Raw genomic sequence first — 56409 nt, 5'->3', positions numbered from 1 at the left:
GGATCTTTCGGCTCAGCAAATTGATCCATCCCACTCGTTCCAGCTGTTAAAGTATTCACATGATCATCTAGTTCGTCTTGATATACGTGCGAAAGAATATACGGCGTTTCAAGGCGGACTACTACACCAGGTACATCTAGTTCTCCATCAATGGCTGTAAATGGCACTCGTAAAAATTGATAGCCATCTTCTTCATCGATTTTATAATCAAAGCATCCTTTATCATAATCCCAGTTGCCACCAATGCTATATCCGAGTGGCTTCATTATTTCTTCTAACTTATATAACGCATATGTACGTCCTTCTAAATTTGATTGAATTGGAATCAAGTCCATCCCTCCTAGACTTTTTCTTTAGCATACCCACTCTAGTTTGAATATATTGATGGACTTTTCGATGAAATAATAAAAAGCGGCCGGATTCCGGCCGCTTTTTATTATTTTAAACGCTCTTCTAATTCTGCTTTTAATTCTTCAAATCCTGGTTTACCAAGTAAAGCAAACATGTTTTTCTTGTATGCTTCTACCCCTGGTTGGTCAAATGGATTTACGCCTAATAAGTAGCCGCTCATCGCACATGCTTTTTCGAAGAAGTATACAAGGTAACCGAATGTGTACTCATTTAATTCAGGAATATTTACGATTAAGTTTGGTACTCCGCCATCGCTATGTGCAAGTAATGTACCTTCGTATGCTTTTGTGTTTACGAAGTCTACAGTTTCACCAGCAAGGTAGTTTAATCCATCTAAATCGTTTTCTTCTGCTTCAATTGTCAGTTCATGTGTAGATTTACCTACTTTAAGAACTGTTTCAAATAAGTCACGACGACCTTCTTGAACGTATTGACCTAATGAGTGTAAGTCAGTTGAGAAGTTTGCTGAAGATGGGAAAATACCTTTTTGATCTTTTCCTTCACTTTCACCAAATAACTGTTTCCACCACTCAGCGAAGTATTGAAGTGCTGGCTCATAGTTAACAAGCATTTCAATTGTTTTTCCTTTATTGTATAGAGCGTTACGAACTACCGCGTATTGGTAAGCTGGGTTTTCTTCTAGCTCTGATGTTCCGAAGTCATCATGACCAGCAGCTGCACCTTTCATCATCTCTTCAATATTTAAGCCACTTACTGCGATTGGTAATAAACCAACTGGCGTTAATACAGAGAAACGTCCTCCAACATCATCCGGAATAACGAATGTTTCGTAACCTTCGTTATCAGCTAATGTTTTTAATGCACCACGCGCTTTATCTGTAGTTGCATAAATACGTTTGCGAGCTTCTTCTTTTCCATACTTTTCTTCTAATAACTTACGGAAAATACGGAATGCTAGTGCTGGCTCTGTTGTTGTACCTGATTTGGAAATAACGTTAATAGAGAAGTCTTTACCTTCTAATACGTCCATTAAATCTTTCATGTAAGTGGAGCTAATGTTTTGTCCAACAAATAGCACTTGTGGAGTTTTACGTTGTTCTTTAGAAAGCGTGTTGTAGAAAGAATGGTTTAACATTTCGATTGCTGCACGTGCTCCTAGGTAAGAACCACCGATACCGACAACAAGTAAAATGTCAGAGTCATTTTTAATTTTTTCTGCGCATTTTTGAATGCGAGTAAATTCTTCTTTGTCATATTGAAGCGGAAGGTCTACCCACCCAAGGAAATCGTTCCCAGCTCTAGTTTTTTCGTGGATTGCGTGATGTGTTACTTTCACTGCATCACGTAAATAAGTGATTTCATGTTCACCGATGAAGGATAACGCTTTAGAATAGTCGAACGTTACATGTGTACTCATCTTTTTCCCTCCAATTATGGATATGTATTTCTGTATTCACTTTAGCGAAACTGAAGTTGTAAATCAAGCGATTCACCCATTGTAAACGTAACCAATATATATTTTTTAGAAAAAGTTCATTTTTTGCATAAAAATTCGCATTTTTCGGTATAGATGTATATACATCCTATTTCAAACATTTTTTATGTATAAAAACAACATAACTACCCCATTCTATAAAAGAGTTAATTAACTCATCGCTTGCTCATGCTTCACAACTAAGGGGGGGCTTTTTCATGAGTACTCTGCAACGTATCGCATTAGTTTTCACTGTAATTGGCGCTGTGAACTGGGGACTAATCGGGTTCTTCCAGTTTGACTTAGTGGCAGCCATTTTCGGTGGACAAAACTCAGCTCTTTCACGTATTATTTACGGCATCGTTGGTCTTTCTGGGCTTATCAATCTTGGTTTACTCTTTAAACCATCAGAAAATCTTGGCACTCACCCAGAAACGAACGAAATTCGCTAGTCAGTATGTCTTTACTTCACCTCCGACATACGAATATGATTGCATGCAATCATATTTGCAAATATATATCATAAGATAAAGTAAAAGAGGAACGCTCATATGCGTTCCTCTTTTACTTTGTTAACTCGGACTCTTCAATCCATTCTGTTAGCTTTTCTCGCAGCGTATTAAATCCGTTCTCAGATGGATTCGGTATAAGAATCCGTCCTTGTTTTCTTTTCGCCGCTTTTAACGATAAACTCATTTTTCTGTGTTCTTCATCAATTGAAAGTACTTTTACTTCTACTGTATCGCCGACTTTTAAAAAGTCATGAATATCCTTTACATATCCATTTGTAATTTCAGATATATGCACAAGTCCTTGCGTTTCTGCATCTAACGCTACAAATGCACCGTAATCTTGAATCCCAGTCACTTTCCCTGTTACAACCACTCCTGTTGTATATTGTTCTGACATATGAAACACTCCCATACGTTTACCATTTTCTCTACAATTGTAGATAGCAAAGCAGATGATTTATTGTTAAATATCCGATTAGTTAGTACGTACCCTAAGTAAAGCTACTCAGGATACGTATACCTTATATTAGTAAATTATACCACTATGACAGAACGCATTCAAAATTCATGAAAAAATTTCCTTAAGGAAGTATAATTCTCCAATATTAGGATAGAATACTAACACATGGCTTTCTAGTATTCCCCCCCTTTTATGGACAAAACGTATTGTGTTTTGTCCTTTTTTTATTCTCTACGAACCGTTCCATTCTCTTCATTGCTTCCATTAGTTGTTCAAGCGATGTTGCATACGAGCAACGAATAAATCCTTCACCACTTTCGCCAAATACACTTCCAGGTACAACAGCCACTTTTTCTTCTAATAATAACTGTTCTGCAAATTCCGCCGAAGATAGTCCAGTTGAAGAAATAGAAGGAAAGACATAAAATGCTCCGCCAGGCACATGACATGTTAATCCCATTTCATTGAAAGATGTCGTCATAAAATTACGGCGTTTCTTATAACTATCTCTCATCCGAATTACTTCATCATTCCCCGCGCGTAACGCTTCAAGTGCTGCGAACTGAGACATCGTCGGTGCACACATCATGGAATATTGGTGAATTTTGAGCATTAATTCTGAAAACTGAACAGGAGCTGCAATCATACCAAGGCGCCATCCTGTCATCGCAAATCCTTTTGAAAACCCTGAAATTAAAATCGTATGGTCACGCATATTTTTAATACTCGCGAAACTTGTATATACTTCGTCGTATACGAGCTCTGCGTAAATTTCATCAGATAATACGATTAAATTGTACTTCTCAACAATCACTGCTATTTCTTCAAGCTCGGACTTATTTAACATTGCACCTGTTGGGTTATTTGGTGAACAAAGTAAAATTGCTTTTGTTTTCGCTGTAATAGCTGCTTCGATCTGCTGTGGTTGTACTTTAAACTCATTTTCTAAAGTAGTCGCCACAGGAACCGGAACTCCTCCAGCTAATGTCACAAGCGGGGCATAAGAAACGAAACTTGGTTCAATAATGAGTACTTCATCATCAGGATTTATAATGGTGCGCATCGCTACATCTAACGCCTGACTCGCTCCAACTGTAACAATGATTTCATCGTTTGGATCATAAGATACTTCAAATTGTTTTTTTAGATACTTTGCTATTTCTTGACGGAGCTCCAATAATCCTGCATTTGCTGTATATGACGTATATCCTTGTTCTAAAGAACGAATACATGCTTGCCTCACGTTCCAAGGTGTAACAAAGTCAGGCTCTCCTACTCCAAGAGAAATAACACCTTTCATATTTGCTGCTAAATCGAAAAACTTTCGAATACCAGATGGTTGTAAAGATTCTGCCGATCTAGATAGTTCAAATTGCTTCATGGCGTCACCACAATTCGCTTATCATCATCGTTTTTGTCATAAATAATTCCCTCATGTTTATACTTCTTCAAAATGAAATGCGTTGTTGTAGAAACGACAGATTCAATTGTTGCTAATTTCTCAGAAACAAACATCGCTACTTCTCCCATCGTCTTTCCTTCTAATGTAATAGAAAGATCGTATGTCCCTGACATTAAATACACAGATTTCACTTCTGAATAACGATAAATTTGTTCAGCAACCGCATCGAATCCAACGCCGTGCTTTGGCGTAACTTTCACATCGATCATTGCCGTTAAACCTGTATGTTCTTTCACCTTCGTCCAATCGATATGTGTTACATAATCCACGATAATCTTTTCCGCTTCTAATTTCTCAACCATTTTCTTTATTTCTTCTACTTCTATATTTAACAGCTTCGCTAATGTATCTACAGATAATCGACTACTTTTTTCAAGACAAGCTAATAATTCTAATTCTTTTTCTGTCACCATATAAATCATCCTTCCTTTTCGTTTGTGTCTAAATTATACAAATACACTTTCCAGTTTGAAAAGAAGATTTTTTTAGTGAATTATGTCAAAATAAAGTGAAACTTTAATCCATGGAAAGGTTCACCCCATGGATTATTAGCCCACACCAATCGGGCTTTTACGAGCAGTTGATCTCCCACCTCACTTCTTTGCCTCCACCGTCTTTTTAGGTGGAGTCTTACTGCTCGTTAAAGCGGGGTAAAGTGAAACTTTAATCAGTGGAAAAATACGTGATAAAGCGAAAGGGGATGGAACCGTGAAACCAAAAGTTTATATTGCTGAACCAGTTCCAACATTTGTAGAAAACTATTTATCAGAACACTGTGATTATGAAAAATGGGAGCAAAATGAGAAGGTACCTCGTGATGTTCTATTGGAGAAAATACAAGATAAAGATGGTTTATTAAATTTTGGATCTGCTATTAATGAAGAATTATTGGAGGCGGCTCCTAACTTAAAAGTAGTGAGCAACATTTCTGTCGGTTACGATAATTTTGATTTACAAGCGATGGCAAATCGAAATGTAATCGGAACAAATACACCATACGTACTAGATGATACAGTAGCTGACCTCGTTTTCGCTCTTATGCTATCTGCTAGTCGCCGTGTTTGTGAACTCGACTCTTACGTAAAAAATGGTGAATGGAATGCCGAAATTGGAAAAGAGCACTTCGGACTGGATGTACACCATAGTACAATCGGTATTATCGGTATGGGCCGAATTGGAGAAGCCGTTGCAAAACGAGCGAGATTCGGATTTGATATGAATGTTCTTTATTACAACCGTCGCCGTAAAGAAGAGGCTGAACAAAAATTCGATGCTACATATTGTGATTTACAGACGATACTAAAACAGTCTGACTTTATCGTTCTTCTTACTCCATTAACAGATGAAACGTATCATCTTATCGGAGAAAAGGAATTTTCATTAATGAAAGAAACAGCTATTTTCATTAATGCTTCTCGCGGGAAAACAGTAGATGAAGAAGCATTAATCCATGCATTAGCAGAAAAGAAAATCTTTGCAGCAGGCATCGATACTTTTACACAAGAGCCAATTCAAAAAGATAATCCGCTCTTATCATTACAAAATGTTGTGACTTTACCGCACATCGGATCTGCAACGTTAAAAACTAGGCAGCAAATGGCTATGACAGCCGCTGAAAATTTAGTTGCAGGCTTACAAGGAAAAACACCGCCTAATGTTGTTCGCGGGTAATGATAAATAAACGAAAGGCAAGATGACATCGTCATCTTGCCTTTTTTTGTTAACATATTTTCTTTTCTCTTGGAGATGATATGAACAAAAATCAATGGAGTGACAAAAAATGAATCACGAATATACTTGTCCTTATTTCACTTTTTCCACTCGCGGCACTACTATTCATTACGAATTGTATGAACATGATAATAAAATGGAACGTCCTACTTTTGTGCTCGTTCACGGCTTTTTATCTTCCTCATTCAGTTACCGCCGTCTCATTCCTTTACTATCGAAAGAAGGAACAGTCATTGCTCTTGATTTACCACCGTTCGGAAAAAGTGATAAGTCTCATCTGTTTAAGTATTCTTATCACAATTTAGCAACGATTATTATCGATTTAATCGAACACTTATCTCTCTCAAACATTGTATTAGTTGGGCATTCTATGGGTGGGCAAATTTCTCTTTATGTAAACCGTATACGTCCTGAATTAATTTCAAAGACGATTTTACTATGCAGCTCGAGTTATTTAGCACGCGCAAACTTACCTTTAATGTATTCTTCTTATTTGCCGTTCTTTCATTTATACGTAAAGAACTGGATTATACGCCGCGGCATTGTTCATAACTTAATGAATGTCGTTCATGATCATTCATTAATTGACGATGAAATGAAGGAAGGTTACTCCGCTCCTTTTTATGACAACCGTATATTCCCCGCTTTAACTCGTATGATACGAGATCGTGAAGGTGACTTATCTTCAATTGAATTAAAAAAAATTGAAACACCTATACTGCTCATTTGGGGTGAAAAAGATCGCGTCGTCCCTGTACATGTAGGTCATCGTCTACACAAAGATTTACCGAATTCGAAATTTATTTCTTACGAAAATACAGGGCATTTACTACCTGAGGAAAAACCTGAACATGTTTATGAAGAAATTATCGCGTTTTCCGCGCAATAATATAAAAAAGGCTGTCGGAATTTCCGACAGCCTACAATGAACAACTTCCGCCTTCTTTTATTACAAGTAATTCCACAGCTAACTTCTCACATTTTTCAAGCGCAGGTACTTCCTCAAAAGACATAAAGTATATATGTTGAATCTTCTTTGCGATGTATTTTGGATCATCAAACACACTTGCGACGTTCACAGCATCGCTCGCTTCTGTTTCATAAAACTCCGGTCCCATTTGAAACGGATCCCAATTCTTCACAACCTCTATCATCTTTTCATATGTACCCATTCGCTTCCCGCCTTTTCACTTTTTAATACTTTTCTTTATCCTATCACATCAGCTATTCTATAAGAAGAGAGAGAACTTTCATAACTTAACGGTTTTACAGAAGAAGGGGGCAAACTTATGCAACTATTTCATAAAACAGTCAATCGACGTGGAACTCATAGTATAAAATGGGATACATATAAAAACGAAGAACTTATCCACGCTTGGATTGCTGATATGGATTTTGAAGTACCACAACCAATTCAAACTGCTTTAAAGAAACGTATCGAGCATCCTATTTTCGGCTATACACTTCCTCCCGAAAATATTGGCGATATTATTTGTAACTGGACAAAAAAACAGTACAACTGGGATATTCAAAAAGAATGGATTGTCTTTAGCGCTGGGATTGTTCCAGCTCTTAGTACGAGCATACAGGCCTTCACAAAGGAAAACGAATCCGTTCTCGTACAACCACCTATTTATCCCCCATTTTTCGAAATGGTCACAACAAACAACAGACAATTATGCATAAGTCCATTACAGAAACAAAATGATACATATACGATAGACTTCGAGCATTTAGAAAAACAATTTCAACAAGGCGTCAAACTCATGCTTCTTTGTAGTCCTCACAATCCGATCGGACGTGTTTGGTCAAAAGAGGAACTCACACAACTTGGCGCGTTATGTACAAAATATAATGTAATCGTTGTAGCAGACGAAATTCATTCTGATATTATTTATGCAGATCATACACATACACCGTTCGCTTCCTTATCCGAAGAATTAGCAGCGCGCACGATTACTTGTATGGCTCCGAGTAAAACATTTAATATCGCTGGATTACAAGCATCGATTATTATCATTCCAAACGAAAAACTCCGTCAAGCCTTTACATCTATCCAATATAGACAAGGATTCCACGGATTAAATATATTTGCCTATACAGCGATGCAAAGTGCCTATACAGAATGTAACGATTGGCTAAATGAAATTCGATTATATATAGAAGATAACGCTCAATTCGCTTGTAAATATATTAAAGATCACATACCTACTCTTTCCGTAACGAAGCCAGAAGGTAGCTTTTTATTATGGATTGATTGCTCTCGCCTACAACTTTCTCAAAGTGAGCGCACCACATTGCTTGAGGAAAAAGGGAAAATTATCGTTGAACCTGGTGAGAAATACGGATTAGGCGGCGAAGAACATATTCGAATTAACATCGGCTGTCCAAGATCTGTTTTAGAAGAAATTTTAAATAGAATGCGCCATACGTTTTCATCATAAGAAAGGAGGCTGTCCTACATCATTTGGGACAACCTCCTTTATCGATATCTTTTCAATTACGTCTCACAAAAAAAGCTACCATGCACGGTAGCTTTTACTTTTTCTTCATATCCGATGCTTTTTTTACAATGACGCCACAAGCAATTCGATCACCGGATTTACCTGTCGGTTGTGTCATGCCATCATCAGCGTTTTCTGTAATAATAATAGACGCTCCATCTTTTCTATGAATCGTCGTTTTTCCTTCTTCAAGTGTTATATGCGGCGCATCGATTTCTGCTTTAATTTTTCCAGAACCGTCTGCGATTACGTTCGGTAAATCACCGTTTTCTGCACCCTTCGGATTAAGAAGTCCATGTTTTTTATTATCAGGATTAAAATGATTCCCAGATGACTCAAAACGTGGTGCTTTACACTCGCCAATTTCGTGTACATGTATACCGTGCGGGCCAGGTGCAAAACCTTCTCCTTTAATCGTAATTTTCACTCCGCTTGTTTGTTGTACTACTTTCGCAGTCCCTACTTCATCACCTGAAGCATTACGTAATTTTACGTCAATTTCTTTCGGCTTTCCTTGGTCACAACCCGCCATCAGAAATAATAAACAACAACTGAAAAAAAGCCGTTTTTTCATTCAATTCCCTCCAAAATATATTCTGCCCTTAGATTGTCCGAGCATAGAGGGAAACATACAAAAATGAATTACTGTTTCTTTTCTGCTAACAATTTTTCTTCAACCTTCTGCAATCGGTCTGCTTCTCGTTTTGATACACGAATGAACATACGCCACGTGGCAACAGCACCAATGATAAATAGAACGCAAACAATCCCTGGAATAATATATTCTGTTTTATCTTCCGGAAAATATAAAGGCATCATATGAAACACTCCTTATTATAGGATTAACAAACCATCAGAATTTTCTGTTATATTATTTTAAATTATAGTTGAACCGATTCATATTCTCAAGGGGTGTTCCGAAAGCGAATGATTTCTTTGACTCCTTCTGCTACTTTCCTTACTATAAACTTGAGGTGAAAAATATGAGAGAAACATTTGAAATTGGTGAAATCGTTACTGGTATTTATAAAACGGGAAAATACATCGGCGAAGTTACAAATAGCCGCCCTGGTAGTTACGTCGTAAAAGTATTAGCTGTTTTAAAACATCCGGTGCAAGGTGACTTACATAACGTAAAACAAGCTGACGTACCATTTTTCCATGAAAGACGCGCTTTAGCTTTCCGAGAACAGACGAACATTCCAGAACAAATGGTGAAGAAATATGAAGGAGAAATTCCAGAGTATACAGATTCACTCAAATTAGCATTAGAAACTCAAATGAATTCATTTTCTGAAGATGATTCACCTTTTGCGGTTCGTAGTCTAGAAACATTAGAGCAATTAAAAAAAGACTATAAACTTTAAAAAAACAAAACGACCAAATTACATACTGTGCAATTTGGTCGTTACTGTGTACTCACTTTCTTTAACACTTTTGAAAAATCAACAAGTTCTCCCAACGTTGGAGGTGCTGGTTTCACTAAATACTCTTTATCTTTTTCTACTAACTTAAAAATATTATACGTCGTCATCGCATCATCTAGCGCACAATGATGCTTACCCGTCCCTACTTTTCCATACGCCTCAATTGCTTTCCACAACCCTGTTTGATTTCTCTCCCCAAAAAACTTCTTATACTCAAGCGATAAATCACGGCACTGTCCTAAGAATGGAAAGTCGACTCCCGCCATTTCACAATTATGCTTCAACACTTTCATATCCATATTTCCCCACGTAACAATGGTCGGTTTACATCTCTTTTCATATTCTGCAAGTTTTTCAACGAGTTCTGGAAACGAAATTCCTTTATCTACGGCTTCTTGTTTAATCCCTAAAAATTTCTTGCATCGATCTGTTAAAGAAGGAAAAGTTTTCGGCCTAACATGAGCTGAATACGTGTCTTCTACCTTACAGCCAACAACCGAAACGAGTCCTACCTCAATAATCTCCGGGAAAAATCCTTTTGGTTTTTTTCTGTGCTGGGGCATCGTAAACTCAAAATCCAAAAATAAAAATCGTTGTTCATCCATACGATCCCTTCCTTATCATCTTTGTCATTCCTTTCTATTTGACACTCCTACACGAACAAGCTCGAATGCTAATTCCATTTTAAATATTCAGATTGGATGTATCTTATATATATGTCAAATGCCCACAAATATTTTTAAAAATAAGAAAAAGTAACCGTTGCAGAAAATATAACAAAATACGCCCTTTCATTTACATCCTCCATTTTTCTACTTTATAATGACTTTATGTGTGTTTCTTTGAGAACATTTTTGACACACTAAGAAAAGTGAATGAAAGGAGATGAGAGTTTTGCACGAAACAACGCAAGAGCTCGCAAACTGGCAGTATTATTTTGCTATCGCAGTCTTTTTAATTACATATGCCATTATTATTTCTGAAAAAATTAATCGTGCTGTCATCGCACTTCTTGGTGCAGCACTCATGGTAATTATGGGGGTCGTTGATTTACACAACGCCTTTACGAAACATATTGAATGGGGGACGATTACGCTACTCATCGGTATGATGATTCTGGTGAACATTACGAGTAAATCGGGTGTCTTCCAATACGTTGCCATTAAAGCAGCAAAAGGGGCACAAGGAAATCCAATTAAAATTTTAATTTCACTTTCCTTACTTACTGCGCTTGGTTCCGCATTTTTAGATAACGTTACAACTGTACTTCTTGTTGTTCCAGTTACTTTATCTATTACGCGCATACTGAAAGTAAATCCTGTTCCTTATTTACTTTCTGAAATTATTTTTTCAAACATTGGAGGAACAGCAACATTAATTGGTGATCCACCAAATATTATGATTGGTTCTGCAAACAAGCATTTAGACTTCAATGCATTCTTGCTAAACTTAGCACCAATCGTAATTATTATTATTGCAGTTACAGCAGTAATACTTTACTTCATGTACCGTAAACAATTAATTGCTGATCCTGTACAAATTAAGAAATTAATGAGCCTTGATGAAAAACAATACATTAAAGATCCAGTATTAATGAAAAAATCTTTAACAGTACTTGGACTTACAATCGTAGGTTTCATGACTCATTCAATCTTCCACGTTGATGCAGCTATCATTGCTTTAACTGGTGCTACTGTTCTTATGCTAATTGGTGTGAAAGAGCATGAAATTGAAGAGGTATTCGCAAGTGTAGAGTGGGTAACAATCTTCTTCTTCGCAGGACTATTCGTACTCGTTGGAGGACTTATCGATATCGGTCTTATCAAAATGTTAGCTCAAAAAGTAATTGGAATAACGGGCGGAGATATTTCTCAAGCATCTATCCTTATTTTATGGGTATCTGGTATCGCCTCGGCAACAATTGATAACATTCCATTCGTTGCAACAATGATCCCACTTATTAACGATATGGCAGTTGGGCTAGGTTTATCACCTTCTGACGCACAAATCGACGTATTATGGTGGGCATTAGCATTAGGTGCTTGTCTAGGTGGAAACGGAACATTAATCGGAGCTTCTGCTAACGTAATCGTTGCAGGTATCGCAAGCCGCGAAGGACATAAATTTAGCTACATGGACTTCCTAAAAGTCGGTTTCCCAATTATGATCGTTTCATTAATCATTTCTCATATTTATATTTATTTACGCTACCTAATGTAGTAGAAAAAGCGCCCAAATAAACAGGGCGCTTTTTTCATTACACATATTTAAAATATATCAATTTATCAACAAAAAATAACAAATCTACTCGTTATACCTCACCGGCTCATTTCGAATAATGAACAAGTGAATCGGCAAGAAAACTGAAAATGTAATGGTATGAATAATCGTAAATAATATAGAGTTCGTTCCGTATCTATCTAAAATTGCGTAGATAAGATAAATAGACAGCACAATCGATACAGCTGTTGCTATTAAATATAGAATTGGTACGAAATTAAAAATGAAACATGCGACATATATACCGAATACTTTCCATCCCGCTTCTTCTTTCAAGAAATCTGGTAATTTGTCTTTCGCTAAATCACCCCATATCTTACTATTTAAAAAAGGAATAAATGCAAGAGCACCATCGGTTGCACCATCATTTTTCGCCATCGTATACAGTGCAAAAGCCGTTAACAAATATGCAATAACTGCCCAAATCAATATAACAAGAATAAACGCAAAACTAAGAGCAAAGAAACCTGCTAGTAAACCCTGATCTTCCATCTTATCCTCTCCTCTCTACTCTCAACATATTTCATTCCATTGCAAGTTATGTTTTAAAATTTATCCAAACTCTCTGTATAATAATAAGAGCAAGATAATAAGAGAGGAGAACAACTGATGCATCCATTTGTAAAAGCATTACAAGAGCATTTCATAGCTCACAAAAATCCGGAAAAAGCAGAACCGATGGCACGTTATATGAAAAATCACTTCCCGTTTCTCGGCATTCAAACTCCCGAGAGAAGACAGTTATTAAAAGACGTCATCCAAATACATACTCTCCCAGATCAAAAAGACTTCCAAATCATCGTGCGTGAACTTTGGGACTTACCAGAACGTGAATTTCAAGCAGCCGCACTTGATATTATGCAAAAATATAAAAAGCATATAAACGAAACACATATCCCCTTCTTCGAAGAACTCATTGTCACGAAATCTTGGTGGGATTCTGTTGATAGCATCGTTCCTACTTTTTTAGGTAATATCTTTTTAAAACATCCGGAATTGATTTCTGCCTATATTCCAAAATGGATTGCATCAGATAACATATGGTTACAACGCGCAGCTATTTTATTCCAGCTGAAATATAAACAAAAGATGGATGAAGAACTTCTTTTCTGGATTATTGGACAGCTACATTCTTCAAAAGAATTTTTCATTCAAAAAGCGATTGGATGGGTCCTTCGCGAGTATGCAAAAACAAAGCCCGATGTCGTTTGGGATTACGTGCAAAATAACAAGCTTGCCCCGCTCAGTAAACGTGAAGCAATTAAGCATATTAAACAAAATTACGGAATAAATAACGAAAAAATAGGCGAGACTCTATCATAGATAGACGCGTTCCTCTATTGAGATTTAAAAAAGAACGTGTTAGAATATGTTCATTATTATTAATATAAGTAGCGATGACGGACTTATAAGTACTTGCACAAAAAGCGATTCAGGGATAGTGAAAGCCTGAAGCCGCAAGGAAACGGCAGTCTCGAGCAATACGTGATAAAGTGGATGCACCTTTTGTGTATCAACTAGGGTGGAACCGCGGGCAAACGCTCGTCCCTAGGCAATTAAGCCTTGGGATGAGCGTTTTTTTATGTTTTTCAAAGCATACACTGCTCGTTTCACAAGTTACCTGAGCACGTCATCGCCAATACGTTAACTTTCAAAAGGAGGATTTTATTATGTATTCAATGGAACAAGTAGTAAACTTAGCGAAACATCGCGGTTTCGTTTTCCCTGGTTCTGAAATTTACGGTGGTCTTGCAAACACTTGGGATTACGGTCCACTTGGAATCGAATTAAAAAATAACGTTAAAAAAGCTTGGTGGAAAAAATTCATTCAAGAATCTCCATACAACGTTGGTTTAGACGCAGCTATTTTAATGAATCCCAAAACTTGGATCGCTTCTGGTCACGTTGGTAACTTCAACGATCCAATGATCGACTGTAAAAAATGTAAAGCGCGTCACCGTGCTGACAAATTAATTGAAGATGCATTAGATGCAAAAGGCATCGAAATGGTTGTTGACGGTCTTACTTTCGACCAAATGGCTGACCTAATGAAAGAACATGAAGTAAAATGTCCTGATTGCGGTAGTGAAGAATTCACTGAAATCCGTCAGTTCAACTTAATGTTCAAAACATTCCAAGGTGTTACAGAGTCTAGCACAAACGAAATCTTCCTTCGTCCTGAAACAGCACAAGGTATTTTCGTAAACTTCAAAAACGTACAACGCTCTATGCGTAAAAAGCTTCCATTTGGTATTGGCCAAATCGGTAAGAGCTTCCGTAACGAAATCACGCCTGGTAACTTCACATTCCGTACACGTGAATTCGAACAAATGGAACTTGAATTCTTCTGTAAGCCTGGTGAAGATTTAGAGTGGTTCGCATTCTGGCGTGAAACTTGTAAGAACTGGTTACTTTCACTTGGTATGACTGAAGAAAGCATGCGTCTTCGTGACCACGGTGAAGAAGAGTTATCTCACTACAGTAACGCAACAACTGATATTGAATTCAGATTCCCATTCGGTTGGGGCGAACTATGGGGCGTAGCATCTCGTACAGACTTCGACTTAAAACGTCACATGGAACACTCTAACGAAGACTTTAACTATATCGATCCACAAACGAATGAGCGTTACGTACCGTACTGCATCGAGCCATCTTTAGGTGCTGACCGCGTAACATTAGCATTCTTATGTGATGCATATGAAGAAGAACAATTAGAAAACGATTCTCGTACAGTTCTTCGTTTCCACCCTGCTTTAGCACCATACAAAGCAGCTATCTTACCATTATCTAAAAAGCTATCTGAAGGTGCTACTGAAGTATTCGCAGAACTAGCTAAAGACTTTATGGTAGACTTTGACGAAACTGGTTCTATCGGTAAACGTTACCGTCGTCAAGACGAAATCGGTACACCATTCTGTATCACTTACGACTTCGACTCAGTTGAAGACAAAGCTGTTACAGTACGTGACCGTGACACAATGGAACAAGTTCGTATGCCAATTAGCGAACTAAAAGGTTTCTTAGAGAAGAAAATCCAGTTCTAATTATAAGAAAAAGAGGTTGCTCTAATGAGCAGCCTCTTTTTACTTTTCACGTTTTTCTTTAATTGCTACTGTACATCTTGATATACATAGTAAGTCATCATTCTCATCAATGATACGCACATCCCAAACCATCGTTGAATGTCCTCTATGTATCGGTGTTCCGATCGCTGTTACAATCCCATCTTTCTTTGAGCGAATGTGATTTGCATTAATTTCTAGACCGAAACAAATACATTTCTCTTGATCAATTAAATTGTATGAACCGACGCTTGCTACTGTTTCCGCTAATGCAAGAGATGCACCACCGTGTAAAAAACCAAACGGCTGATGTGTACGCTCATCAACAGGCATCGTAGCAACCACCTTATCTTCTGTCATCTCTAACAACTCAATTCCAAGTGAATCCATTAAAGTTTTTGCCATATCGTTTCCCCCTTCTCTTACTTTAATTAAATGTATAATTTTACCTATTTATTTTCAAACTACTTATAACACTTAAATAAGGAGGTTTCACCTAAATGAAACAGAAATTTTGTATATTACTGCTTATGTTCTCCTTGCTGACTATTGTACCAAATTGTGCACTAGCAGCCAAAGCATCCAACCTGACAATCGATGTTCAGACTGTAACACAAAAAGGTAAGAAACCTTATATAGAATATCAAATTAACAGACCTTCGTTTCACAATTTTTCTGATTCGAAATTTCAAAATAAGCTCAATTTCTATTACAAAAAGTCTACTGACAAATTTAAAACCAAATTAGAAAAAGACGCAAAAAAATATTATAAAGAAACAGAAGGATCCAGTACACCATTTCATCCGTACGTGGCGAATGTTGATTATAAAGTTTCCTTAAATAAACCACCTTTCCTCAGCCTATATTTGAATTACTATCAATATACAGGCGGAGCACACGGTCTTTATACGTGGAAGGCAAACACATTTGATTTAAAAGAAAAAAAGTTACTACACTTAGACGATTTATTTCAACAAGAAGATAAATATAAAGAAGTAATACGTGCTGAAATTGTAAGACAAATTAAACAAAATGAAAGCATTTATTTTCCCGATGCAACTGAAAAGGTCATGAGTGCTAAAAAATTTCACTTCTTTTTAGAACCGGACAATCTCGTCATTTATTTCCCATTATATGAAATTGCGCCTTACTCAAGCGGAATTCCACAATTTCGTATTCCGTATACGTTGCTAAGAGAGTATTTGAAGCCTTCTTATCAAAATATTTTGATTGACAACAAGTAAATAGTTTCGCTACGATAATGTTAACCTAAAAACAACAGGAGGTTAACATTATGAGAAGATTTCATGTTTTAGATTTAGCATTAGCTGCCATGTTCGTCGCTCTTATGGCTATTGGTGCAAATATTGTATCTTGGGCACCATTCCTACAAGTAGCAGGTATCCCCTTATCTATGCAACCATTTTTCGCAATTTTAGCAGGGCTTCTTCTTGGAAGTAGACTTGGTGCATTATCAATGACTGTTTACATGCTCGTTGGAGTAGCAGGTGCACCAATCTTCGCTAACTTCAAAGCTGGATTTGGAGCACTTTTAGATCCTACTGGTGGTTTTATTATCGCATTTATTATCGTTGCTTACGTATCAGGAAAACTAGTAGAACAAAAGGAAAAACCAACATTTAGTACATTTGCAATTGCTTCGTTCACAGGAATTATTTTAACTTATATTATCGGTACTACTTACATGTACGGGGCAGTCAATCTCTTCATGGGTGGTAATATGAGCTATAAAACAGCTTGGATGATTATGATGTGGTTTGCAGTAAAAGATATTGTATTTACAATTATCGGTGCCATTATCGCACCTCGTATATATTATGCTGTACGTCGTTCCGCTTATCAGCATTCTCATTCGACGATTTCCTAATAAAAAAAGAGTTATTTCAGCGTACTGAAATAACTCTTTTTTTATTAAGACTCTTGATTCGTATGTTCTTCTAAAATTCTCTTCATCATTGTAACCATGTCACCACTTAATTCTGGGTGTTGCAGGGCCATCTCAATTGTCGTTTGAACGAATCCTAACTTTTCACCTACGTCGTAGCGCTTTCCTTCGAAATCGTAAGCGAATACACGTTGAATTTCGTTTAAGCTTTGGATAGCATCTGTTAACTGAATTTCACCACCAGCACCAACATGTTGCTGTTCTAAGAACATGAAGATTTCAGGTGTTAAAACGTAACGTCCCATAATTGCTAAGTTTGAAGGTGCTGTACCTGCTGCTGGTTTCTCAACGAAATTGCGAACTTGGTAACGACGTCCTTCCTGCTCTAACGGATCAATAATTCCGTAGCGATGTGTTTCATCTTCTGGAACCGTTTGTACACCAATAACAGAAGAAAGCGTTTTATCATATTCTTCAATTAATTGACGTAAACATGGTTTTTCAGCTTGAACGATATCATCACCTAATAAAACAGCGAATGGCTCATCACCGATGAACTTACGTGCACACCAAACAGCGTGACCTAATCCTTTTGGTTCTTTTTGACGGATATAATGAATATCTACCATTTTTGAAGAAGCCTGTACTTTTTCAAGTAACTCATACTTTTTCTTTTCTAATAAGTTTTGCTCTAACTCAAATGCATTATCAAAATGATCTTCAATAGAGCGCTTTGTTTTACCAGTAACGATAATAATATCTTCGATTCCTGATTTTATTGCTTCTTCTACAATGTATTGGATAGTTGGTTTATCTACTATCGGTAACATTTCTTTTGGCATTGCTTTTGTAGCTGGTAAAAAACGTGTTCCTAATCCAGCTGCTGGGATTATCGCTTTTCTTACTCTTTTCATCACAAAATACCCTCTCTTCTGTCAGAATAAATAACGATTATTTCCTTACATAGAATAAAAGGGAGGTTTCACTCCCTTTTATTCCCTACTACTTAAAATTACTTTATATTATAAACGATTCATAATATCTTCTTTAATAGTAAGTAACTTTTGTTCACTATTTTGTAAAGAATTATCTTGAACACCGAAGTAGAACTTAATCTTCGGTTCAGTTCCAGATGGACGTAGGCAGAACCAAGAACCATCTTCTAATTGATATTTTAACACATTTGATTTCGGTAAGTGAATCTCTTCTTTATGTCCATCTTGTAAAGATGTAACGATGCTCGCTTTATAGTCTTCAACTGCTACAACTGTTAAGCCCGCTACTTCTTTCGGAGGATTTTTACGGAATGTTGCCATCATTTCTTGGATTTGTTCCGCTCCATCTTTTCCTTTTAGTGTTAACGATACAAGATCTTCACGGAAGAAACCGTACTTATCAAATACTTCTAATAGACCATCGTATAACGTTTTACCTTGTGATTTGTAGTATGCAGCTACTTCACATGCAAATAGAACAGATTGTACTGCATCTTTATCACGGCAGAATGGACGAATTAAATAACCATAGCTTTCCTCATAACCGAATTGGAATGCGTATTGTCCACTTTCTTCATACTGTTTAATTTTCTCACCAATAAATTTAAATCCAGTTAACGTATCAACTGTATCTAAATCGTATGCTTTCGCGATTGTACGGCCAATTTCAGACGTTACGATTGTTTTTAATACAACACCGTTCTCTGGAAGCGTTCCGTTTTCTTTCTTTTGAGATAATAAGTAATCAAGCATTAATGCACCTGTTTGGTTACCAGTTAATACTTGGAACTCACCATCGTGATTACGAACTGCTACGCCAAGGCGGTCTGCGTCAGGATCTGTTGCGATTAACACATCTGCGCCTACCTTCTCACCGTCACGAATTGCATACTCAAACGCTGCATGCTCTTCTGGGTTTGGTGATTTCACTGTAGAGAAGTTCGGATCTGGTAACTCTTGCTCTTTTACAACTGTTACATCTGTAAATCCAACTTCTTCTAAACCACGGCGTACAGAAATATTTGATGTTCCGTGTAGTGGTGTAAAGACGATCTTTAAGTCTTTCCCAACCTTTTGTACCATTTCTTTATTAATAATGACATTGTTCAATTCTGCTGCATATGCATCATCTACTTCTTGTCCAATAATATGTAATAAACCGTCAGCTTTTAATTGCTCCACATCAGCAACCTCAACTGTTAATTCATCTTCTACTTCATTTACGTAGCTAATTAATTCATCAGCTTCTTTTGGAGGCAACTGCCCACCATCTTCACCGTATACTTTATAACCGTTATACTCAGGCGGATTATGGCTTGCCGTAAGAACGATTCCACTCACTGTATGTAAATGACGAACTGCGAAAGAAAGCACTGGCGTTGGACGTAAGCTTTCAAACACATATGTTGTAATACCATGCGCACCAAGTGTAGCAGCTACTTCCATTGCGAACTCAGGTGATTTATGACGAGAATCATATGCTACTACAACACCGCGCTTCTTCGCTTCTTCACCTAATTTTTCAATAAACTTTGCTAATCCTTGCGTTGCTTTACGAACTGTGTATACGTTTAAACGGTTCGTACCAGCACCAAGTTCACCACGCATACCACCTGTACCGAATTCTAGATTTTTATAAAAACTGTCCTCGATTTTCTTCTCATCTTGCTTCATGTTTTCTAACTGTTCTTTTAGTTCTGCGTCTAACTCTGCATATGAAAGCCAGCGACTAAATTCTTGTTTCCAGTTCATCCTTCTATCTCCTCTCGCTTGTCATACCTTTATTATATGAAAAAAACAACCTGTATCTCAATATTTTTTACAATCTAACAGGATTTTACTAGCAATATTTGTATACACTATGGTTAAATACTCCACTAAAGGGAATGAGGATTATGCAAGAATGGGGCTTGTCAGAAGAACTCAAAATACAAACAAAGCAAATGATTGAAATTGCCGAAAAAGAATTATCAATTATGAGGCAAGCAATTGATAAAGAAGATGAATGTATTTTGTGTAAGATGGAAGATATTCATCATATGTTAGCAAATGTACAAACACTGGCAGCTACATACTATATTCAAGCGTATTTATCACCTTATACGGAAAGCTCACAGTTCATTACAACAGCTGTCCAACATTTAAGCGCCAGAAAACACGGTGCTCTTATTGTTGTGGAACGAAACGAGACACTTGAATCTTGTATTCAAACTGGAACAACGTTAAATGCTCATTTAACCGCACCACTGCTCGAATCGATTTTTTATCCAGGTAACCCTCTTCATGACGGAGCCGTTCTCGTTAAAAATAATCATATTGTTTCAGCTGCTAATATTCTTCCACTAACAAAAAGTACAGAAGTTGATCCAGAGCTAGGAACACGTCACAGAGCTGCAATTGGGTTATCAGAAAAAAGCGATGCACTTATTTTAGTTGTCTCTGAAGAAACGGGTCGCACTTCATTTGCTTTAAACGGTACTTTATATACAATTTCTTTATAAAGTGAAACTATAGTTTACGGGCAGTTCATGTGGGATAAGACATCCATAGTCATACCAATAAAAAAGGCTGTTCCAAAATGTAGGAACAGCCTTCTCTTATTATCTTATTCTTCTCCGAAACGTTCAACAAGTGTTGCAAGTGTACGTACCATTGCACCTGTTGCTCCAGCTGGTCCTAAATCATGCGCTCCTGATGTTTCAGATGTTCCAGCGATGTCTAGGTGTACCCAAGGTGTGTCTTCAGCGAATTCACCTAGGAATGTACCTGCCATAACCGCATGTCCTTCACGGCCTGGTGAGTTATTTAAATCAGCAAATTTACTGTTTCTCACGCGTTCTTTATCACGATCAAAAATTGGTAATTGCCAAATTGATTCATCTGTTTCCATAGATGCCTCTAGCACTTGCTCAAACAGCTCTTCATTGTTTGTCATTGCGCCTGTCGTATGATTTCCAAGTGCAACAATTACACCGCCTGTTAATGTCGCAACATCAACAAGGTAGTTTGCACCTAATTTTTTCGCATACGTAATACCGTCAGCTAATGCTAAGCGACCTTCTGCATCTGTATTTAATACTTCAATTGTTTTTCCGCTCATAGATGTGATTACATCGTCTGGCTTAAATGCTGTACCACTTACAACGTTATCCGTTGATGGAATAACAGCGATCACATTTTGCTCAGGGCGAAGTTCACCGATAATTTCCATCGCACCTAATACAGCAGCTGCACCGCCCATATCACCTTTCATACCGACCATGCCTTCACGTGGTTTTAAAGAATACCCGCCTGTATCGTATGTGATTCCTTTTCCAACGAATCCAATAACATCTGTCCACTCTTCTTTTCCTTTATAAATAAGAGCGATCATTTTTGGTGGCTCTACACTACCTTGGTTTACTGCAAGCAATGCACCCATACCAAGCTCTTCCATCTCTTCTTTCTCAAGAACTTTATAATCCATATCATACTTCTCCGCTAACTCAACAGCATACTCAGCAAGCTTTGTCGCTGTTAATACGTTTGGCGGCATATTTACAAGTGTACGAGCTGAATTTGTTGCACGTCCATGTACGTAGCCAACTGTTAATGCAGCTTCAATTTCCTGTGCATCTTCCGCTGTAATAGCCGTAAACTTCTCTAACTCTACACGATCCTTTTTATCTGATTTATACGTTTGTAATTCATATGTACCAAGGCCTTGTACTTCTGCTGCAATATGAGCTACATCAATCACATCTAACTTCTCTGTTACGAAAGAATCAAGTAAGATTGCTGCATCTTGTACTTTCGCTGCTTGTAACGTTTTAAACGCCTTACCAAGGGCCACACGTAATGTTTCTGTTGTATAAGATTCCTTCTTACCTAAACCAACGAAATAATAACGTTTCACATTTGTTTTTCCTAAACTATGTACTTTTGAAATAGCTTTCTTCTTAGTAGAAAGTTCTTTCTCTTCTAATAAAACTTGTAATTGTCCTTCAAACGCTTTGTCCAATTCTTGTACAAAACTACTCGTTTTCTCCTCTTCAAATAAGGCAACAATCACCGCTTCATGGCTTGCTAATTCTTTTTGTACTTGAAACATGTTCAGACCCCCTAAATTTCTCTACTCTTCCTTTATTATAACTTTATTTTCGATAAAATGCGACAATTCTAACTTCTGTCATATCCTATATACTCCATATTTCTTCTAATATAAAATTAAAAAGTCTAGCGTAATTACCACTAGACTATCTTTGTTTTAAATATTGGCCGCGAAACACTTGCATTGTTTCGTCTTGATTTAACATCGTTAACTCTTCTTCTGTAAACTTACCATTACCTACCTTAACTACATACACATTTACTTTTTTCTTACCCCATTGGCTATAAACATCTTTCACCGTATCATAATACAGATCAAGACGGTTTCCTTTTATTGCACCGCCCTTATCAGCCACTACACCATACCCATAACCTGGTACGAATAGAATTGTTCCAATTGGGAATACGCGTAAGTCCGCAGCGATCGTGGAATATAAATCCCTTTTCACCTTAACACCTGAATATGTAATACCATACTCCGGATGTCCCGGCCTCTTACCAGTCGACTCAATCCCCGACGTATAACCTGTTGCAGTCATTTCAATTGAACGATATTTAGACCAGTCGTTTGCCTGCTCTAAAGCATTTATCACTTCTTTACTCGGAGCAACATTTCTCTTAACTTCTGCTGCATGTACTTCTTTTGCACTCGTTCCCTCATATTTCTTTACAATCTCTACTAAAGAAACTCCTGTGAAAGCATTCCATGTTACGCATAATGCGGATACAAGTAAACAAGTCATCATAATGCGAATACAATATCGTTTTAACATTTTTATATTCCACACTCCTTCATCGTTAATCATTCCCTATACAATGAAGGAATATGCAAAAAAATAATCTCCAAATGAATTGGAGATTAAAACATTTGATATCCGCTTTTCCGAAGTTTCTTAATTACGATTCCTGCCAAAGCAGCACCTACTAACCCAGTAGATAAAATAAACACATCTGCTTGTCCTAAATGCGATACACTTGTCCCAAATGAAGAGAATGTTTCTTTTGGCTTTGAAAAGTAATCCCACACACTCGCCTTATTAATAATAAGTATACAAACAATCGGATACACAATAACCATTACCCATGTCGCTCGCAATATCATGTTGAGTAAAAATCCAATTCCAAAAAACAAAATAAAAAATAACATCATTGAAATAAGTAGTACCGGTATACTCACTCTTTCTCCCTCTCCTTCTCATGCGCCGTAAATACGTGATAGGCCGTATAACCAAATTGCTCTCCAGGATTTAATGTTTTGTCCATTTCAAGATGGAATTCTGATTTTCTTTCTAACAAATATGTAATAAGTACAGACGTATTTGGATCGTCTGCAATCGTATCTGGATGTAGAAACGCTACGTCAGACAATTCCTTCTCCTGTACAATAATATTTTCTCCTTCAGGTTCCAAAAGGAAAATAATCATATTATCACTAATTTCATTGCGAATCACGCCCGATCGAACGCCAATGATTCCCTTCACATGAGCGACAATGCCTGTCTCTTCTAACACTTCACGTTTCACAGCTTCATCAACCGTCTCACCTTCATTTACAAAACCAGCCGGTAAAGACCATTTCCCCTTTAATCCACTGTATTTCTTCTTAACGAATAGCCACCTGCCATCTTTTGTAGCTACTAGGCCACTAACAGCTAGCCATACTTTCCCTCGCTTCTCCATGATGTAATACCCTCCTCTACCAGAACGGACAGAATATTCTTTCTTTTTATATATTATACTATATTTTTAAAATGAAAAAAGCAGAAACAGCTCTTAGCCGTTTCTGCTTTCTCTACTATATATTAAAAGAACTTTAATTTACCTTTTTTAAGAACTAATAAAGGTCCACCTAATAAGAATAGGTAACGGTTATCGATAACTTTCTTCATGAAAGAAGCTTTCCAACCTGTTAACTTTTTGCCCATAACAACGCCCATTGCATCGTCATGACCTAAAGAACATACAGATCCTTTATTATCGAATGCGAATGTTTTCATTTCGCCTTTGCCACGAACTAACACAGTTAAGTTGTGTGCAATATTGTAACCTTGTTGAATTGCGATTTGTGCTGTTGGTGGGTATGGACGGTTAATTTCTTCGTTAATGATTAACGCTGCGTCACCAACCATGAATACATCTTCGTATCCTGGAGCGTGCATGTACTCATCAACTTTTACACGTCCGCGCATTGCTTCAAAGCCAGACTCTTCCACAATACCGTTACCACGAACACCTGCAGCCCAAACTACTGTTTCAGACTTAATTAATTCAGTATCATCGCCATTTGCAACGATAATACCTTCTTCAGTTGCTTCTTTAATTGCTGTACCGATGCGGAATTCTACGCCTTTTTTCTCAAGTTGTTTTACAGCGTATTCTACTAATGCTGGATCGAAACCTGGAAGTGCTGTTGGAGCAGCTTCTACACAGATGATACGTGCTTTTTCACGTGGTACATTGTACTGTTTGCAAAGTTCAGGAACACGGTTTGCAAGCTCACCTACGTATTCGATACCAGTAAATCCAGCACCACCAACAACGATTGTTATTAACTCATCGCGTTGTTCAGTTGCATATTTAGCGAAACTAGCTTCCATATGCTCACGAATTTGACGAGTTGCATTAATGTTAGCGATTGAGAATGCGTGCTCTTTTAATCCTGTAATACCGAATGTTTCTGATTCGAAACCAAGACCGATTACTAAGTAGTCATACTCTAACTCGCCGTCTTTTAAGATAATGCGTTTTTCAGCAGCTTTAATTTCTACTACTGTATCTTGTACAAAGTTCACTTTATTTGTATCGATAACGTCTTGAATATCTAGACAGATTTTTTCATCTTGTAATGTACCAGCTGCGCTCTCGTGTAACCAAGTCGCTTGGTAGTGATAGCTGTTGTTGTTTACTAACGTAATTTCAGCTTCATTTACAGATAATGCTTTTTGCAGACGAACAGTCGTAATCATCCCGCCATAACCTGCACCTAAAACTACGATTTTTGGAGTCTTCACCAAATCACAACCCTTTTCTTTATATAATAGTAATGAAAAATAATACCAAGTACTAAAAACTCTATTTGTCAAGAATGTGGAATTTATCACATTCTATATCATAACAAAACGCAGTCAAAAAATCGTACGAATTTTGTCATAGAAATTTAACATAATACTTCCCTATATTAGTCGGTTTTATTCCAGAATTCAAGCGTCTGGAGAATTATCAATATTTTAAAATAACATAGCGTTTTCAAGGGTTTTTCAGCCTTTTTTTCATGTATTTTCCTTTCTCCATATTTTATACAATTTAAAAAGCATCTATGCGAAAACTTACACACAATTCAGTCGTTTTCAGAAGTATTCTGAACTCAAATATGCTATCATTTATTTGAAAGTGTCATCATTTGCAGGATTTTCATGTACATATGAACAATATATGAAATCAATATCAAAATTCCATCTATAGGGGGAATGAAAGTGGCAGAAAATCAAAAAGTTTATGACATAACAATTATTGGTGGTGGTCCAACAGGGCTGTTCACAGCATTTTATGGCGGTATGAGACAAGCTAGTGTAAAAATCATTGAAAGCTTACCTCAGCTTGGAGGACAATTATCCGCACTCTACCCTGAAAAATACATTTATGATGTAGCTGGATTTCCAAAAGTGCGCGCACAAGAATTAGTTGATAACTTAAAAGAGCAAATGAAGAAATTCGACCCAACCGTTTGTTTAGAAGAAGCTGTTGATACGCTTGAGAAACAAGCTGACGGTATATTTAAACTTGTTACGAATAAGCAAACTCACTATTCTAAATCAGTTATTATTACTGCTGGCAATGGTGCTTTCCAACCACGTCGCTTAGAATTAGAAGGTATAGCTAAGTATGAAAAGAAAAACTTACATTATTTCGTTGATGATATGAATAAATTTGCTGGTAAGCGCGTCGTAGTATTTGGTGGCGGCGACTCAGCCGTTGATTGGACAATGATGTTAGAGCCAATCGCCGACAAAGTTACAATCGTTCATCGCCGTGATAAATTCCGTGCGCATGAACATAGCGTAGAAAGCTTAATGAATTCTCGTGCAGAAGTAAGCACACCGTACGTTCCAGTAGAACTCATTGGTGATGACAAAATTGAACAAGTCGTTCTTCAGCATGTAAAAACAGAAGAAAAAATTATCATCGATGTTGATGACGTAATTGTAAACTACGGCTTCGTTTCCTCTCTTGGTCCAATTAAAAACTGGGGCTTAGATATACAAAAAAACAGCATTCTCGTGAACTCGAAAATGGAAACAAATATTCCTGGCATTTACGCTGCTGGTGACATTTGTACATATGAAGGAAAAGTAAAACTCATTGCTTGCGGCTTCGGTGAAGCACCGACAGCAGTAAACAATGCAAAAGCTTACTTCGATCCAAACGCAAAACTTCAACCGATGCATAGCTCTAGTATGTTTTAATATAGAAATGAAAAGAACTCCTTTTACGTAAAAGGAGTTCTTTTTTATTGTACTACCGTTCTCTTCCAAAATATGTTACAATAAATAGAACGCACGTTCTATTTATTGAGGGGGATATTTTAAAATGAAAGAACCTATCATCGTAAAAAAAGAAGCTTTCCAAGTAATCGGCGTTTCGATTACGACGACAAATGAAATAGAGGCATCTATTGAAGGAAAAATTCCCGGGCTTTGGAACCGGTACTTCCAAGAACAAATCATGCACCACATTCCAAATCAACAAACGAAAGAAACATTCGCTTTCTACTCAAACTACGAATCAGATGAAACGGGTACATATACCTTTACGATTGGCATGCCTGTTTCTTCATTAGAAGACGTTCCTGAAAATATGACAACTTTAACAATACCTGCCGCTACGTATGCGGTATTTACAACAAGAAAGGGACCAGTTGCTGAAGTTGTTTGCGAAGCTTGGGAATATATTTGGAAATGGTCAAAGGAAAACAAACGTGCTTTTACAACAGACTTTGAGCTTTATGATGAAAGAGCGTTAGATCCAACCAACGTACAATTGGATATTTATATTGCATTAGCCTAAACGACAAAAAAGAAGATACCCTTTGGTATCTTCTTTTTTGTCGTTAAATAGCCACTGTGCAAATTCATTATTATTGTCTACAATGAGAAAGTGCAGTATAGAAATATTAGAAACTGTATAAAACGATTGTTAACAGGTTTTTTAGTTTAAATTTGTCACATAGAAAGGAAGCAATATGGAGGAACTACAACAAAATAAATCTGCTTTAGAAGGAAGCGGAAAACCGTTATTAAAAAATACGAATTTCCTTTTTCTTTGGGCAGCTACTCTTTTTTCAAGTTTTGCTTTAGCCTTTTTTACTTTTTCACAAACGTGGTACATAGCAAAAACATTAAACCTTGAAGCTTCACTCGGTGTTGTTTTCGTAGCTCTTAGTGTTCCAAGGCTTATTTTTATGATTATCGGCGGCGCTGTAGCTGATAAATTCCCGAAAAAAAATATTATGTTTTATTCTAATATTATTCGCGCTATTCTCGTTGCAACCATTCTCACATGGTTCATCGTAGGTGATGTAACACTATATACATTTGCTTTATTCGCCTTATTCTTTGGACTTGCTGATGCTTTTTTCTGGTCAGCTGACGGATCTATCTTACCTGAACTTGTAGAAAAAAACCGTTTAACACAAGCAAACTCACTTACACAAATGACAAACCAAGCATCGGTCATCTTAGGCCCTGTACTTGGCGGCATTCTTATCAAATTTACGAACTATGAAACGATCTTTTCGATCACAATTTTATTACTAATCGTCGCAGCCATACTCGTTCAAAAAATACAATTTACGATGCCAGAGCAGCAAAATACAGACAAAGGCATGTTTACTTCTATTAAAGAAGGAATTTTATACGTAAAGGAATCACCATTCCTTTCAACTTTCCTTCTTTGTAGCGCCTTTTTAAATTTATTTTTAATCGGTCCGATGCAAGTCGGTTTCCCGCTTTTCGTTAAAAATGTTCTGCACGGTGATTCGCTTCAGTTTAGTTACTTAGAAGCATCTGTCGGCGGCGGAATGGCAATAGGCGCGGTCATTGTCGGTTTAAAAAATATTAATCGTAGACGCGGTCTATTTTGCATTATCATGATGCTACTGTCTGGTGTATTCTTCTTATCCATCAACTTTAGCACCGTACTTTGGCAAGCATTATTAGCTGGCATGTTTTACGGTATTACAATTGCAATGGCTATCGTTCCGCTTATGGCGATGATTCAATCGACAGTAAAAGAAGAAATGATGGGACGCGTAATGAGTCTACTTATGCTATCATCCATGGGCTTTATCCCGCTTTCTTATGCATTCACATCAATCGCACTTGCAGTAGGAATTCCAATCGTAGCCGTTATGAAAAGCGGTGCAATCGCCGTTATCGTCTTCGTACTATTTGTAGCGATTCGTGTTCCAGTTGTAAGAAAGTTTGATTAACTACTCGGAGTCATGTGTTATACGCATGGCTCCTTTTTAAATGGATCAAATAACGGTATCCCCTTACTTCTTCTCACAGCTGCTCCCCATTCTAATCCAACCTCTAAAAATAAATCTCGCACTGTACTATATAAAAGTGCCTTAACATTTTTACGGATTTCCCCGTATTTATACGCTCTCACGACACTCTTCACTCGCCAGATGAAATTTCCATACACTTCTTCATCAGCTAATATTTGCTCCAGTAAAACACCTTGTTCTAATAATCCGCTCTTTTTATACGCAAGTTCCACCTTACTCCAAAATATATTAATCTTCTTCGGATTACTCGTCATCGGCAGAAGTGCGTATATAAAAGGCTTCGGTATATCATGGCGACAATACGTCTCATCAAGCTCGTACGTTACTTTTCTATTCTCTTTTATTTGTGGAATGTTTTTATAAAGAATTGTTTCCCGCTCATATTTTTGCTCATTTTTACTACAGCCAGCTGCACAGTCCCCACTTTCACATGCGGACATTTTCATACGGTCATCCATACGGTCAATTGCAGATGTAAGAAATACATATAAGTTCGCACTATATCCGCCGCGTTTATGTCTTTCTTTTGTCGCAACACGTTTTATAATTCCTAGTTCCTCTAACTTTGCAATGGAACGGCGTACTGTACGAATACTTTTTCTAATATTCGTCGCAATCGTCTCCATTAACGGACAAGCAACTCCTACTGTTTTCTGTTTCTCATTCACTGCATACTTTCCTAAAAAATGAATAATGGTAGCATCCGTTTTATTTAATTGAAATCGATAATATTTCAAAACTTGCTTTTGATATGTATTAAACTCTTCTTTACTTCGAAATTCACTGTATGGTTTCATTAAGTTATATAAACTTCCCATTTTTATCACCTCACTTATAAATAAGAGGCAGGAAGAGAAATTGGCGTGACATTAAATATTTTTTATTGGAGATGAAAATATGATCGTAATTAGCGCTTGTTTAGGTGGAATCGCTTGCCGGTATGATGGAAATGACAATCTCGTTTCAAAAATAGAGGAGCTTCTGCAACAAGAAGATACAGTCCTCATTTGTCCTGAAGTATTAGGGGGATTACCAACACCTCGTCCCTCTGCCGAAATTATTGGCGGGAATGGCGATGACGTTTTAGACGGAAAAGCAAAGGTAATGACAAAAGATGGTGAGGATGTCACAGAAGCTTTCGTAAACGGTGCTTATAAAGCATTAGAACAAATCAAAAATTTACACCCAGAATATATTATTTTAAAAGAACGCAGCCCATCTTGTGGTAGTTCTACAATTTACACCGGAGAATTTAACGGCAATAAACAAATTGGTTACGGGGTAACAACTGCTTTATTTAAAAGACATGGCTTTAAAGTCATTTCAGAAGAGGATTTTGAGAATCAAAAAAGGAATTGACCCTGTTCGTCAATTCCTTTTTATCTTTCTTATTTCACACTTAACTTTTCTTTCACTTTCGCAGGAAGCTCGTCTTTCTTCACTTCTTCCCAAGCTGTTACACCTTTTTTATCTGAATTGTATACGCGTAAGAATGCATCTTTACGAAGATTTTTTTGAGCTGTGAATTCTAATTCTTTTTCTTTTTCTTTTCCGTCTTTATCGAATCCTTTTAATTTATACTCGAAATATTTATGTGGCTCTCCGTTATCAAACTTCTCATTTTTTTCAATTCCATCAGCTGTAACTTGAACGTAATACTCATCTTTTCCTAAACGATTAATATCACAACCAACTAAAAGGCTTGCGAATACAACTAAAATACTAAACAGTGCAATATATCTTTTCATTTCCTTCACCTCATGTTTTTTTCTTATATTGTTATCTTAATGCCCAGAGCTTAAAGAAGAAATTCAAAAACATGACATGAACATTACACTTTTGTAAGATAATAATTATTTCTTCACTTTAGAAATCGTCATCCCGTCACCAATTAGAATAAGTACAGATTCTAAATTTGGATGAGTTGCTACTACTCCGGCAAACTTCTTCATACACATAAACCCACTTCTAATCATGTAAAAGACAGAAATTAGAAGAAAAATAATAATTCCTTATTCAACTAACGGTTTCATTTTCAATATGTAAAAAGGGATTTCTAAATGATGAAGTGAATATGTATTTATTATTTTCTAACTTTTGAGCGAAAGTGTTTTTACATAAGTTTCGCTATGTCCTAATTTAAAATTTTCGAGGGGAGAAATAATATGAATCCTATTTTATTAGATGTTCCGTTACAAATAGAAACAGATAGACTCATTCTTCGAGCACCACTGCAAACCGGTGAAGGGAATGTAGTACACGAAGCTATTAAAGATTCAATTCGTGAATTAAAGCAGTGGTTGTTTTTATTCCAGTCCATTCCTACTGTTGAAGAAACGGAAATTCTCTTGAGAAATGCGCATATAGATTTTTTGAAAAGAGAAAGCTTTCGCTACCTTATCTATCATAAGGAGACGAATGATTTTATTGGAACTGCAAGCCTTCACCGAATTGATTGGAATATTTCTAAATGTGAAATTGGATACTGGATTAACACCCAATTCAGTGGCAGTGGATATATGACAGAAACAGTAAGTGCATTAACAAACCTTGGATTTCAGTTATTTAAATTTAGAAGGATTGAAATACGATGTGAATGTAATAACACGAAAAGTCGTGCAATCCCTGAAAAATTAGGTTTTGAGCTTGAAGGGGTATTACGTAATGAAGATTTTTCAGCTGACGGCAAACAACTAACTGATACTTGCATCTATGCAAAGATAAAGTAAAACTTTAATCAGCCCTTACCAACTGGACTTTTATGGCAAAAGAAAAGACCTCCCTAACGATTGTATTCCATCGCTAAAAAGGTCTTTTTCTATTTCGGCTAAAAACTTAGCACTCTTCTGGCTTACCAGCATTCGATGCTGTACGGAAAGATGATCCACATCCGCATGATGCGATTGCATTTGGATTATCAATTGTAAATTATACGGTCAGTTTAACGCAGATTAAAATGCGTTAATATCAATGTTTACACGCATATAGCATGGTTGTTTTTCGCTCTAAAGGTTAATAATACCGCTCTTACTTAACGGTCTATTACGTTAATTCCATCATACCCAAACTCTGCCACAATGACAAGTAAAAATATATCTAATCTTATAAAAGAAATCCTGTATTCATGCGCCTTTCTCGTACTTTTCGTACCGTTCGTACTCCGCACAAAACGACATAGAGCGCATTTAGACGCACACTAATACGTTAATTCAATTATAATCGCCTTAAAATGCGAATCTCAGCGCATCTTTCTGCACTAACTCATAAAAAAAGACGCAGATTATAAAATCTACGCCCATTTTTCCTTACAATACAATTATTGCGCCTTCGTCTTATACTTCTCAAAGAACTCACGAAGCGCAGCCTCTATAATATCATCACGATTTACTCGATGCACATCTTCGAAAGTACCTAATTCCGAGCATGTTTCTTTGCCGAGATTCACTGTCCTGCTAACCTTTTCTTTCGCTCCACTTTCTCTAATACACATATACAACGAATGAAACAGAGTCGTATTGTTCTGAGAATCACTAGACTTTGAAACATTCTCTTTTTGTTGTGAGATTTCATTAACTACGTTGTTAGGCGTAGTACCCCATTCATTTATGAGTTTTCGTAATATATTTACTTCATCTTCCGTAAGAGTGCTACTTGTAGCTTCCGCCTGTACATCATCGGTATTTAGTATAAATTCTCGGATATCCGCTTTCAAAGGTGGTTCACCCGCTGCCGCAAAATGCCAACCTAAATTGCGCTTATAATCGTAGCCAGCTGCTCTAAGCGCCTTCGATAACCTCTTGTGACTTATCCCAATTTTCTTTGCTACTATCGCCACTCTATTATGTTTTAATTCTTCTAATATAGATTCTAAATTCATCTTTATTCCTCTTTCTTTTCGGTATCCCTTTTAATTATAATGTTTCGCAAAATGCGAAATAACTATATATGCATAATTTCATATAAAAATAAAAAAAAAGAGAGCGAAGCCCGCTAAGATTCCGCTCGATTTCTTCGTTATTTTGCTACTGCTTTCGTTTCTGTTTCCGTTACTGTTTCGTCACCTAAGATGTACAGTACGCCTGTGTCCTTATTCGGATACGCCGTGAATGAGATTTTCGCTACTCGCTCGTTGTCGGCGTTGTATGTGTAGTCAGGGTCGGCGATAGCTGATGCCATTGGAATAGTAATCCAGTCGTTAGGCGTTGCCGCTGGGTCTGTTGGTTTGATTACCATTTTCTTAGCGCCCGCTAACATGTCGTAGCCTGCCTGCGCATTAACCACTAACTTTTTCTTATCGTCGCTCTTAGTGAATTTAGAGTTTGGCATAACTGCCGCTAACTTCTCTAAGTCATGTAATGCGAAAGGTACTGTAGATTCTGCTTTACGACCTTTCATGATTGCCTTTACTGGCGTCTCGCCATATTGGTCTACTGTTACTTCCTGTACTGATGTCGCAACCGAGAACGTAATACCGCCCTTCGTGATGTCGAATACTACTTTGTCCGCCTCGTCTCCGTACTCTACGATAGCTGCACCGATTGGTACGTTAATGCTTGATGTTGATACGTTTGCCATGTTGTTTCCCCCTAATTTTTATTGTTTATGATGCTGACTAGACTAGCCAACCGACTTCACGACCAGTTAACTTAATTCCGTCATTCGCATTCTCGATAAGACTTAATACACTGTCTGGAATTAGTTCTTTTAATGGTTGTCCGATAGCGCTAGATACATTGTTCTCTTTAAACGTGAATGACCCGACGCCCGTTACACTAAAACTAGCGATTCCTTGTTGCTGCATCTTATTTGTATCGTTGAATACAATCGCTAGATATGCGCTAAACTCATACACCGCATTATCGGGTATCTCTACACCTTTGAATGTTTCATGTAACGTTCTATCAGCCGAGTTCATGAGACGGATCTTTTTTACCTCGTCACACTCGTGCCAATCTTCGTTACTAATCACGTAGGCGTCGATATGCTTGTTAGCTTCTTCGATTTTATCTGCGTAATTCCTCACGCTGTCACCGCCTTATATGAAAAACGACTAGAGCCGAAGCCCTAGCCGATATATTTCGATTAGAATTTTACTGAAAGACCTACAATTTTAGCGTGTGCCGCTTCTTGTAGCATTTCTAACGTGTATTCGCCGACTAACATACCTTTCATGTAGTCACCTTTTCGACCTAAGAACATGTGTGAGAACTCACGCCCTCTTAGTGGTCGGATAGATAAGCGGTTAGCGTCTACGATTAACACCTCACCCGCTGGTACGTTGCTGTTTAATAAGATTTCTGCCGCACCGAAGTCCGAGATATAATGGTCTACTACGTTTCCTCGCCCGTTGTCCATACGGTCTAAGCGAATTAACGCATTATCGAAGTTAGAGATAGCAACCTTTTGTGTAGCACCTACGATAATTTTGTAGTTACCGCTAACAGTAGAGCCGCTTTTCTCGAAGATAGCACGGAATGCCTCGACTAAATGCTCATCTGAAATTGCTGCGCCGTCGGCTTTGATAACGTTAGTTTGAATAAACGAACGAACACCACGCATCATACGTGTATTGCCTTTCTCGTAACGGATACCACTAATTACAGCCTTTTCTAATTGAAGTGCTAGCTCTAATTGTTTCTTTTGTTTCTCTTTCTCGTACTCGTTATCTACGCCGTGTTGAGCTACTGCCATTGCTGTACCTGTAAGCTCTACAGACTCGTCGAAGATTTGCGTAATGTTAGATACACGCTTACGTGGTTTGTAACGTGCGTCTCGTGCGTCTGCACCTTCTGCGCCTTCTACGAACATTACTTCGATAGTTGCACCAGCTTCTACTTTTTCTGCTACTGTTTCAGCATAGCCACGGATTACTGTTAACTTCTCGCCGTCAACCTTAACGACTAACATTAACTCTTCGCCATTACGAATAACTAGGCTAGGGCGGAATGCCTCTGCACTGTCTACCGTAATTTCTGTAGCGTCTTCTGCCGCTTCCTGTGCTGCAATACCTTCCTGTGCGAACATTTCATCTTCGAACCATACGTGTTCTACGTTCGTAACGGCTTCGCCGAATCCTAGTAGCTCTAACATAGGCGTTTGAAGTGGGTTTAATAATAACAGTTCGTCTGTTACGCTTTCCTGTTTACCGATTAAGTCGTTTGAATATACTACCATTTATAAATTCCTCCTTAGAATTAGAAAAAGCCGCCCGATTAAAGGCGACTTCTCTTCGTTTTGATTATGTTAATAGGCGATTAGCCTACAGGTATTGGTTACAGATACTGATTACTTCATGAATCTTGCGGGTAATTGTCGATACTTTAAGAGCTTATCCCAGTCGCTATCGTTTGGCGGTTTTGGAATATCTCCGAAGCTCGCTACGTTCTGCATAAGAGGACGTGCGCCTTTTCTGCTTCTAAAACGCTCGTTCATGAAGCCGACTGCCCACGCATTTTCACTCTCTAATCGTAGAATATCGGCTACTGCTTCGAAGTAATCTTTTAAGCCTTGCTCTGCCTTCTTACGCAGTGGCTCGACCTTATCTCTTCGTACAGTAGGTACTACATTCCTTTGCCAATCTGCGGCAAGGTCATCGATTGTAATCGTGCCTGCTAGATTAGTCATAGCGTAATCATTAGCCTTTGTGTACTCGCTCTCTGCGACTTTTAGAGCTGCTTTAGCTTTTTCGATATCTGCTAGCGCTGCCTTCTTCTTCGTATCGACTTTCTTTCCAGCGAATTCTTGGTTTAGAATCTCTTCGTATGCTTGTGTGGCTGCCGTTACATCGTCTTTCGCAGCTTGTACTTTCTCTCGGTATGTTTCGATAAACTTGTGTGCTTTATCGTTTTGTACCGTAAATTCATCGTATAGTTTCCATTCCATCTTTTATCGCTCCCTTCGTATTTGCTTCCGTACTTCCTTCTAGTAATCTAATACATTTTTGTAGCATTTCGATTAACTTTTTACGCCACTTCGGCATTTGTTTCTCATTCGGATCTTTTAATTCATAAATATCTATTAAAGCTGTTTGCACAACTTCGTCCTCGTGATACCGTCTTGTTTCGCTTGTCTCGTCCTCTGTTTTGTAATGCCCTGTAATATCGGATTCACTAATACAAGCCTTATACACTGCGTCTGTGCAAGTGTGAACGTCAAAGGCTGGTAATTCGTCGCAGTTGCTCCAAACAATCTCCCTTAACTTTCTAGCGAGTGGCTGGGCTTCTAACGGTGCTGCGATTTGAGTTACTAGAACGTTATCAACATACAAGAACGCATATAAAAACGATTTTCCTCGTAGCTTGTGTACATTTGTTACTAATATAGGTCGCATATTAATCGCCCTCCCTCGGTTTTAATCGTCTTTTTAGGTCTTCGCTTACAGCAGTCATGCTTCCATCGAACGCACTTATTAGGAAAAGATTATGAGAGCCGATTAGCTCCGTTAAAATCTCGGCTTTCTCTGATGGTAGCTTTTGTTCTCCCGATAAAAATCTCGAAACGCTCGCCTGCGTAGTTCCTAGTAGCTTCGCTAAATCTGATTGTTTGAGTTGAGCGAGCTGTAGAATTAATGCAAGTATCGAAGAATTATATGTTTGTTTGTTCACTTTTTCCGCCTCCTTATTTCATATGTTTTATTTCAAATAGATTAAAAAATATGCCGCTACGACGACAGTAGCGACACATATAGAAAACAACGTATCTAGCACTTTTTGGACAACCACTAGATTGCTTTACACCACGATGGATAAACCGAAGGGTCGTGTGTATTTTTAATAGGTGTTTCCGCACCTTTGTGTTAGTAATCGTTCCGTATTGATTGGGTTGCGGCTCCCGAACCAACGAAGGCTCGACGGGTAATGACAGACCCGCCGAATCCACGGAAAATGAGCAAGGAAAAGAAAAACTCTTCCTCACTTATATGTACTGCTGTGATGTCGTTTCGTGTATATCTCATACATTATTTTTATATTTTCTTTGATTTTTCTTTCGTTTCATTGTTAGCTAGCTGTATTTCAATAAAACGCAGGGGGGAATATGTCGATATCTTTTACACCTCCCGCTCCTTTCGGCTCACGATATACAGCGACCCAGCTCGGACGCTTTTCCGTACCTTTATTTACGACAAGACAATGCTCCCCGTATTTTTGACGCCCCTCTCTAATAACCTCGGATAGTTCTTGCCTTTTTTGTACTAACGACATAGTTTCGTTTGTATTGTTTGTATTTTTCATTTTTGTTATCTCCTTTGTGTTGGTTTGTATTTTCCGTTCCTTATCTCTTACGCACCTTTGAGGCTTTGTGCATAATGCACATTACCTTCTACGCAGATTTCTTGTTATTACGACTTTTGTAAAGATCTGCGATGAAGAGCGCACCTTCTAGTGTTACTTTCAGCGTTCTATATCCCGCCTCATACGTTACTACTTTGAAGTATTGCTCATGCCCCTTTTTATACATGTGAATTCCGTCCACCTTGTTTTTATAAAGTACGCCCTGTTGAATTAAGAATTTGTTTAGCGCATTAGCGGAAACACCGTCTACATACGATTTCCCTACGTTTGTTAGCGTTAAAAGCCCCGCCTGTTTTGTTACAAGGTCGAATTTTTCCGCCTTCACTTCGTACTTTGCCGCCTTTTCTTCGGCTTCTTTGGCTCTAGCGTCTTTGTATTCCGTATATGCTGCGATTGCTTGTGCTTGTTGAATCGGGTCTTTAGCACGGATAATATCTAAAAGTAGTAATCCGTCTTTGTCGATTTCTTGTGTACGCTGCTCATTTGTCGCATGTTCTTCGATATTTAATAGCTGGGTACGCACTTCTTTAGCTGTATCACTGTCCCTTAAAAGCATCCCGATTCTTAAAATAGCTCTCTTCGGGAATAGTAGTGCCTGTCTAGTTTTTTGAGATACGCCTACAACTTTGCCACCTTCACTATGAAGGTCACAACGATATGGGTCGAGCTGCGCACCTTTATACAGAACCATTCCGTCGGACGTTAACTCCCCTCTATATCTCGTATAAATTGTTTCTATAGTCTTTAATGGTACTTCGTAGTACTCTGCAATTTGCCTTGTAGTCGCCATTTCTAGGCGTGGCAGTAGTAACAACCCTTTGACTTTGCTTAATACCTCCACCTTCTCGATATACTTCTCACGCTGCGCCACGTTTGACGGGTCTGTTAGTACGTCCGCCTCGTGTGTTACTACTGTTACTTCATGCTGCGCTGGTTTTACCTCTTGTTTTACGTCTTGTTTCGGCATTAACTCTCCGAAATTTACCTCTATTACGATATCTTGTGCTTTAGTTCTCATTTTCCATTACCTCCGGTTAGTTGTTTTAGTTGGTTTTAATTAGTTTTATAGTCGTTAGCGACGTAATCCCAGTTATGTAAGGTTGCTCCGCCATTCCATTCGACTTCTATACGATCTTTTGTAGAATCTTTTTTATTTTTCTTCGCATGACTATGCAACTTCTCGCATTTTAGCGTTTCATTTTCTGTCTTTGCCTCACCTCCTTTAACCTCGTCTTTGTCCTCATGCTTCTTACGCCGACGTCTTCGCCGCCTATTACGCATTAGCTCCGCTTTCTGTTCTGCTGGCATATCGAGGTGTCTCGTTTCGTGCTTCGGTATTTCTATGTATCCTAGAAACATCGCCACGCCCTCCTTAGTAGTTTTATAGCCTTAGTCATACCTAGTGTGGTCTAGCGGCACTGTTCGTGTTTCTATTCTTATATCTCTTATCTTTCACGCAGTCTCCCTTCCCTTTCTTAATCTCTAAGTACTTACTGCGTTAACATTGTCTAGCAATTTATTGCGTGACAAACTCTTTCTCTTTTTAGCGTTTCTCTTTTTACAGTTTCTCTTTTTACAGTGCGGACAGATAACACTATCGTAAGTATGCTTAGACAGCACTATCGTTAATGGTGTTAGTACACACTGGCGTCGTTACTGGCTTCTCCCCCCTCTTCTTAATCTCGTAAACTTCCATATTTGGCTTAATCTTCTCGCCGTTCTTGTCTACTAAATATCCGTCGTCTGAAATACGTGGTGCATAGCTCGGAAAGTACAGCACTCTATTTTTCAGCCCTTCACGTCTACGCTCCCGTCTGATAAGTCCGTTTGCCTCTAAGATATCGGCTAGCCACTTTATTCGGCTTCTATCTATATTTAGGTGCGACATGATCTTTTCATATGATTGGAACGAAGCACCGTAAAAACTATCTAGCGGACTTTGCTTATAGATATAGGCATGTAGCGTAAAGTAGAAGGCTACTACATCCCGTATCTGCGGCACTTTCTTTCCCCTTGACTTATATAAGTCGTGTACCTCTCGTATGATTCGTGGGAAAACTTTTTGCATTACTTGTACGTTATACATATCAAAGCAACCGTTACCACCTTGTAATAGTTCCGCTTTATCGTTAGGGTATTGCTTTACCTGTTCGGCTACATTCTCGTTTTGTTCTGCTGTCATATTTGTTCTCTCCTTATTGTTTTATAGTGTGACTTAATCGCCCTTACAAAGAGATAGGCGCAAGCTTCCTCCGTTCTCGGTATACCTTTCTAAAAAATAATTACATCGCCCTATCTAACTAAGCTGCGTTTTATCTTCTCGCTTCTATAGGCGCACTAATCAGCTGTTACTGGTACGATATTTAAAGCATTTCTAAAAACATAGGCGCTCGCTGCCCCGTATTCGGGCGGACATCTGCATAATTAGTTATGTAATTTCCCCTTACATAATAGAAGAAACTAGCGAAGCCCTCTGCCTCCTGTACGCCCTCCTACCTAGTAATAGACGCACTGTAACACTATAAAACGGTTAGAATCGCTATTTGAGGCTGTCAGACCCATTGAGTTACAAAATTGAAATGCGAATTTCTGGCAGATTAACGTTTTGGAGAAGTAGGCGGGGGCTTGGGTCGTATCACTTCGTGAGGGAATCGCTAGAACTGAACTAAAACTATCTTTGTTTACTTCTTGAGGGATTACGTGAGGGCTGCGGAAAGGACTTCGTAAAGGGCAGGCGTCAAAGTAATAGTTCACCTTGAACCGTTACTATTTCCATTTATTAGTACCCGAGTTCAAATTTTATGTGCGCTAATCGTAAGAGGTTGTTGACGGGTATTTGACCCCGTCGTTGGGGGGGTGGTGGTTTTTAATTTGGATGTATTGGCTTGTCCTCGATGCGTTTTAACTTCGCTCATTCGAAGAGCTAAACGCTTTAAAACGAACGTTTCTTTTTCTTCTTTCGCTTTTATTCGCAGAAACAAAACGAATAACAATTCGATTCGAATTAATTTCAATAACTTTCAATGCGAAGAACTAAACGAAACACAATCAAAACAACTTCGAACTCTTTACGATTCAATTACAATTCACAAACGAAACAACAAACGAAATCAATCGCAACAAAGAACAAACAAAGATTCCCAATGATTCAATTCACAAACAAATCAAGAAACAAATTACAAAACAAAAAGAAAAATCATAAAGAGAAAAGCAATAACAAACTAATCGAGTAAACTTACGAAGATACATATAGTAGTAGGTAGTGTGCTGGTGGTGTGTAGCCTGCTGGTAGTGTGCTGGCTTATAGCTGCGTACAATGGTAGCCTGTGACGTTCCTAGCGCTTTGTCTATTAGCTTCTAATAATATCGCAACACAAACAGCAATAGACTAGAGAAGTATATAGTGGCTGTATGGTAAGGTATGGCGTGGTTATGTGTAGCGGCTAGGTATGTCGGGGTAATGCGTGTAGGTGTGTCGGTATAGGTAGCGGTGTATTAGGTATAGCGGTGTATTAGGTATAGCGGTGTATAAATGCGAAGATATATAGCGGGGTATCTTCATATAAAACGTGCTAGTGGGTAGTAGTCTAAAAAGGTACACCTTTATGTACATCGTGAAATACGTCCCATATCAGTCTATTAATTAACTAACATCAACCTTTATAAACGTACTAAAAAGAATTGACCTTTATAGACGATTAGTATATATTTAGGTTAACGATAAAAGGAAACGGGGTTTTCATTATGGCAATCAGCTTCGGTTACATTCGTGTATCAAGTAAGGAGCAGAACTTAGACAGACAATATAAGGCGCTAGAATCTCATGTAACGGACACAAAATACATATACAGCGATAAGGCTAGCGGTAAGGACTTCGAGCGTGAGGGCTTTCAGAATATGCTTAAAGCAATGCGTGAAGGTGATACGCTCTATATAAAATCTATCGACCGACTAGGCAGAAACAAAGCGCAGATAAAAGAATACCTCGAATACTTCAAGAAAGAAAAGATTCGTGTTAAAATTATCGACTTACCTACGACTATGGCAGACATACCAGCGGAACAAGACTGGGTTATTGATATGATTAATAATATTATTATCGAGGTTTATACATCTATCGCAGAACAAGAAAGAAGAACGATAAAGGAGCGCCAACGTGAAGGCATCGACGCAGCAGCAGCGAAGGGGAAACACCTCGGGCGTCCTGTTATGGCACTTCCCGAAAACTGGGATAACTTATACTGCGATTGGAAAGGCGGAAAGATAAAAGCAGTCGAGTTTATGGCGGCTGTTAATATGAAGAAAGCAACGTTCTATAAGAAGGTAAAAGAATACGAGGCGGCGCATTAATTGGCGGTGTCTTTTTTATGTTTAGGTACATAAAGACTAAACCCCGTGAGTTTCAAGACCCCCCTCCAGCCGAACGAACAGCAGGTGTATAGCCGCCATTCACAGCGCCTTACACACGCCAATCTGACGATATTTCCCCCGTGACATCGCTTATTTTGTAAATAATTGTAACTATCAAAGTTACACGTAAATTATCGTAAACACTACAGTCGCAAGGGATTCGCTATTTCACACTAAATTATCAGATAGTTTACATGTCGTAAATTGTCTTTACTTTACGCTTATAAAAAAAGGCTACGCATTCTCAGCGTAACCCTCCTATCAATTACCGACTATGCGGTACTACAATTCTATTAAATCATACCAATTTATAAGAGACTTCAATAAATCGCTCTGACTTCTTTGAGATTATGGGAGGAAAGGAAGATGGAAGGGCTTTCAAATATACCGAAAAAAATATCTTAAATGGAAAAATACTCCTTAAAAACCTTTCCCTATCCTAACTTTAGCTACTCTCACTTTAAGAACAAGCTTGCAAAATAAGTAGACAGTGTACTCCCTAAAATTGCTCCTAAAACTGCCCCTATTATAGCTATACTCAAAGGATACATAAAAGTTTCCTTAAACTTTTTTTTATCTTGTTCTTTTTTGATTATTCCTGCATTTTCTTCTTTATGAAACTCTTTATAACTGTCTGATTTTAACATTCTACCTGATATACCTTGTTCATTCCTATGCCATTGTTCTTGCAGAAATAAATCCTCTCCACTACTTAAGTTAAAAGTCTTGGCAATATCTGGTCGACTTGGTGTATTTTCTAATGTGTTTAAAGAAGAGGGAGTTTTTAAATAGTACAGCATAATAGAAACTAATGATTCCCCTACTATAATGCTTACAGGTTTATTTGTAGGATTATTGACAGCAATTAATGACAAACCAGCCCATCCAGGGTCTAGGGTAGTTGAGATATGCCCTAATCCTTTTGAAACAAGTGATACCCTAGGATGATATGTACCTCCTATCCACTTAGACACCCATATTGCTTCATTTGTGTAAATACAAACAGTGTCATTAGGAGGAATCTCTATAATATTATCCTTAACAGCAGAATTTTTATCTGACACCCTCCATGCCAGTTTGCTTGCAGTTAGGTTTATTGATCCCCCTTTAATATTATCCATATTCAAAGGATGAATCCTAATATTACCTTCAATTAATTCTCTCTTTATATCATTATTACTTAGTAGCAAGTTAGTCCCCCCGCATTTTTGATAATTCTATTAAAAGGCAATAATCACAATAGGAAGATTTTATCATATTTTGCGAGTTTTATCCATTCACGGATTTTAATTTAATTAACTAAGGAAATTAAGTTTTGTAAAATAAGCAATGTCCACAGGATGAATTGTGACCTTTCATATTTTCCCGAAACACACAGTCTTACGAGTAGGTATGTTAGGAAGTGCTTACACAACCGCTAAATATCGAAGAAAAGGCGAGTGCGGACGTTAAAACAATAGATATTAACGAAGAATTAACACTACAGGCTAACATGGATAAGGCATTATATCATGCGCTATATTACCAGCTAGTGTACAGTCGATTTGTGTACGATAGCCCAACGATAAACATACGTAATTGCATTGCTTGCATAATAGGGTTAGTTTCAGAGGAGAGGGACGTGCGTCAAGAGCGGTCGGCTGGTGATATGTAACGTAGTGTATAGCGGTGAGAATACGCTTATTTGTCCAGTTTTGTTAGTTATACAAATGCAATAGTATCAATCTCACTGGAAAATGGTTTTCTTTTTTGTTTCCTTTAAAAATGGTAAAATTGGGAATAGGCTAATAGAATAATTTAAAGAGGAGATCGAGGTCAATGCAGAAAAAGTTACAGGTTTTTATTTCATCAACGTTTACTGACTTACAGGAAGAAAGACAAGCAGCAGTACAAGCGGTATTAAATGCGGGTCATATTCCAGCAGGGATGGAGCTTTTCAAAGCAGCAGATACCTCCCAAAAAGAAACCATTAAAAAATGGATAGAAGAATCTGATGTTTATATGCTTGTTTTGGGTGGGAGATATGGGTCAATTGATCATGAAACAGGCTTAAGCTACACACATTGGGAATATGAATATGCTGGAAAACTGAAAAAACCTCGATTTGCAATTGTAATAAATGATGATGCGTTAAATGAAAAAGTAAGTAAATACGGTGCAAATGTTTTAGAAAGAGAAAACTACCCAAATTATGTAGAATTTAAAAAAGAAGTACTTAGCAAAATTTCAAAATTTTATTCAGACGTCAGAGATATTAAAATTGCTGTATTAGAGTCTCTAAAAGAGTACGAAAAAGATAAAAAACTAACTGGATGGGTTTCTGGATTAGAAATTAAAGATAATGCTAGTAGTCTTATGAAAGACAATTATAATTTAATGAAAGAAAATACAAAGTTACAAAAACAGGTGCAACAGTTGCAAATTAAGCTAGATAAAGAGAATGAGATAGACGGTATGTCATTTGAGGAAGTTAAGTCTTGCTTGGAACAGAAGATACTTCGTCCTGATAAACATGGGGTAACTGCTGAAAATATGAAGGGTAAAAGATTCAGCGTTTATGAATTATTTACACTAACAAGTAATTTCTTTGCATCAGGCATAACCAATAAAGCTGGAAATGATGAAGTTGAAATATTTCTATATCACAGAGTTGCCCCTGTACTTATGCAGTTTAGTCTAGTAGAAAAGATAAAGTTAGCAGGAGTTGAATACCAGCGGATTCAAACTAGCAAGGTTGGCTTGAAGTTTCTAAGATTAGTAACTTTGGAAAAGAGTAAGCAAACTGTCTAATATAATCGGAAGTAGTAAATAAGTCTATTTTGTTAAAGCACCCAAATCGGGTGTTTTTTCGTCTAAATTATTAATTCCACTTTCCCTATCTCCCAATCGTAACTCCTCCTCCGATCTATCAGTGTATTGTCTCGTTATTTCAGCTTAAACTTAACGTCTGCTTTACTCCTTTCCTTTTCCGCAAAAAATCTCCAATAAACGTATTTCTTTGTCTCACTTATCGTGTATTCTTTCTGCGTTTCCTACGACGTTCTGTTACAATCGCTGCACCTATCGCAGTAGATATCAATAGGAATAATACGGCGATAATATCAACGATAATGCTATCAAACTTAGACGAGACACCAACAAATACCAGAGCTATTGTTAATACCGCTAACATGATTAAAGATACCTTATCTTCGCTCATACAAATTCCCCGCTTTCCGATATATCTTGTTTTTATTTTACCGTATATCGTAGCCTTTAGGATATCGCTCTCTTACTCTTCTGTTTAATGAATTCCTTCGCTAATTCTTCCATGACATCGTCGAGTGTTTCGTAAGCATCCCTGTTCATATCATTGTAATTTGCACCCACGCCCTCTTTACTAAGTAACTTAGCATTCTCTTCTAATATCGTATTAATATCATACTTCTCCTCGGTCAGTGGCGACATCTTCACTAGTACCGATGATAGCGAACAAATAACCGCTAGTTGCTGTTTTCGATTTAATTTCAATGTAATTTCTTTCATTTCGTACTCCTCCAATTATTAGATAAATAGTGCGTTTCCTTTATGATCTTACTCTTTCGTTTTATTTTCGCTTATCTCTATTTGCGCTTTCATTGCTATATTATCAGCCCTCTACCTCTTATAGCACCTGTGTTGTCCGCCGATATTCAGCTAACTTCCGCTAGTGGCATTCATACCGAATTTGTGCTATTGACAATCGGTGACGCATCGACTAGCAGAGGCGAGGAAGTTGTAGGAAGCTGGGCGCAGTTTGAACCCCTATTTCGCATAGATAAAAAAATAACGAAGCTTTTAAACTTCGTCATAATTTCGTAGTTTCTATGCGAATAAGAGGTAAGGCGTTAACAACTAGCGTCGGCTCGTTGTGTGAGGTTTTCAGTAACGCATTCCCCGTCCTTGTGCTTTCGCACATATCGACTTTCTACACTACAAAACGTCCCATAGTGCGTAAATCTTTCGATACACCCTGTCACCGTAGTAACAACGTATTTCCACCCTGACCTTTAACGGCAGTCACCGCCTAGACCTATACGACGCACTGGGAATGATATGCGTTGAATTGTATAGCGCTAGTGGTTGCGGCGGTCTAGCTACCCTTTTACGTTTTTATAGCGGTACGGCTTCCGCTTTTTGACTTACCGCAGCTGCCTAAAAAAGGCATCACTAAAGACAACTTGCACCCTTCGAATTTTTTCGATAGAATGAAGCTAGATGATATCGGACTGATACGGCTTGTCCTGTATTCAGTTTAGATGTGTGTATGTTTTGAGTCTCCAGTTGGCGCTGGGGACTTTCTTCTTTTTAGTAAACTCTTTTGGTAGCTCTCTGATAGAACTTTGTTATTGGCGAAAAATCGTCATGACTACGACGTATTTCTTCTGTATCCATTTGAATATATCTGCGCATTGTTCGCATATCAGCCCAGCCGCCCATTTTCTGTAATGTGAATGGATCACAGCCGTTTAAAATCATATTTTTAGCCCACGTATGACGATAAACATGCGCAGTTACCTTCTTATCTTTAATACCTGCCTTTTCTGCGTAATACTTTAAGCGCTTATTAAAATGATTCGCTCCTAGTAACTCACCGAAGCAAGAAAGGAATATGCGGTCTGTTTTAAAATGCGCCCTATTCTCTTCGATAAGCTGTAGTAAGAGCTTCGCAACAAATGCCGATATTGGTACGTATCTAGGTTTGCGGTTTTTATTCCGTTCACCCGTCAACGTTATAAAGCGTGTTTTAAAATCAATCTCTTCCACTCGTAAATTAAGAGCCTCATTAATACGTAACCCGCTATCTAATAACAAATTAATAATTACAAAATCTCGGAAACCTACATAATCTCGTTGATTAGGTTGTGCTAAGACCGCTTTTACTTCATCCTCTGTTAAACAATTCGTAAGGTCTATGTCTTGACGCAACAATCTTACGTTGTCCATCGGATTGTACTCTATTAACTCTTCACGCTCTAAGTAATTCAACATTGAGCGGTAAGTACGCAGCCGTATATTAATTGTCGTTTCTTTTAACCCTCTTTCTTCTCGATTAGTAATAAACTTGTGACCATCGTAACGTATGGCATCGTACTGTAAATAGTTAATATAGTTACGGAAAATATCTGCTGTAAGTTCGTTAACATACTCTATATCGGAATAATTTTCTGCAAGCCAATCGGTAAAATAGCCCCACATCTTCATATAGTCTGTTAGCGTTCGTTCTCGCAAACCCTCTGCTTTTTTACCTGCTATCGCTATATCGAGAGCTTGCTGTAAGGTTATCTTAGGGTACGACTTGTGCGTAGTGCGCTCAGCTCGCTTCTTCTTACGTTTTAATGCCAATAAAAAAACCCCCTCAACGAATGAATTTTGTAATTCACCGTCAAGAAGGGTCGGTATTATTAATCCTTATAGATGCGCAGTGGGGTTACGTAGATACACTTAGTTACTTGTGTATGGTCGAATTTCGAACGTTATCTACCGCCCTCAATTCTCCATCCTCACCCTATACGCTTCATGTTTGCGAAAAGATTTCACGCTAATATCTCGATACTAAAAACGTTGATTTGACGCACTTTTTCGTACTAGCACTCTTCTGGCTTACCAGCATTCGTCGCTGTACGGAAAGATGATCCACATCCGCATGATGCGATTGCATTTGGATTATCGATTGTAAATCCGCCACCAAGCATAGATTGTTTATAATCAATTTTTACTCCTTTAACAATTGGAGCACTTTCTGTATCGATAACAAATTCAACACCGAAAAACTCAAGAACTGTGTCGTCTTCTTTTGGTTCTACTTCAAATCCTAATCCGTAAGAAAGGCCAGTACATCCGCCGCCGTGTACAGCAAGGCGCACGTACTTCTCTCCATCTTCAGCATCTTTTAACATATCTTTAATTTGAAAAGCTGCTTGTTCTGTTACTTCAATCATGAAATACACCATCCTTTCTGTTCTCATTCTATTATACATCTTTACGCTTCTATCTTGTACTCATACACTCCGCGGCAAATTACTTCTGCTGGTCCTTTCATTAACACATTGCCTTCTTCTGTCCATGCAATCATTAAATCGCCGCCAGCTAAATGAACTGTAATTTCCTTACCACGTTCCATCTTTCCATTTAAAATAGAGGCTACAACCGCAGCACACGCTCCTGTTCCGCAAGCTTGTGTTACACCAGATCCTCGTTCCCAAACACGGAAGTTCATCTCTTCTTCATTCAAAATCTCGATAAATTCAACATTTACTCGCTCTGGGAACATTTCATGTGTCTCAAGAACTGGTCCAAGCGTTGTAAGAGGTGCTTGTTCTACATCATCAACAAAAATAACTGCATGCGGATTCCCCATAGAAACAGCTGTAAATGCATAACGATGATTATTGTATAAGAAGTTTTCACGAATAAATGGCGTTTCACTTTCGCCAAGCATCGGTATTTCTGCACGTGTTAAACGCGGTGCTCCCATATCGATTTTCGCTAACGTAACTTTCCCTTCTTCTACCGTTACTTCCGCCGTTACAATACCAGCTAACGTTTCAATTGTGAAGACTGTATCTTCTACTAGTTTATGCTCATACGCATATTTCGCTACGCAGCGTAAACCGTTACCACAGCTCTTTCCTTCTGACCCATCATTATTAAACATGCGCATTTTCACCGGCGCTACGTCAGATGGACAAATTAAAATCATTCCATCTGCTCCAATACCAGTATTAATATTTGAAACCTTTTCCGCCACAAGAGCTAAATCTTCTTCAGGAATTTGTTCTTCAAACATATTTACATATATATAACTATTGCCAAGACCATGCATTTTTGTAAAAGAAAATTGGCTCATTTGCATTCACTCCAAAAATAATTTGTTATTTTAAGTATAAAATGCACGCTTTTAGAACACAATATGAATGTCCCCCGTTTCTCATATTTGACAACATTTGGCGATGAGCCATTCTTGCGCAAATTGTGTAAGAAACAAGCCCTTCTAAAAGGGCCTTTTTTTATTTATATACAATTTTATCTTCCCCTGCGAAATAAAATTGTATCTAATGGAAAAAGAAAAAGGTGCTGCTGATTGCAACACCTTAAAACATTGGATTTTCATCTAAATACTCATATACATTATTAACAAGTTCTTCTACTGTAGCACCTTGTACGACTTCACCATTTACAAGAGCAAATGGTCCTTCAAAACAAATACCACAATATCCTAAACAACCATACTCCATTACATCTAAATTCGGATCTTTTTCTAATTTCTCTAAAGCTGCTTGTGAGCCACTCGCAAGGTTACCTACACAAAATTCAATTAATGGTTTAATCAAAATTCTCCCCCCTGTACTACAAAACAAATTACTTTCTGACTTTATCTATAAGAAGAAAACTAAGTTTTCTCTTGTTGTTTTCGTTATACATTCTAAACTATTTAGTTACTTCACTATTTCACTTCAAAGTAGATGGTTTTATTTTATATAACATGCTATTCATAATGAAATAGTAACTAAAAAATGAAAACAGTTTACTTTACTTTTCTTCTTATTGTACAACAGAGTATTCATTCATGCATTGTTATTTGTTCACAAATTCGATATAATTTGATTGAGTAAAGTCGAAATATTTTATTAATATAAAATTGTGTGATTAGGGGATATTTCAACAGAAAAGGGGTAATCCATCATGAAACACCTCGTAATACTAGGTGGCGGCTACGGTGGAATGAGAATTCTGCAACGGCTACTTCCAAGCAACCAACTTCCGGATGATGTACAAGTGACATTAATCGACAAAGTACCATACCATTGTTTCAAAACTGAATATTATGCATTAGTAGCGGGTACAATTTCAGAAACGCATATTCGCATACCGTTTCCTGAGCACCCACGCCTTAATATTCAATACGGCACAATAACAAATATTGATCTCGAAGAAAAAGCTGTTCATCTTGATGGCGGCGAAGCAATCCAATATGATGATTTAATTATCGGACTTGGCTGTGAAGATAAATATCATAATGTTCCTGGAGCAAAGGAATATACACATAGCCTACAATCGATTGAACAAACACGTAAGACATATGAACAATTAAATAGCCTAGAACCAAATGCAACAGTTGCTGTTGTTGGTGCTGGCTTAAGTGGCGTTGAAGTAGCAAGCGAACTTCGTGAAAGCCGTTCTGATTTAAAAATCTATTTATTTGATCGAAAAGATAGAATTTTATTCCCATATCCAGAGAAATTAAGTAGATATGTAGAAGAATGGTTTGTAAAGCATAAAGTTAACATTATACGAAACTCTAACATTACAAAAGTAGAACCAAATATTGTGTACAACCACGATGAGCCACTTGAATGTGATGCAATCGTCTGGACAGCTGGTATTCAAGCAAATGAAGTTGTTCGAAACCTTCCAGTTGAACAAGATGGTAGCGGACGGGTTGTTTTAACAAAATATCACAATATTCCAAATAACGAGCACGTTTACGTTGTAGGAGATTGCGCAGCACTTCCACATGCACCATCTGCACAACTTGCTGAAGGCCAAGGAGAACAAATTGTCCAAATATTATTAAAACGTTGGAATAATGAACCACTTCCTGACGAACTACCTGTAATTAAATTAAAAGGTGTTCTCGGTTCTCTTGGTAAGAAGCATGGCTTCGGTTTACTCGCAAACCAACCATTAATGGGACGTGTACCGAGATTATTAAAATCTGGCCTTCTTTGGATGTACAAATATCATAAGGGTTAATACTTAAAAGGCTGTCTACTAATTAGACAGCCTCTTTTATTAGTTAAAATATAATTATCAGACACATCTTTCTCAATATGGATCATGATTAATTTTTCATTTTTATATTAAAAACTATTGATGAACAGTGTATGCTATTTATAAGTTGTTTTATTTCCTTTAAGACCGAAGTCATTCGGTCTTATTTTTTTATGTTGTAAATACTTTTACAGGAGGTATTCCATTTCACTTATGAACTTAACGAAACTAAACAATCGAATAGAAGTAAAGAAGAAAGAATTGATCTATCTCGTTGAAAAGTACGGATTCACTCATGATAAAGTGATTTCTTTCAGTCAAGAATTAGATCGTTTACTTAACTTATTAATAAAACTCAAGACGAAGAAAAAACGTTGCTCTTTATAACCGTTTTGCAATCTTTTTTGATACGATATAACTAGAATCAGAAAGGAGCCATCTATGTTTATATTAAAAGACGTTACATATAAAGATATACTGCACATTCCTTATTTACAGATTCAAAAAGAAAAAATCACATGTATTATCGGAGAGAGTGGGAGCGGGAAAAGTACATTGCTTCGCATGCTAAATGATTTACAATCTCCAACATCCGGTACAATTGAATACAACGGAAAGCTGATTTCTGATTATCCTCCTATTCAATTACGACGTGACGTAGTCATGCTTGGGCAAACCCCACCTATTTTTGATGGAACGATTAAAGACAATCTATTAATGGGACTTCGTCTTTCTGAAAAACCATTTCCAAATGATGATATTTTGTGGAGCGCGTTAACGACTGTTAGCTTAGAAAAAAATTTAGAAGATAACGCCGATTCATTATCAGGCGGTGAAAAACAACGACTTGCTTTTGCACGTATTGTACTTATGGATCCACCTGTTTATTTATTAGATGAACCAACCTCGGCACTAGATAGCGATACAGAACGCCGCGTTATGAAACAATTTACTATACTAGCAAAAGAAAAGAAAAAAACAGTTATCTTCATCACACACTCACAACAACTTCCAGAAGAAATTGCGGACGATATTATTGAGATTAGTAAAGCAAACGGTGCAACTAGAAAGGAAGTGCTCTCAGTTGAAGGGCGTTATTGAACTACAAATTTGGCAACTTGCCGCTGCATATATTTTTATTCTTATTTTAATCGGGCTTGTGAAATTAAAAGGAATACCTCGCGAAAAACAAATCGCGCTCGCAACATTCCGTATGACCATTCAGCTCGTACTTGTTGCATATGTCCTTACATACGTATTTGAAAACAGTAATCCATTTTATACAATTGCTCTCATTACTTCTATTACTACCTTTGCAATTTTTAATATTTATAAACGAGTTAACATCCCTATGTCCAAAGAATTAAAACGAGTAGCCGCCCTTTCCATGGTTGCCGGATCAATTGGGCCACTTCTACTATTTATCTTTGTTATTATCGGACATAATCCTTGGTATGCGCCGCAATATATCGTTCCGATTACAGGAATGTTAGTTGGGAATGCCATGACTGGTGTTTCTCTCGGTGCAAATACGTTCTTAAACAATATGAAATCACAAAGAGGTCAAATTGAAGGAGCACTTATGCTTGGTGCAACACCGAAAGAAGCAACTGCTCCGCTCATACGCGACGCTTTTGACTCTGCCATTTTACCAACGATCAATTCTATGGTCGGAATGGGGATTATAAGCTTACCGGGCATGATGACCGGTCAAATCTTATCAGGTGTATCACCATTTACAGCCATTCAATATCAAATCGCAATTATACTCGGTATTTCAGGAAGTACCGCTTTCGCTGTCATTCTCTTCTTACAGCTTGGATATAAGACCTTCTTTAATAAGCGGTGTCAGTTGAAAGAGGTTGACTATAGTGCGAAGTGAATCGTAACTCTCGCTTGGTAAATGATGCACCGTTCTCGGTGAGTGAAATTATATAGACGATTTTTCGAATATATCTATCATAACTCAAAATATATCAACGATTTTTGAAATATATCGACGATTCGACAAGGAATATCGACTTACCGACAAAAAATGACATAATAAAAAGAGGAGGCCTATTCGCCTCCTCTTTTTATTTACTTACGCCTTCTTAACGAATTGTGATTTTAACTTCATTGCTCCGAAACCGTCGATTTTGCAATCGATATCGTGATCGCCATCAACTAGACGGATACTCTTTACTTTCGTACCGATCTTCACAACTGAAGAAGTTCCTTTTACTTTTAAATCTTTAATGACAGTAACAGCATCGCCGTCTTGAAGAACGTTTCCGTTCGCATCTTTTACAACTTTTGCACCATCATTATTTTCAGCTTCTGCTTCTTGGCCCCACTCATGAGCACATTCTGGACATACGAAAAGAACGCCATCCTCATACGTATATTCTGAATTACATTTTGGACAATTTGGTAAAGTAGCCATAAATTCATTTCCTCCGTTCATTATTTATACGTAAAAATCAAAATTGATGTTTACATCTCGATAAATAAAATTTGTATAGCATTTCTTTATACTGCCATAGTCTCACGTTATTGACAAGCCTACCTGGAATTCTCATTTTTTATTTTATTTTACAAAATTTCAATTCGTATGGTGTTTCCAAGTAAAAAAGAAGAACCTTCACAAGATTCTCCTTTTCAAAATGAACGAGTTCTGACTAGAACCCCCAACCATTTTCTTCAATGTAAAATTGATACTCTTCTAACTCATCTTCGCTTAACTTCTTATTATTCTCATATACTTCTTGCCATTCAAAATAGTCTTCACTAAAATAAACAGCAAATTTAATTTTCACGTTTTTCTTCTCTGTATAATCATAACCAGTAAACTCTACTACATCATAATCTTGTTCTTTCTTCACAAGCTTCCAAGCTGGATTATCGGTCATAACCTCGAAAGTAAATCCTTCACTACTTGAACGAACGACATTTTTAATATTCGGCTCAGTTGGTAAAAGTGAGAGTCCGAACATAGCTCCACCAAACACGATTCCAACTATAATCTGGAAACCAACCATACCAGCAAAACTAGCTCCACTCTTTGATTGTAAGTAATACGCCTTCTCATGATCTGGCATATCTTCTCCCTTATGTAATACACGAACAGCATGCTTATAATATAAACGGTTTCCTTGCCATCCAGTAAATATCATCATTCCTAATTGAAGAACTAAACTACATGTTAAATAAATCCCATCTGGAATATCTATAAAAGGAGTTACAACGATACTAGGTACCGCCAATAACGTAAGTATAATAAACAACTTATACATTTTACGATAAGCTAACCAAAAAGTTGGGAAGAAAAAGGCTACCCAATTCCACGTATTCCCTTGCGCTGGATTTTCTACTTTGCCCCACTTAAAGTCATAATAAGCTGTATTCTTTTGAACAACTTTATGCAACTCTTGCGGGGAATTTGTTTCTTGTAAAACAGTTTCCTTCACGTACATCATCCTTTTCTTCTTTCTACATACATGTATTTTATAGAAAGAAAAAGAAGGAATCTAACAAAAAGTACATATATTTCATAAAAATGAACAGAAATCGAATATATTCCTACAATTACCCGTTTATTATTCCATTTTACTTTTTAATATATTAAAATACTTATGAATGATAGGTTTAATACACTAAGTTAAACATTTTACATATTTGATAATAAAAATGTTTCACATGAAACTATTTATATTTTGTATTACCTTGCCTCTACACAATGCTTGTAAAGCCCTTTCTACTTACTACAAAATAGGAAAGACGCCCTTTTCAAAAAGGCGTCTTTTTACAGTTGAAAATTCAATAATAAATAGAATGAATTGTTGAATACATGAATCCCAATTGGAACGAGTAAATTATTTGTTTTCTTATATGTATAGGCTAAACATACACCTATACCAAAAATATATAAAATACTACCTACTGTAAGGGGGTGACCTAAAGTAAATATGAAAGCACTTATGACGGCACTACTAAGTGTAGAAAAACGCTGAGATAATTTCGCGAAAAACATACCTCGAAATACAATTTCTTCCCAAATAGGCGCAAAAATTGTGAGCACAACTACGTATAAAATGAGTTTACTTATAGTAGGCTCTATTACTCTATTAGACTCATCCACACCAAGCCCATGTGGTAAAACTACATTTAATACTGCAAGATATATAAGCAGTACAATCGTTGTTATTACTATCGTTACATAATATTTAAAATTATTGAATTGTAATGATTTTATTAAATGTAAACAGTAATTTCTCGCTGGTGCATACATTAAAATAATTACAAAAAATGTAAAAGGTGAAATGAGATGATTTACATACCACGGATATAATGAGGAGTCATATAAAAAGTTCAAAAAACCAATTCCATACATGACCCCAAAAATAATTACTATCATACTGATTACTTCGAGCATACTCATTTGTACATTCTTTTCTTTATATGTAACTAATTCCGTGTCCATCATATCCCCTCCAGTATAATTAAACATTTTAACCATTATATACCAAAAGAAATATAAAAAAAGACAATACAACCAACTGTATTGTCCATTTCCTTCCCTACCATTTCTCTCTACATGTCTCAATTAAGTGCAGTAAATACCTCTTCGTCATATCTGCCCTCCTCCACCTTGAGAGCATTCGCTTTTCTTTTGGATTCTGCCGTATTCTCGCTACTTCTTTTAATAAAAGCTCCCATTCTTCCGCTGAACGTTCTAACAAATATTGCAATCCTCTATCTTTTGAAACGATTGTTTTATGATCTAGTGTATATAAAATACGCCCCATCGTAACGACCGCTGATTCTACCCACTCTTCTATAAAGAATAAATATGGCTGCTTCGCCTTCCCACTCCAGTACTGTTCTACGTTGTATTTCATCGTATTTACTACATCATCCCACCTTATTTGAAACGAAAGGTCTTCTGCTTCTTTCCCGGTAACTGTAATACCTTGATTTTTCAATGTCCACCATGTGACTGCATTAATATCCCAATGTCCTATATTCGCCTTACCATCTGCACAATACACGTACTCATTCATTTCATCGTTGTATTTCCCTAAATCAACAAGCGGAATATACATACCATCCATTCTTTCCCCTAACGCACTACCACTAAGTTTCTTATGTAATTCTACAAGTTGTTGTTTTTCAGCCTCATTCACAGAATCACTTATTACCGTAACAAAATCAACATCGCTCGTTTCTACATGAAATGCACCAAGTGCGATAGACCCGTAAATATATACCCCGACTATTTTTTCATCCAAAAAAATTTCTTTTAATTCTACTGTGTACCGCTCCATTAACTGTTGTACTTCTGTTGGTAACGCATGCTTCACTCCATTTTTCACATCTATCCCTCCAATAAAAAAAGCCTTTGCAAATTCGCAAAGACTTCCTGCTTTATAAATATTTCTCGATTTCTTCGTAAACATCCTTCAAACGAGGATTTCCTTCTCCAACAATTTCTCCATTTACAAGAACGACTGGATAAAATAAATCTTCTTCCACTACTCGCTCTGCGAATGCTTTCTTATCTTCATCTTCTTGTTCTTCTTGAAAATCAATATACTCGAAATTAAATTTATTTTCTTTTCCTTCATATTTACGACCAATCGCCGCTTGTAACCACTCAAACGTTTCTGTTGAAGATGGCATTCCAACGCAGCTCGCACAAATTACTTTCGTCCCATACACTTGAACATTAACCATTTCTTCTCCCCCACTTCTTGTTTCAACAGTATATTCAGATGTCTTAGTACATAAGCACATCATTTTACAAACTTATTCCATATCCCTATACTGAAAAAACACGTTGTAAACATGATAAAAAATTTCGACAATAAAACAAGAACAGAAAAAATAGATTTTCCCCTCTATCTTGATTATAATAAAACTGATGAAAGGAGTCGATAAAAATGGAAAACCCACATATGCAAGAACAAGTACTAGAAGTATTAGATAAATTACGTCCATTCTTACTTCGCGATGGCGGAGACGTTGAATTAGTAGACATTGAAGAAGGTATCGTAAAATTACGCCTTATGGGTGCATGCGGAAGCTGCCC

At 37.4% G+C, this 56409-nt stretch carries 68 protein-coding genes and 1 pseudogene (2 of these 69 cut by a window edge); 24 read left to right on the top strand and 45 right to left on the bottom strand.

Annotated features, from left to right (window positions below):
* Both ACQVV1_RS24165 and ACQVV1_RS24160 read right to left on the bottom strand, forming a co-directional pair.
* Positions 1-329, bottom strand: the 5' portion of a protein-coding gene (locus tag ACQVV1_RS24165) for a YugN-like family protein (RefSeq protein ID WP_242256536.1). 85 nt of this gene lie to the left of the window's left edge; 329 of the gene's 414 nt are visible here — the first part of the coding sequence; the start codon lies at positions 327-329; the stop codon falls past the left edge of the window.
* A 107-nt stretch (positions 330-436) separates the two neighbouring features.
* Entirely contained in the window at positions 437-1789 is a 1353-nt protein-coding gene (locus ACQVV1_RS24160; protein ID WP_431169620.1) for a glucose-6-phosphate isomerase, read from the bottom strand.
* Between the two features lie 275 nt (positions 1790-2064).
* On the opposite strand from ACQVV1_RS24160, the gene ACQVV1_RS24155 reads away from it, so the two are divergent.
* Positions 2065-2298: a DUF378 domain-containing protein gene (locus tag ACQVV1_RS24155; protein ID WP_063222083.1), complete on the top strand. Its 234-nt coding sequence runs from the start codon at positions 2065-2067 to the stop codon at positions 2296-2298.
* A gap of 112 nt (positions 2299-2410) precedes the next feature.
* Here the strand turns inward: ACQVV1_RS24155 and yugI are convergent, their stop codons facing one another.
* The 3 genes from yugI to ACQVV1_RS24140 all read right to left on the bottom strand — a co-directional run bounded on the left by yugI (position 2411) and on the right by ACQVV1_RS24140 (position 4693).
* Complete coding sequence (yugI, locus tag ACQVV1_RS24150) at positions 2411-2755, bottom strand: S1 domain-containing post-transcriptional regulator GSP13 (protein WP_000003765.1); 345 nt, start codon at positions 2753-2755, stop codon at positions 2411-2413.
* A gap of 253 nt (positions 2756-3008) precedes the next feature.
* Complete coding sequence (locus tag ACQVV1_RS24145) at positions 3009-4199, bottom strand: aminotransferase (protein ID WP_252209182.1); 1191 nt, start codon at positions 4197-4199, stop codon at positions 3009-3011.
* On the bottom strand, positions 4196-4693 hold the full coding sequence (locus ACQVV1_RS24140) for an Lrp/AsnC family transcriptional regulator (RefSeq protein ID WP_309259476.1): 498 nt from the start codon (positions 4691-4693) through the stop codon (positions 4196-4198). Before ACQVV1_RS24140 ends, ACQVV1_RS24145 begins: the two co-directional genes overlap by 4 nt.
* A 265-nt stretch (positions 4694-4958) precedes the next feature.
* On the opposite strand from ACQVV1_RS24140, the gene ACQVV1_RS24135 reads away from it, so the two are divergent.
* Positions 4959-5951, top strand: a complete 993-nt coding sequence (locus ACQVV1_RS24135) for a 2-hydroxyacid dehydrogenase (RefSeq protein ID WP_431169621.1) — start codon at positions 4959-4961, stop codon at positions 5949-5951.
* A 109-nt stretch (positions 5952-6060) separates the two neighbouring features.
* Positions 6061-6900, top strand: coding sequence for an alpha/beta fold hydrolase (locus ACQVV1_RS24130; protein WP_431169618.1), 840 nt, complete (start codon positions 6061-6063; stop codon positions 6898-6900).
* 31 nt (positions 6901-6931) lie between these two features.
* On the opposite strand, the gene ACQVV1_RS24125 is transcribed toward ACQVV1_RS24130, so the two are convergent.
* Positions 6932-7183, bottom strand: coding sequence for a YugE family protein (locus ACQVV1_RS24125; protein WP_242256530.1), 252 nt, complete (start codon positions 7181-7183; stop codon positions 6932-6934).
* 117 nt (positions 7184-7300) lie between these two features.
* Between ACQVV1_RS24125 and ACQVV1_RS24120 the strand changes: the two genes are divergently transcribed.
* Positions 7301-8455, top strand: coding sequence for a MalY/PatB family protein (locus ACQVV1_RS24120; RefSeq protein WP_242256528.1), 1155 nt, complete (start codon positions 7301-7303; stop codon positions 8453-8455).
* 94 nt (positions 8456-8549) lie between these two features.
* Here the strand turns inward: ACQVV1_RS24120 and sodC are convergent, their stop codons facing one another.
* Positions 8550-9089 carry a superoxide dismutase [Cu-Zn] gene (gene sodC, locus ACQVV1_RS24115; protein ID WP_431169617.1) on the bottom strand — a complete coding sequence of 180 codons (540 nt, stop codon included), beginning with the start codon at positions 9087-9089 and terminating at the stop codon, positions 8550-8552.
* Positions 9090-9157: 68 nt separating this feature from the next.
* Positions 9158-9334 (bottom strand): hypothetical protein, encoded by a 177-nt coding sequence (locus ACQVV1_RS24110; RefSeq protein WP_000982762.1) that lies wholly within the window; start codon positions 9332-9334, stop codon positions 9158-9160.
* A 164-nt stretch (positions 9335-9498) separates the two neighbouring features.
* Between ACQVV1_RS24110 and kapB the strand changes: the two genes are divergently transcribed.
* Positions 9499-9882 carry a kinase-associated lipoprotein KapB gene (kapB, locus tag ACQVV1_RS24105; protein WP_101168059.1) on the top strand — a complete coding sequence of 128 codons (384 nt, stop codon included), beginning with the start codon at positions 9499-9501 and terminating at the stop codon, positions 9880-9882.
* Positions 9883-9923: 41 nt separating this feature from the next.
* On the opposite strand, the gene kapD is transcribed toward kapB, so the two are convergent.
* A complete protein-coding gene (gene kapD / locus ACQVV1_RS24100; RefSeq protein ID WP_048553468.1) occupies positions 9924-10547 on the bottom strand; it encodes a 3'-5' exonuclease KapD in 624 nt (207 codons plus the stop codon).
* A gap of 289 nt (positions 10548-10836) precedes the next feature.
* Here kapD and ACQVV1_RS24095 point away from each other — a divergent pair, with 289 nt between their 5' ends.
* Positions 10837-12162, top strand: coding sequence for an ArsB/NhaD family transporter (locus ACQVV1_RS24095; RefSeq protein ID WP_431169616.1), 1326 nt, complete (start codon positions 10837-10839; stop codon positions 12160-12162).
* Positions 12163-12246: 84 nt separating this feature from the next.
* Here the strand turns inward: ACQVV1_RS24095 and ACQVV1_RS24090 are convergent, their stop codons facing one another.
* Positions 12247-12714 carry a hypothetical protein gene (locus tag ACQVV1_RS24090; protein ID WP_063222091.1) on the bottom strand — a complete coding sequence of 156 codons (468 nt, stop codon included), beginning with the start codon at positions 12712-12714 and terminating at the stop codon, positions 12247-12249.
* 117 nt (positions 12715-12831) lie between these two features.
* On the opposite strand from ACQVV1_RS24090, the gene ACQVV1_RS24085 reads away from it, so the two are divergent.
* On the top strand, positions 12832-13545 hold the full coding sequence (locus tag ACQVV1_RS24085; RefSeq protein WP_309259477.1) for a DNA alkylation repair protein: 714 nt from the start codon (positions 12832-12834) through the stop codon (positions 13543-13545).
* Between the two features lie 347 nt (positions 13546-13892).
* Positions 13893-15269, top strand: coding sequence for a glycine--tRNA ligase (locus ACQVV1_RS24080; protein ID WP_000287155.1), 1377 nt, complete (start codon positions 13893-13895; stop codon positions 15267-15269).
* A 39-nt stretch (positions 15270-15308) separates the two neighbouring features.
* Here the strand turns inward: ACQVV1_RS24080 and ACQVV1_RS24075 are convergent, their stop codons facing one another.
* Positions 15309-15692: a hotdog fold thioesterase gene (locus ACQVV1_RS24075; RefSeq protein ID WP_001140606.1), complete on the bottom strand. Its 384-nt coding sequence runs from the start codon at positions 15690-15692 to the stop codon at positions 15309-15311.
* A 95-nt stretch (positions 15693-15787) separates the two neighbouring features.
* Between ACQVV1_RS24075 and ACQVV1_RS24070 the strand changes: the two genes are divergently transcribed.
* Together ACQVV1_RS24070 and ACQVV1_RS24065 are read left to right on the top strand one after the other, a co-directional pair.
* Positions 15788-16531, top strand: coding sequence for a DUF3298 and DUF4163 domain-containing protein (locus ACQVV1_RS24070; RefSeq protein ID WP_098555351.1), 744 nt, complete (start codon positions 15788-15790; stop codon positions 16529-16531).
* 50 nt (positions 16532-16581) lie between these two features.
* Positions 16582-17175 carry a biotin transporter BioY gene (locus ACQVV1_RS24065; RefSeq protein ID WP_063222094.1) on the top strand — a complete coding sequence of 198 codons (594 nt, stop codon included), beginning with the start codon at positions 16582-16584 and terminating at the stop codon, positions 17173-17175.
* Between the two features lie 44 nt (positions 17176-17219).
* On the opposite strand, the gene galU is transcribed toward ACQVV1_RS24065, so the two are convergent.
* Positions 17220-18107: a UTP--glucose-1-phosphate uridylyltransferase GalU gene (gene galU / locus ACQVV1_RS24060; protein ID WP_063222095.1), complete on the bottom strand. Its 888-nt coding sequence runs from the start codon at positions 18105-18107 to the stop codon at positions 17220-17222.
* 108 nt (positions 18108-18215) lie between these two features.
* The gene (locus tag ACQVV1_RS24055; RefSeq protein ID WP_431169615.1) at positions 18216-19940 is read right to left on the bottom strand and encodes a phospho-sugar mutase; all 1725 of its coding nucleotides are present in this window, start codon (positions 19938-19940) and stop codon (positions 18216-18218) included.
* A gap of 143 nt (positions 19941-20083) precedes the next feature.
* On the opposite strand from ACQVV1_RS24055, the gene cdaS reads away from it, so the two are divergent.
* Entirely contained in the window at positions 20084-20689 is a 606-nt protein-coding gene (cdaS, locus tag ACQVV1_RS24050; RefSeq protein WP_001158741.1) for a sporulation-specific diadenylate cyclase CdaS, read from the top strand.
* Between the two features lie 104 nt (positions 20690-20793).
* Here the strand turns inward: cdaS and pepA are convergent, their stop codons facing one another.
* The 5 genes from pepA to ACQVV1_RS24025 form a co-directional block, all read right to left on the bottom strand.
* Positions 20794-22278, bottom strand: a complete 1485-nt coding sequence (gene pepA, locus ACQVV1_RS24045; protein WP_242256521.1) for a cytosol aminopeptidase — start codon at positions 22276-22278, stop codon at positions 20794-20796.
* 145 nt (positions 22279-22423) lie between these two features.
* Positions 22424-23050, bottom strand: coding sequence for a 3D domain-containing protein (locus tag ACQVV1_RS24040; protein ID WP_242256544.1), 627 nt, complete (start codon positions 23048-23050; stop codon positions 22424-22426).
* Positions 23051-23136: 86 nt separating this feature from the next.
* Entirely contained in the window at positions 23137-23454 is a 318-nt protein-coding gene (locus ACQVV1_RS24035) for a YuiB family protein (protein ID WP_000027007.1), read from the bottom strand.
* The gene (locus ACQVV1_RS24030) at positions 23451-23957 is read right to left on the bottom strand and encodes an NUDIX hydrolase (protein ID WP_063222099.1); all 507 of its coding nucleotides are present in this window, start codon (positions 23955-23957) and stop codon (positions 23451-23453) included. Before ACQVV1_RS24030 ends, ACQVV1_RS24035 begins: the two co-directional genes overlap by 4 nt.
* Before the next feature lie 122 nt (positions 23958-24079).
* On the bottom strand, positions 24080-25288 hold the full coding sequence (locus ACQVV1_RS24025) for an NAD(P)/FAD-dependent oxidoreductase (RefSeq protein WP_063222100.1): 1209 nt from the start codon (positions 25286-25288) through the stop codon (positions 24080-24082).
* Positions 25289-25750: 462 nt separating this feature from the next.
* Here ACQVV1_RS24025 and ACQVV1_RS24020 point away from each other — a divergent pair, with 462 nt between their 5' ends.
* The 3 genes from ACQVV1_RS24020 (at position 25751) to ACQVV1_RS24010 (ending at position 28764) form a co-directional block, all read left to right on the top strand.
* Complete coding sequence (locus tag ACQVV1_RS24020) at positions 25751-26740, top strand: NAD(P)/FAD-dependent oxidoreductase (RefSeq protein ID WP_141547382.1); 990 nt, start codon at positions 25751-25753, stop codon at positions 26738-26740.
* Between the two features lie 124 nt (positions 26741-26864).
* Complete coding sequence (locus ACQVV1_RS24015) at positions 26865-27341, top strand: GyrI-like domain-containing protein (protein WP_242256519.1); 477 nt, start codon at positions 26865-26867, stop codon at positions 27339-27341.
* Between the two features lie 175 nt (positions 27342-27516).
* Complete coding sequence (locus tag ACQVV1_RS24010; protein ID WP_242256518.1) at positions 27517-28764, top strand: MFS transporter; 1248 nt, start codon at positions 27517-27519, stop codon at positions 28762-28764.
* A 17-nt stretch (positions 28765-28781) separates the two neighbouring features.
* On the opposite strand, the gene ACQVV1_RS24005 is transcribed toward ACQVV1_RS24010, so the two are convergent.
* Positions 28782-29663 (bottom strand): helix-turn-helix domain-containing protein, encoded by an 882-nt coding sequence (locus ACQVV1_RS24005; protein WP_309259479.1) that lies wholly within the window; start codon positions 29661-29663, stop codon positions 28782-28784.
* 79 nt (positions 29664-29742) lie between these two features.
* Between ACQVV1_RS24005 and ACQVV1_RS24000 the strand changes: the two genes are divergently transcribed.
* Positions 29743-30204, top strand: a complete 462-nt coding sequence (locus ACQVV1_RS24000; protein ID WP_242256514.1) for a 2-thiouracil desulfurase family protein — start codon at positions 29743-29745, stop codon at positions 30202-30204.
* 29 nt (positions 30205-30233) lie between these two features.
* On the opposite strand, the gene ACQVV1_RS23995 is transcribed toward ACQVV1_RS24000, so the two are convergent.
* Together ACQVV1_RS23995 and ACQVV1_RS23990 are read right to left on the bottom strand one after the other, a co-directional pair.
* Positions 30234-30593 carry a YxeA family protein gene (locus ACQVV1_RS23995; protein WP_242256512.1) on the bottom strand — a complete coding sequence of 120 codons (360 nt, stop codon included), beginning with the start codon at positions 30591-30593 and terminating at the stop codon, positions 30234-30236.
* A gap of 105 nt (positions 30594-30698) precedes the next feature.
* Positions 30699-30821: a methyltransferase gene (locus ACQVV1_RS23990; protein WP_309259480.1), complete on the bottom strand. Its 123-nt coding sequence runs from the start codon at positions 30819-30821 to the stop codon at positions 30699-30701.
* 189 nt (positions 30822-31010) lie between these two features.
* On the opposite strand from ACQVV1_RS23990, the gene ACQVV1_RS23985 reads away from it, so the two are divergent.
* Entirely contained in the window at positions 31011-31574 is a 564-nt protein-coding gene (locus ACQVV1_RS23985) for a GNAT family N-acetyltransferase (protein ID WP_242256510.1), read from the top strand.
* 106 nt (positions 31575-31680) lie between these two features.
* Here the strand turns inward: ACQVV1_RS23985 and ACQVV1_RS23980 are convergent.
* The 12 genes and pseudogenes from ACQVV1_RS23980 to ACQVV1_RS23925 all read right to left on the bottom strand — a co-directional run.
* Positions 31681-31773, bottom strand: a pseudogene (locus ACQVV1_RS23980) (iron-sulfur cluster assembly accessory protein); the annotation flags it as partial.
* 388 nt (positions 31774-32161) lie between these two features.
* Positions 32162-32722, bottom strand: coding sequence for a CopG family transcriptional regulator (locus ACQVV1_RS23975; RefSeq protein WP_431169614.1), 561 nt, complete (start codon positions 32720-32722; stop codon positions 32162-32164).
* 137 nt (positions 32723-32859) lie between these two features.
* Positions 32860-33420, bottom strand: a complete 561-nt coding sequence (locus tag ACQVV1_RS23970; RefSeq protein ID WP_431169613.1) for a hypothetical protein — start codon at positions 33418-33420, stop codon at positions 32860-32862.
* Between the two features lie 37 nt (positions 33421-33457).
* Positions 33458-33868 carry a hypothetical protein gene (locus ACQVV1_RS23965; protein WP_431169612.1) on the bottom strand — a complete coding sequence of 137 codons (411 nt, stop codon included), beginning with the start codon at positions 33866-33868 and terminating at the stop codon, positions 33458-33460.
* A gap of 59 nt (positions 33869-33927) precedes the next feature.
* Complete coding sequence (locus ACQVV1_RS23960; RefSeq protein ID WP_431169611.1) at positions 33928-35019, bottom strand: SU10 major capsid protein; 1092 nt, start codon at positions 35017-35019, stop codon at positions 33928-33930.
* Positions 35020-35130: 111 nt separating this feature from the next.
* Positions 35131-35727, bottom strand: coding sequence for a hypothetical protein (locus ACQVV1_RS23955; protein WP_431169610.1), 597 nt, complete (start codon positions 35725-35727; stop codon positions 35131-35133).
* Complete coding sequence (locus tag ACQVV1_RS23950; RefSeq protein WP_431169609.1) at positions 35705-36175, bottom strand: hypothetical protein; 471 nt, start codon at positions 36173-36175, stop codon at positions 35705-35707. Before ACQVV1_RS23950 ends, ACQVV1_RS23955 begins: the two co-directional genes overlap by 23 nt.
* 1 nt (position 36176) lies before the next feature.
* Complete coding sequence (locus tag ACQVV1_RS23945) at positions 36177-36449, bottom strand: helix-turn-helix domain-containing protein (RefSeq protein ID WP_431169608.1); 273 nt, start codon at positions 36447-36449, stop codon at positions 36177-36179.
* Positions 36450-36857: 408 nt separating this feature from the next.
* Entirely contained in the window at positions 36858-37076 is a 219-nt protein-coding gene (locus ACQVV1_RS23940) for a DUF4148 domain-containing protein (protein WP_431169607.1), read from the bottom strand.
* An 88-nt stretch (positions 37077-37164) separates the two neighbouring features.
* A complete protein-coding gene (locus tag ACQVV1_RS23935) occupies positions 37165-38154 on the bottom strand; it encodes a phage antirepressor KilAC domain-containing protein (RefSeq protein WP_431169606.1) in 990 nt (329 codons plus the stop codon).
* A gap of 35 nt (positions 38155-38189) precedes the next feature.
* Positions 38190-38495 (bottom strand): hypothetical protein, encoded by a 306-nt coding sequence (locus tag ACQVV1_RS23930; RefSeq protein WP_431169605.1) that lies wholly within the window; start codon positions 38493-38495, stop codon positions 38190-38192.
* Positions 38496-38745: 250 nt separating this feature from the next.
* Positions 38746-39318, bottom strand: a complete 573-nt coding sequence (locus ACQVV1_RS23925) for a hypothetical protein (protein WP_431169604.1) — start codon at positions 39316-39318, stop codon at positions 38746-38748.
* 1562 nt (positions 39319-40880) lie between these two features.
* Between ACQVV1_RS23925 and ACQVV1_RS23920 the strand changes: the two genes are divergently transcribed.
* Positions 40881-41486, top strand: a complete 606-nt coding sequence (locus ACQVV1_RS23920; RefSeq protein WP_431169603.1) for a recombinase family protein — start codon at positions 40881-40883, stop codon at positions 41484-41486.
* A gap of 515 nt (positions 41487-42001) precedes the next feature.
* Here ACQVV1_RS23920 and ACQVV1_RS23915 read toward each other — a convergent pair.
* Positions 42002-42736, bottom strand: a complete 735-nt coding sequence (locus ACQVV1_RS23915; RefSeq protein WP_000927247.1) for a dCTP deaminase domain-containing protein — start codon at positions 42734-42736, stop codon at positions 42002-42004.
* A 212-nt stretch (positions 42737-42948) separates the two neighbouring features.
* On the opposite strand from ACQVV1_RS23915, the gene ACQVV1_RS23910 reads away from it, so the two are divergent.
* Together ACQVV1_RS23910 and ACQVV1_RS23905 are read left to right on the top strand one after the other, a co-directional pair.
* Positions 42949-43200 (top strand): hypothetical protein, encoded by a 252-nt coding sequence (locus ACQVV1_RS23910; RefSeq protein ID WP_431169602.1) that lies wholly within the window; start codon positions 42949-42951, stop codon positions 43198-43200.
* 164 nt (positions 43201-43364) lie between these two features.
* The gene (locus ACQVV1_RS23905) at positions 43365-44336 is read left to right on the top strand and encodes a DUF4062 domain-containing protein (protein WP_001170048.1); all 972 of its coding nucleotides are present in this window, start codon (positions 43365-43367) and stop codon (positions 44334-44336) included.
* A 217-nt stretch (positions 44337-44553) separates the two neighbouring features.
* On the opposite strand, the gene ACQVV1_RS23900 is transcribed toward ACQVV1_RS23905, so the two are convergent.
* The 6 genes from ACQVV1_RS23900 to ACQVV1_RS23875 all read right to left on the bottom strand — a co-directional run bounded on the left by ACQVV1_RS23900 (position 44554) and on the right by ACQVV1_RS23875 (position 48898).
* Positions 44554-44745, bottom strand: a complete 192-nt coding sequence (locus ACQVV1_RS23900; protein ID WP_431169601.1) for a hypothetical protein — start codon at positions 44743-44745, stop codon at positions 44554-44556.
* A 56-nt stretch (positions 44746-44801) separates the two neighbouring features.
* Positions 44802-45071: a hypothetical protein gene (locus ACQVV1_RS23895; RefSeq protein WP_431169600.1), complete on the bottom strand. Its 270-nt coding sequence runs from the start codon at positions 45069-45071 to the stop codon at positions 44802-44804.
* 801 nt (positions 45072-45872) lie between these two features.
* Entirely contained in the window at positions 45873-46910 is a 1038-nt protein-coding gene (locus ACQVV1_RS23890; RefSeq protein WP_431169599.1) for a tyrosine-type recombinase/integrase, read from the bottom strand.
* A gap of 242 nt (positions 46911-47152) precedes the next feature.
* Positions 47153-47506, bottom strand: coding sequence for a HesB/IscA family protein (locus tag ACQVV1_RS23885; RefSeq protein WP_000573830.1), 354 nt, complete (start codon positions 47504-47506; stop codon positions 47153-47155).
* A gap of 41 nt (positions 47507-47547) precedes the next feature.
* Positions 47548-48414: a diaminopimelate epimerase gene (gene dapF / locus ACQVV1_RS23880; protein WP_166704715.1), complete on the bottom strand. Its 867-nt coding sequence runs from the start codon at positions 48412-48414 to the stop codon at positions 47548-47550.
* A 244-nt stretch (positions 48415-48658) separates the two neighbouring features.
* Positions 48659-48898: a YuzB family protein gene (locus ACQVV1_RS23875; RefSeq protein ID WP_000595026.1), complete on the bottom strand. Its 240-nt coding sequence runs from the start codon at positions 48896-48898 to the stop codon at positions 48659-48661.
* 352 nt (positions 48899-49250) lie between these two features.
* Here ACQVV1_RS23875 and ACQVV1_RS23870 point away from each other — a divergent pair, with 352 nt between their 5' ends.
* The 4 genes from ACQVV1_RS23870 (at position 49251) to ACQVV1_RS23855 (ending at position 52221) form a co-directional block, all read left to right on the top strand.
* Positions 49251-50321: an NAD(P)/FAD-dependent oxidoreductase gene (locus tag ACQVV1_RS23870; RefSeq protein WP_000682065.1), complete on the top strand. Its 1071-nt coding sequence runs from the start codon at positions 49251-49253 to the stop codon at positions 50319-50321.
* Between the two features lie 231 nt (positions 50322-50552).
* On the top strand, positions 50553-50726 hold the full coding sequence (locus ACQVV1_RS23865) for an aspartyl-phosphate phosphatase Spo0E family protein (protein ID WP_063222111.1): 174 nt from the start codon (positions 50553-50555) through the stop codon (positions 50724-50726).
* A 54-nt stretch (positions 50727-50780) separates the two neighbouring features.
* Entirely contained in the window at positions 50781-51440 is a 660-nt protein-coding gene (locus tag ACQVV1_RS23860) for an ABC transporter ATP-binding protein (protein WP_431169598.1), read from the top strand.
* Complete coding sequence (locus ACQVV1_RS23855) at positions 51424-52221, top strand: ABC transporter permease (protein WP_431169597.1); 798 nt, start codon at positions 51424-51426, stop codon at positions 52219-52221. The genes ACQVV1_RS23860 and ACQVV1_RS23855 overlap by 17 nt, the downstream gene beginning before the upstream one ends.
* A gap of 201 nt (positions 52222-52422) precedes the next feature.
* On the opposite strand, the gene phnA is transcribed toward ACQVV1_RS23855, so the two are convergent.
* The 5 genes from phnA to ACQVV1_RS23830 form a co-directional block, all read right to left on the bottom strand.
* Positions 52423-52764: an alkylphosphonate utilization operon protein PhnA gene (phnA, locus tag ACQVV1_RS23850; protein ID WP_000212737.1), complete on the bottom strand. Its 342-nt coding sequence runs from the start codon at positions 52762-52764 to the stop codon at positions 52423-52425.
* Positions 52765-52999: 235 nt separating this feature from the next.
* Positions 53000-53794 (bottom strand): DUF2628 domain-containing protein, encoded by a 795-nt coding sequence (locus ACQVV1_RS23845; protein WP_242256543.1) that lies wholly within the window; start codon positions 53792-53794, stop codon positions 53000-53002.
* 329 nt (positions 53795-54123) lie between these two features.
* On the bottom strand, positions 54124-54801 hold the full coding sequence (locus tag ACQVV1_RS23840) for a CPBP family intramembrane glutamic endopeptidase (protein ID WP_242256506.1): 678 nt from the start codon (positions 54799-54801) through the stop codon (positions 54124-54126).
* Positions 54802-54898: 97 nt separating this feature from the next.
* Positions 54899-55777, bottom strand: coding sequence for a nucleotidyltransferase domain-containing protein (locus tag ACQVV1_RS23835; protein WP_431169596.1), 879 nt, complete (start codon positions 55775-55777; stop codon positions 54899-54901).
* Positions 55746-56054: a YuzD family protein gene (locus ACQVV1_RS23830; protein ID WP_044740522.1), complete on the bottom strand. Its 309-nt coding sequence runs from the start codon at positions 56052-56054 to the stop codon at positions 55746-55748. The genes ACQVV1_RS23835 and ACQVV1_RS23830 overlap by 32 nt, the downstream gene beginning before the upstream one ends.
* Positions 56055-56260: 206 nt before the next feature.
* Here ACQVV1_RS23830 and ACQVV1_RS23825 point away from each other — a divergent pair, with 206 nt between their 5' ends.
* On the top strand, positions 56261-56409 hold the 5' portion of the coding sequence (locus tag ACQVV1_RS23825) for a NifU family protein (protein WP_000431159.1). The gene runs 88 nt beyond the window's last position; the window shows 149 of its 237 coding nt (coding positions 1-149); it begins with the start codon at positions 56261-56263; its stop codon lies beyond the right edge, outside the window.

Source organism: Bacillus basilensis (assembly GCF_050630465.1).
GTDB classification, from domain to species: Bacteria; Bacillota; Bacilli; order Bacillales; family Bacillaceae_G; genus Bacillus_A; species Bacillus_A basilensis.
This window is presented reverse-complemented; position numbering and strand designations above follow the sequence as displayed.

Coding starts and splice junctions, on each gene's coding strand:
- ACQVV1_RS23990 (WP_309259480.1), bottom strand. CDS start 30,821: ATGATTAGAAGTGGGTTTATGTGTATGAAGAAGTTTGCCGGAGTAGTA.
- ACQVV1_RS23865 (WP_063222111.1), top strand. CDS start 50,553: ATGAACTTAACGAAACTAAACAATCGAATAGAAGTAAAGAAGAAAGAA.
- ACQVV1_RS24010 (WP_242256518.1), top strand. CDS start 27,517: ATGGAGGAACTACAACAAAATAAATCTGCTTTAGAAGGAAGCGGAAAA.
- ACQVV1_RS24160 (WP_431169620.1), bottom strand. CDS start 1,789: ATGAGTACACATGTAACGTTCGACTATTCTAAAGCGTTATCCTTCATC.
- ACQVV1_RS24090 (WP_063222091.1), bottom strand. CDS start 12,714: ATGGAAGATCAGGGTTTACTAGCAGGTTTCTTTGCTCTTAGTTTTGCG.
- ACQVV1_RS24015 (WP_242256519.1), top strand. CDS start 26,865: ATGAAAGAACCTATCATCGTAAAAAAAGAAGCTTTCCAAGTAATCGGC.
- kapB (WP_101168059.1), top strand. CDS start 9,499: ATGAGAGAAACATTTGAAATTGGTGAAATCGTTACTGGTATTTATAAA.
- ACQVV1_RS24125 (WP_242256530.1), bottom strand. CDS start 7,183: ATGGGTACATATGAAAAGATGATAGAGGTTGTGAAGAATTGGGATCCG.
- ACQVV1_RS23975 (WP_431169614.1), bottom strand. CDS start 32,722: ATGAATTTAGAATCTATATTAGAAGAATTAAAACATAATAGAGTGGCG.
- ACQVV1_RS23940 (WP_431169607.1), bottom strand. CDS start 37,076: ATGAAAAATACAAACAATACAAACGAAACTATGTCGTTAGTACAAAAA.
- ACQVV1_RS24040 (WP_242256544.1), bottom strand. CDS start 23,050: ATGTTAAAACGATATTGTATTCGCATTATGATGACTTGTTTACTTGTA.
- ACQVV1_RS23935 (WP_431169606.1), bottom strand. CDS start 38,154: ATGAGAACTAAAGCACAAGATATCGTAATAGAGGTAAATTTCGGAGAG.
- ACQVV1_RS23835 (WP_431169596.1), bottom strand. CDS start 55,777: ATGTTTACGAAGAAATCGAGAAATATTTATAAAGCAGGAAGTCTTTGC.
- ACQVV1_RS23925 (WP_431169604.1), bottom strand. CDS start 39,318: ATGACAGCAGAACAAAACGAGAATGTAGCCGAACAGGTAAAGCAATAC.
- ACQVV1_RS23860 (WP_431169598.1), top strand. CDS start 50,781: ATGTTTATATTAAAAGACGTTACATATAAAGATATACTGCACATTCCT.
- ACQVV1_RS23845 (WP_242256543.1), bottom strand. CDS start 53,794: ATGTACGTGAAGGAAACTGTTTTACAAGAAACAAATTCCCCGCAAGAG.
- pepA (WP_242256521.1), bottom strand. CDS start 22,278: ATGTTTCAAGTACAAAAAGAATTAGCAAGCCATGAAGCGGTGATTGTT.
- galU (WP_063222095.1), bottom strand. CDS start 18,107: ATGAAAAGAGTAAGAAAAGCGATAATCCCAGCAGCTGGATTAGGAACA.
- ACQVV1_RS23840 (WP_242256506.1), bottom strand. CDS start 54,801: ATGGACACGGAATTAGTTACATATAAAGAAAAGAATGTACAAATGAGT.
- phnA (WP_000212737.1), bottom strand. CDS start 52,764: ATGGCTACTTTACCAAATTGTCCAAAATGTAATTCAGAATATACGTAT.
- ACQVV1_RS24055 (WP_431169615.1), bottom strand. CDS start 19,940: ATGAACTGGAAACAAGAATTTAGTCGCTGGCTTTCATATGCAGAGTTA.
- ACQVV1_RS23930 (WP_431169605.1), bottom strand. CDS start 38,495: ATGTTTCTAGGATACATAGAAATACCGAAGCACGAAACGAGACACCTC.
- ACQVV1_RS23900 (WP_431169601.1), bottom strand. CDS start 44,745: ATGAGCGAAGATAAGGTATCTTTAATCATGTTAGCGGTATTAACAATA.
- ACQVV1_RS24155 (WP_063222083.1), top strand. CDS start 2,065: ATGAGTACTCTGCAACGTATCGCATTAGTTTTCACTGTAATTGGCGCT.
- ACQVV1_RS23830 (WP_044740522.1), bottom strand. CDS start 56,054: ATGGTTAATGTTCAAGTGTATGGGACGAAAGTAATTTGTGCGAGCTGC.
- ACQVV1_RS24120 (WP_242256528.1), top strand. CDS start 7,301: ATGCAACTATTTCATAAAACAGTCAATCGACGTGGAACTCATAGTATA.
- ACQVV1_RS23955 (WP_431169610.1), bottom strand. CDS start 35,727: ATGGAATGGAAACTATACGATGAATTTACGGTACAAAACGATAAAGCA.
- ACQVV1_RS24085 (WP_309259477.1), top strand. CDS start 12,832: ATGCATCCATTTGTAAAAGCATTACAAGAGCATTTCATAGCTCACAAA.
- ACQVV1_RS23995 (WP_242256512.1), bottom strand. CDS start 30,593: ATGAAAAGATATATTGCACTGTTTAGTATTTTAGTTGTATTCGCAAGC.
- ACQVV1_RS23920 (WP_431169603.1), top strand. CDS start 40,881: ATGGCAATCAGCTTCGGTTACATTCGTGTATCAAGTAAGGAGCAGAAC.
- ACQVV1_RS24075 (WP_001140606.1), bottom strand. CDS start 15,692: ATGGCAAAAACTTTAATGGATTCACTTGGAATTGAGTTGTTAGAGATG.
- cdaS (WP_001158741.1), top strand. CDS start 20,084: ATGCAAGAATGGGGCTTGTCAGAAGAACTCAAAATACAAACAAAGCAA.
- ACQVV1_RS24070 (WP_098555351.1), top strand. CDS start 15,788: ATGAAACAGAAATTTTGTATATTACTGCTTATGTTCTCCTTGCTGACT.
- ACQVV1_RS24110 (WP_000982762.1), bottom strand. CDS start 9,334: ATGATGCCTTTATATTTTCCGGAAGATAAAACAGAATATATTATTCCA.
- kapD (WP_048553468.1), bottom strand. CDS start 10,547: ATGGATGAACAACGATTTTTATTTTTGGATTTTGAGTTTACGATGCCC.
- ACQVV1_RS23885 (WP_000573830.1), bottom strand. CDS start 47,506: ATGATTGAAGTAACAGAACAAGCAGCTTTTCAAATTAAAGATATGTTA.
- yugI (WP_000003765.1), bottom strand. CDS start 2,755: ATGTCAGAACAATATACAACAGGAGTGGTTGTAACAGGGAAAGTGACT.
- ACQVV1_RS23950 (WP_431169609.1), bottom strand. CDS start 36,175: ATGCGACCTATATTAGTAACAAATGTACACAAGCTACGAGGAAAATCG.
- ACQVV1_RS23905 (WP_001170048.1), top strand. CDS start 43,365: ATGCAGAAAAAGTTACAGGTTTTTATTTCATCAACGTTTACTGACTTA.
- ACQVV1_RS24065 (WP_063222094.1), top strand. CDS start 16,582: ATGAGAAGATTTCATGTTTTAGATTTAGCATTAGCTGCCATGTTCGTC.
- ACQVV1_RS24005 (WP_309259479.1), bottom strand. CDS start 29,663: ATGGGAAGTTTATATAACTTAATGAAACCATACAGTGAATTTCGAAGT.
- ACQVV1_RS24145 (WP_252209182.1), bottom strand. CDS start 4,199: ATGAAGCAATTTGAACTATCTAGATCGGCAGAATCTTTACAACCATCT.
- ACQVV1_RS23985 (WP_242256510.1), top strand. CDS start 31,011: ATGAATCCTATTTTATTAGATGTTCCGTTACAAATAGAAACAGATAGA.
- ACQVV1_RS23870 (WP_000682065.1), top strand. CDS start 49,251: ATGAAACACCTCGTAATACTAGGTGGCGGCTACGGTGGAATGAGAATT.
- ACQVV1_RS24030 (WP_063222099.1), bottom strand. CDS start 23,957: ATGGAGAAGCGAGGGAAAGTATGGCTAGCTGTTAGTGGCCTAGTAGCT.
- ACQVV1_RS23970 (WP_431169613.1), bottom strand. CDS start 33,420: ATGGCAAACGTATCAACATCAAGCATTAACGTACCAATCGGTGCAGCT.
- ACQVV1_RS24000 (WP_242256514.1), top strand. CDS start 29,743: ATGATCGTAATTAGCGCTTGTTTAGGTGGAATCGCTTGCCGGTATGAT.
- ACQVV1_RS23960 (WP_431169611.1), bottom strand. CDS start 35,019: ATGGTAGTATATTCAAACGACTTAATCGGTAAACAGGAAAGCGTAACA.
- ACQVV1_RS24140 (WP_309259476.1), bottom strand. CDS start 4,693: ATGGTGACAGAAAAAGAATTAGAATTATTAGCTTGTCTTGAAAAAAGT.
- sodC (WP_431169617.1), bottom strand. CDS start 9,089: ATGAAAAAACGGCTTTTTTTCAGTTGTTGTTTATTATTTCTGATGGCG.
- ACQVV1_RS24080 (WP_000287155.1), top strand. CDS start 13,893: ATGTATTCAATGGAACAAGTAGTAAACTTAGCGAAACATCGCGGTTTC.
- dapF (WP_166704715.1), bottom strand. CDS start 48,414: ATGAGCCAATTTTCTTTTACAAAAATGCATGGTCTTGGCAATAGTTAT.
- ACQVV1_RS24130 (WP_431169618.1), top strand. CDS start 6,061: ATGAATCACGAATATACTTGTCCTTATTTCACTTTTTCCACTCGCGGC.
- ACQVV1_RS23895 (WP_431169600.1), bottom strand. CDS start 45,071: ATGAAAGAAATTACATTGAAATTAAATCGAAAACAGCAACTAGCGGTT.